Source organism: Curtobacterium sp. MCLR17_034, from assembly GCF_003234485.1.
GTDB lineage: Bacteria > Actinomycetota > Actinomycetes > Actinomycetales > Microbacteriaceae > Curtobacterium > Curtobacterium flaccumfaciens.
Window position 1 is genome coordinate 1 of sequence record NZ_QKTH01000015.1, and the last position, 56,509, is coordinate 56,509.

Below are 56,509 nucleotides of genomic sequence, written 5' to 3' on the forward strand. Positions count from 1 at the left end.
GGCCTGGGCGGAGGAGATCCCGAACGCGGCACCGCCGAGGACGAGGGCGCCGGTCGTGGCGAGGGTGATGGAGGTCTTGAGGCTCTTACGCATCGTGATCAGTCCTTTGCTGTTGTCGCGCTCGGCGCGGCTGCTGTGCGCGCCGAACACACCCTTGGATGGGGTGGAGAACCAGCGATGTGCGGCTGGTGAGCGCTCCGGGTGTTTCCCGGTCGTTGCAGGTGATTCGGCACCCTCCGGCGAAGGGTTTGGACGGATCTGCCGTCGTTACCGCTCTGTGACCTTCGGGCACATCCGGACAGCGGTCACGCCCGCAAGTACGTTCTCTGAGAGGCCGCTGAACGTGGTCCATCGAGAAAGGCACTCCCCATGGCATCGACGTCCAGTCGTCCCACGTCCGTCACCGTCGCGTTCGTCATCTGGCTGGTGGTGGTCCTGGCGAACATCCTGCAGGGCATCATCAACCTCACGTCGGGCTCCTCCGCCGACGTCGCTGACAGTGTCGGCACGGCCCCGCTCGTCGGCGGCGCGATCTTCGCGTTCATCCTCGCCGTGATCGAGCTCATCATCGTCTTCAAGATGCGCGACGGCCGCAACTGGGCCCGCATCGTGCTGACGGTCCTCGCGGTCCTGCAGCTCATCGGTGTCGGCGTCGGCGCGGCCTCGGGTGGCAACGCCTTCGGGTTCATCGGTGGCATCGCGGTGCTCATCGCGACGATCCTGATGTACGTCGGCGGCGCGAACGGGTACTTCCGTCGCCACTGAGCGCGCGTGCGTGCGGATGCGCTCCTGCGTGACGCACACCGGTCGCTGAACGCGACCACCTGACGGACGGGAGGCCCGGTGCCAGCTGGCACCGGGCCTCCCGTCCGTCGTCCGCTCGGGTCAGAACGCCTTGCCCGGGTTCAGGGTCCCCGCCGGGTCGAGCGCGTCCTTCACGGAGCGGTGCATCGCGAGCACGCGGTCGCCGAGCTCGACGCGCAGGCCTGGCAGCTTGAGCAGCCCGACGCCGTGCTCACCGGTCACCGTCCCGCCGAGCGCCAGGCAGTCCGCCACGATCTGGTCGAACGCGGTCTTCGCGCGGGCCTTCGCGGCGTCGTCGCCCGCGGGCGCGATGATCAGCGGGTGCAGGTTGCCGTCGCCGGCGTGCGCGATGTTGGCGATCGTGACGTCCTGCGCGTCCGCGGTCACCTGGATCCGCCGGAGCATCTCGGGCACCGCGCTCCGCGGCACGCAGATGTCCTCGGTCAGCACCGGACCGAGCCGTTCGAGAGCCGGGTAGGCGAGCCGGCGGGCCTGGAACAGCCGGTCGATGTCTCCGGGGTCGGTGGCCCGCTCGACGTCCGTGCCGCCGGCCTCGGCGAAGACGTCCGCGACGTGGTCGGCGATCGCGTCCCCGGCGGCACCGCGCTCGTCGACCCGCGCGAGCAGCAGGGTGTCGACGTCCGCCGGCAGCCCGAGGTGCATCCAGTCGTCGACGGCGCGCAGGCAGGTGCGGTCGACGATCTCGAGTGCTGCGGGGATGATGCCCGCGCGCGAGATCGCGGCCACGGCGTCGCCCGCGGCGGTCAGCGAGGGGAAGTACCCGATCACCGCCCGTTCGTCACGGCCGGCCAGGGGGAGCAGCCGCACGGTGACCGACACGACGATGCCGAGCGTGCCCTCGGAACCGACCATCAGCCCCGTGAGGTCGTACCCGGCGACGCCCTTCGCCGTCCGGCGGCCGAGCTCGACCACCGATCCGTCGGCCAGCACGACGGTCATGCCGAGGACGTAGTCGCGGGTGACCCCGTACTTGACGCAGCAGATGCCGCCGGCGTTCGTCGCGACGTTGCCGCCGATCGTCGAGATCGCCGAGCTCGCGGGGTCCGGCGGGTACCAGAGGCCGTGCTCGGCGACCGCGGCGCGGAGTGCGTCGTTGATGACGCCGGGTTCGGTGACCGCGTAGCGCTCGTCGGTGTTCACCTCGAGCACCCGGTTCATCCGCTCGAGCGACACGACGATCGAGTCGGCCATCGCGTTGGCGCCGCCGGACAGACCGGTGCCGGCACCGCGGGGGACGACCCGGAGACCGGCGGCGGCTGCCCAGCGGACGGCGGTGACGACGTCGTCGGTGCTGCGTGCCAGGACGACGGCGAGCGGTGCCGTGGAGTCGGCCCACTCGGCGTCGTCGTGGCGGTAGCGCTCGAGCGACTCCGGGTCGCGGAGGACCTGGTCGGACCCCAGCAGGTGTTCGAGGGCGGTGGCGTCGGCTGCGGTGGCGGATGCGGCGATGACGGTCATGCGGGGTGCGGGTCCTTCCGGGGCGCGGCGATGCGGGTCGGGTCCGTCGACGATACGCCGGTCAGTCCAGGCAGAACTCGTTGCCCTCGACGTCCTGCATGACGATGCACGACTCGTTCACCTGGTCCGCCGTCATCCGACGGACCTGGGTGGCGCCGAGCCCGACCAGACGGGCGCTCTCGGCGTCGAGGGCCGCGAGCCGTTCGGCGCCGACCATCCCGGTGCCGACCCGGACGTCCAGGTGCACGCGGTTCTTGACCGTCTTGCCCTCGGGGACGCGCTGGAAGAACAGGCGGGGGCCGGCACCGGTCGGGTCGACGCACGCGAAGGCCGAGCCCTGGTGCTCCGGCGGCAGCGACCGGTCGTACGCGTCCCAGTCGGCGAACCCCGGTGGGGGCGGTGGCACCACGTACCCGAGGACCTCGCACCAGAACCGGGCGACACGCTCCGGCTCGGCGCAGTCGAACGTCACCTGGACCTGTCGCACCGTTGCCATGGCGCCGAGGATACGACGATGCGCGACCGGCGTCCGCCCGGCGTTCGCCCCGCGTCCGCCCGCGTCCGCCCGCGTCCGCTCAGCCCAGCTGGGCGGCCGCTGCTCGGAGCTCGGCGAGCGCGGCCGTGGCGTGGTCGGCCAGTCGGTCGTCGTCGGCGCGCCCCACACCCGACCACCGCTCGAAGCCCTGCTTGAAGGCGAGGACACCCATCTCGGCGGCCAGTCGAGCGGGCGCGTCGGGGACACCGCGGCCGACCAGGGCGTCGGTCATGGCCGCGGCCATCCCGACGCTCTTCAGGGCGTCGCGCTCCTGCAGTTCGGCGCTGGCGGCGACCGCCGCTCGCAGTCGTGGTCCGAGCTCGCGGTTCAGCGGTCCCATCTCGTCCGAGGCCCGTTCCAGACCCGCGGCGACGGCGTCGAGCGGGGTGGCGTCGGCCGGTGCGTCGGTGATGCCCTCGGCGAGCAGCCGGCTCAGGGTCTCCTGCCCGGCGACGAGCAGTTCGCGCTTGTCCGGGAAGTGCCGGAAGAACGTGCTCTTGGTGACACCGGCGCGCTCGGTGATCTGCGCGACGGTCGTCTCGTCGTAGCCCTGCTCGGAGAACAGGTCGACCGCGGCCAGGACCAGTCGTTCCCGGGCCCCGGGTTCCCATCGCACCATGGGACGATCATACGCGACGGGACAATTGTCCCATCACGGGTGTACGGTGACGGTACAAAAGTCCCATCACTTGTGAGGAGCACCCATGCACGTCTTCGTCACCGGCGGCACCGGCACCATCGGCACCGCCGTCGTCACCGAACTCATCACCGCCGGGCACGCCGTCACGGCCCTGGCCCGCTCGGACCGGTCGGCCGCTGCCCTCGTCGCCGCGGGGGCGACCCCCGCCCGCGGTGCGCTCACCGACCTCGACGTGCTGCGCGACGGCGCACGCGCCGCCGACGGGGTCATCAGCCTCGCGTTCTCGAACGACTTCAGTTCGGCGGAGGCGCTCGAGCGGGGGATCGCCGAGGAAGGCGCCGCCATGGCCGCACTCGGCGAGGCACTCGTCGGCAGCGACCGCCCGTTCGTCGTCGTCTCCGGCACGCCGTGGGAGCCCGGCCGGGCCTCGGTCGAGACCGACCCGCTCCCGCTCGAGGGGCCGGTCGCGGGTCGAGCCCGATCCGTCCTCGCCGCCCTCGACCTGGCGGCACGGGGCGTCCGGGTCTCGGCGATCCGGCTGCCGCGCACCGTGCATGCGGACGGCACGGGCGGGTTCGCCGGCATCCTGACGGAGACGGCCCGACAGGCAGGGGTGGCGGGCTACCCCGGCGACGGCGAGCAGCGGTGGCCCGCCGTGCACGCCGCGGACGCCGCGGTGCTGTTCCGGCTCGCGCTCGAAGGTGCTCCGGCAGGGACCGTCTGGCACGCGGTCGCCGACGAGGGGGACCGGGTGCGTGCCCTGGCCGAGGTCATCGGGCGTCGGCTCGGCCTGCCGGTCGAGCGGGTGGCCGACGAGACGTTCGGCGCGTTCGCGCCGATCTTCGCGATGGACCAGCCTGCGTCGAGTGCCCACACGCGCGACGCGCTCGGCTGGGCCCCGACCCACCCGAGCCTGCTCGAGGACCTGGAGAACGTGCAGCGCTGAGCGCTGAGCGCTGAGCGCTGCCAGTGCGCGGTGCGGCGTGCGCGATGCGGTGCGGCGTTGATGGCGTGGTGCGCGCCTGTGGCGCGTCACGGGGCGGTCAGGCGCGCACCGGTCGGCGTTGCGCGCACGGTGCGCCGGTCGGGAGGTGCGGTGCCGGGCCGCCCCGGGCCTCCTGGCTGTGCGGTGGGCGCTGCCAGTGCACGGTGCGGCGTGCGCGATGCGGTGCGGCGTGCGCGATGCGGTGCGGCGTGCGCGATGCGGTGCGGCGTTGATGGCGTGGTGCGCGCCTGTGGCGCGTCACGGGGCGGTCAGGCGCGCACCGGTCGGCGTTGCGCACGGTGCGCCGTGCAGCCGCGTCAGTGCTGCGTGCCGCGCAGGCGGCCGATGCCCAGCACGATGCCGACGACGACCATGCCCAGCGCGAGGCCGGCCACGGCCGACACGGCGGTGTCGGCGATCCAGACGACGACGGGGCCTGCGGCCTCGAGCGCGTGCTCGATCACGTGCAGCAGGTCGTAGGGCCCGTGCCAGACGGTCTCGGCGAGGTTCGCGATGACCAGGTGTCCACCCACCCAGAGCATCGCGACCGTGCCGATGACGCTGATGACCCGGAAGACCATCGGCATCGCACGGACGATGCGGGCACCGATCCGGCGGGTGCGGCGGACCGAGTTCTTCATCATCTGCAGGCCGATGTCGTCGACCTTCACGAGCAGTGCCACGGCACCGTAGACGACGGCCGTCATGACCAGACCGATCACGATCAGGGCGCCGAGCGTCGGCCAGAGCCCCAGGTCGGGGTCGAGGCCCGCCAGCGCGATGAGCATGATCTCGGTGCTCAGGATGAGGTCGGTGCGGATGGCGCCGAAGACGAGCTTCGGTTCGGTGACGGCCTCGTCGGACCCGCCCTCGTGGTGGACACCGAACCACTCGGTGACCTTCTCGGCGCCCTCGAAGCACAGGTACGTGCCGCCGAGCAGCAGCAGCCACGGCAGCACCCCGGGTGCGAACGCCGTGAGCAGCAACGCCAGCGGGATGATGATGATGAACTTGTTGAACAGGCTGCCGAGGGCGATGCGCCCGACGACGGGGAGTTCACGAGCGGGCTCGAGGCCCTGCACGTACTGGGGCGTGACGGCGGCGTCGTCGATGACGACCCCGGCGGTCTTCGCGCTGGCCTTGAGGGCTGCGGAGAGGATGTCGTCCACCACGGCGAGCAATCCGACTGACAATGCGTTCTCCACTCGTCTGACCTGTGACCGTGCACAGCGTAGTGGCCGCGGAGCATCCTGAACGCCAGCCGCGGGGCGTCCGTAGGCTCGCGGCATGGCTGACTTCACCGCATCCCAGGCCGCCGTCGTCCGGATCGAGCGTTCCGAGCAGGGGCGCTGGGACCTCTCCGTCATCAGCGACGCCGGTGTCGCGATGGGGCACGGCGTGTACCTGTTCGACGCGGAGCACGACGACGCCGAGGACGAGCAGGCCGCGGCCCTCGACTTCGTGCGCGACTACGGGTTCCGGTTCGAGCGCGACGCGGTGCAGGCCGACGGTCCCGACGCCTTCTGGGCACCGCTGCTGCCGTCCGACCAGCAGTAGGCGCTGCAGCGCGCGGGACTCAGCGCGCCGAGTCCTCGAACCCGATCAGCCAGGTGACGCCGTACGCGTCGCGGACGGTGCCGTCCCAGTCGCCCCACGGGCGCTGCTGCAGCGGGTCGATCACCGTGCCGCCCTCGGCGAGCTGGTCGAACCACCGACGCAGGACGTCCGGTTCCGCAGCGCCGAGCAGTGAGAAGAGCAGCCCGGTCGCCGCGAACGGGGTGTCGCCCTCGCTCGCGTCCGCGGCGAACAGCTGCAGCTCGCCGGTGAGCTGGCCGTGCGCGACGGCGTCGGCCGGGCCGTCCGTGCGGGAGAAGTCCGCGTAGGTCGCGATCTGCACGTCGCCGCCGAACACCCGCTGCCAGTGCTCGAGGGCCTGCCTGGCGGTGCCGGCGAACTGGAAGTACGGCGCGGGTCCGGTCGTGTGCATGCCCGGCAAGGTACTCCGGAGTGCGGACTGGGGAACCCTGTCGGTGGTCAGTCCGTGGGGCGGATGACGTCGAAGGTGCGGCGCAGGGTGCGAACCGCGTCGGGTTCGTCCCCGACGGCCCAGGCGGCGATCGCGACGTCGAAGCACCCGAGGGCCGCCTGCACGAGGGTTCGGGCACGCAGATCGACGTCTGGTCCCCCGAGCCGCTCGGCGACCAGGGGTGTCAGGACCTCGGCCCACGCGTGGTGCTTCTCGAGGTTGCGCGCCCGCAGCGACGCCGTGCTGGTCATCACCCGGATCGAGCGGCGGGCGGTCTCGGTGTCCTCACCGCCGCTGTCGCTGACCAGGTCGGCGAACGCCTCACGCAGTGCTGTCCACACGGGTTCGTCCGCGGGGCGGGACCGGAACGCCGCGGCCAGTGCCTCGCGGTGCCGGCCGGGATCACCGATGACGGTGTCCTCCTTGGCGGGGAAGTAGCGGTGGAAACTCCGCGCGGAGATCCCCACCTCGGCGGCGATCTGCTCGACGGTGACCTGGTCGAACCCGTCAGCGTCGAAGCGTGCGATCGCGACCTCGGCGACGCGGGCGCGCACGGCGTCGCGTGCGATGTCCCGCAGGCCGGGCTTCGCGGCGGGTTCCGTCGGGTGTGCGCTCACGGACCGATCCTACCTCGACGGCAGTGCGTGCTGAAAGTGGCAGGGCCTGACAGAACAGGCGTACAGTGCCACATGCATGACCTCGACACGTCACGAAGGGACGGAACATGCAGCAACGCACCCTCGGCCGACAGGGCCTCACCGTCAGCGCCATCGGCTACGGCGCCATGGGCACCACGTTCGCCTACGGCCCGGGCGACGACACCGAGTCGATCGCCGCCATCCGCACCGCCCACGACCTCGGAGTCACCCACTTCGACACCGCCGAGCTCTACGGCTGGGGCACCGGTGAGCGTCTGCTCGGCGCAGCGCTCGCACCGATCCGAGACAAGGTGACCATCGCCACCAAGTTCGGCTTCACCCCGGAGACCTACGCGCCGAACTCGCGCCCTGACCACATCCGTCAGGTCGTCGATGCGAGCCTGCTGAACCTCGGTACGGACTCGATCGACCTGCTCTACCAGCACGTCCACGACCCGGCGGTCCCGATCGAGGACGTCGTCGGCACCATGCGGGAGTTCGTGCAGGCCGGCAAGGTCCGGTACCTCGGCTTGTCGAACACCGACGCCGAGCAGATCCGTCGCGCACATGCCGTGCACCCGATCTCCGTCCTCCAGACCGAGTACTCCGTCTTCTCGCGCGAGTCCGAGGAACTCTTCCCGGTCGTCGACGAACTCGGCATCGGCCTGGTGGCTTACTCACCGCTCGCACGCGGGTTCCTGAGCGGCGCGGTGCAACCCCGCAGCGCCTACGCTGCTGACGACATCCGTCACCAGCTCGAGTGGTGGGCGCCGGAGCACTTCGACGCGAACGTCGGGGTGACCGCTGCCCTCACCGAGATCGCTGACGCGAAGGGCATTCGGGTCTCGCAGCTGGCGCTCGCGTGGATCCTCGCGAAGCGCGACGACCTCGTGCCGATTCCGGGGTCGCGCAACCCGGTGCGCGTCGCGGAGAACGTCGCGGCGGCCGACATCGTGCTCGCTGACGACGAGGTGGCACGGATCGACGCGCTGTCCCGCGAGGTCCGCGGGAAGCGAGCGATGGGCTGAACAGGGCTCATCAGTCGAGCAGCGCGAGTGCCCGCTCCAGGACGTCCTCCGGACGGCCGTCGCCGTGCAGTGCCCACCAGGTGAGTGCGGCGCTCGCGGCGGCGGCCAGCGTGTGGGCGCGTACCGCGACGGCGAGGTCGTCGGCGGTGACCCCGTCCCGCTCGGCCACGTACCGCAGGATCTCGTCGGTCAGGGCCGTGACCGTCGCGGCGCCGACGTGCTCGAGCGACGGGTTCGCGCGGATGACCCGGAGCCGGTGTCGGGTGACCTCGACCGCGTCGTCCGGGAACGTCGCACCGATCCGGTAGGCCGCCCGGAGCGCCACCGCCGAGGGTTCGTCTGCCGGCCGTGACCGCAGGGCCTCGCGGAAGCGTGCGGCGAACTCGTCGAGACCGCCCCACACCAGCGCCGCCTTGTTCGGGAACAACCGGAAGAGCGACCGGCGACTGACCCCGGCCGCCGCGGCGACGTCGTCCATCGACACCGCGTCGAAGCCCTGGTCGTCGAACAGCCGGAGTGCGACGAGGGACACGGCGTCGGGGTCGATGGTGCGCGGGCGCCCCGTCGGACGGTCGTTCGTCGAGCTCATGGAGACCTTTCGGCACTGAGTGCTATAACCGGGTGTGGCGCAGCGAGCGCCTCTCATTGAGGAGACCACATGACCGACACCACCGCCGGACGGTTCACCGGCAGGACCATCATCGTCACCGGAGCGGGTTCCGGCATCGGACGCGCCACGGCGACACGCATCGCGAACGAGGGCGGCCGCGTCATCGCGACCGACGTCGTGGCTGATCGGCTCGATGCACTGCGCACGGAGCTCGAGGGCCTCGCAGTGGAGACCGTCGTCGGCGACGTCGCCGCGAGGGAGACCATCGACGCACTCATCGCCGCCGCCGGCGACCGGGTGGACGGGCTCGCCAACGTCGCCGGCATCATGGACGCGTTCCTGCCGCCGGACGAGGTCGACGACGCCACCTGGGAGCGTGTCTTCAGCGTCAACGTCACCGGCCCGATGCGCCTGACCCGCGCGGTGCTGCCGCTGATGATCGCCGCCGGCAAGGGATCGGTCGTGAACGTCGCGTCCGAGGCTGCGTTGAAGGCCTCGGCTGCCGGTGCTGCCTACACCTCGTCGAAGCACGCCATCGCCGGGTACACCAAGAGCGTCGCGTTCTTCCACGGGCCGCAGGGCATCCGGGCGAACGCCGTGGCGCCGGGTGCGGTCGCCACGAACATCGAGGCGCCGATGCGCAGCGAGTACGCGGCTCGCCGGGTCGGTCCGATCATGCAGACCACCATCCCGCCGGTCGCCCAGCCCGAGCAGCTCGCCGCCGCCATCACCTGGCTGCTGAGCGACGACTCGGCGAACGTCAACGGTGCGGTGCTGCCGAGCGACGGTGGCTGGTCCGTGGTCTGACGGATTTGCTCAGATACGAGTAGAAATCTACCTCGAGTGGTAGATTTCTACTCGATCTGATCGGACCTCTCCATGCAGTTGCAATCTCCCCTCGCGACGGTCACCACCTCCGTGGACGGCGATGTCCTCGCGGTGTTGGCACTGGCCCCCGGACCCCTGACGATCGCGGGAATCTGCAGCCTGGTGCCCGACCGGTCGTACGCCGGGGTCCGGAACAGTGCGGATCGGCTGGTCGAGCAGGGCCTCGTCGACGGGCATCGGACCGGACGGACGAAGTCCTTCACCCTGAACCGAGAGCACCTCGCCGCCGATGCGGTCACCGCCCTGGCCGACCTCCGGCGTGCCCTGCTCGAACGACTCCGCTCCGGCTGTCGGTCGATCCCCCTCCGGTACGCCGCGCTCTTCGGATCCGGGGCCCGCGGTGCGATGCGCCCGGACAGCGATCTCGATCTCTGCTTCGTCGTCACTCGCGGCCGACGCCCGGACGCCGAGGACCAGATCCACGCCTTGTGCCGCGCAGCCGGTCGTTGGACCGGCAACGCCGTGCGGCCGGTCGTCTTCGACGAGGACGAGATCGAGGGCACCGATCCGCTCCTCGCGTCGGTTGCTCGGGACGGGATTCCCATCGCAGGTGACGGTCGTTGGCTGTCTCGGAAGCTCCGTACGCTGACCGGATGACCCCGCGAACCGGCACCACCGCACCGGGCGACGATTCGTTCCGGAGGGGCCGGCTCGCCAAGGCGACGGAGTTCCTCGACGCTGCTGACGTCCTCCGCGCGTTGGGTGGTGACGGAGGGGTGGTCAGCGCCGGGTCACAGTTCGCGAACGCGTTCGTCACACAGTGCGTCCTCAGCGGCATCGCTGCGGCTGATGCGATCTGCGTGGCTCGGACCGGCAGGTACTCGCGATCGGGAGCGCACGACGAGGCAGTGCCCGTGCTCCGCGCAGCTGCCGGGCCGGCGGTCGCGAAGCACCTCGAGGTGCTCTTGGCTGTGAAGACCAAGGCCGAGTACAACGCGAGGTCGGTCAGCGACGGCGACATCGTGCGCGCCGGCGGAGCCGCCGAGGCACTCGAGGCGGCCGCGCGGTCAGTCTGACGGGCTGGTCGAGCGGGCGACCACGACATCGTCGTGCTGCGCGTGCTCCGGTTCGCCCGCGACCGCTCGCGTGAGGCACTCGTGTGGCACCGGCCGGCGCGGCGGCGTCAGGGCGTCTCCACCTGACGGACGGGAGGCCCGTGGCGACGCCGCCACGGGCCTCCCGTCCGCCCTTCGCTCGCGTCGACGACGCGCGGTTCCTTCCCAGAGCACGTGCGCTGGAAAGCGGAATCGGGCGTACCTGGCAGGAAGTTCCTGCCAGGTACGCCCGATTCGACCAGGTACGCCCGAAGGGCCCCGCTACCCCCGCCTCAGGAGACGAGCGCCGCCATCTCGCGCACGACGGCACGGAGCCGGTCCGCGAGCTCGTCGTTGCTCCGCACGGTCTCGCGGTGCGCCACCTCGCTGAGCGCCGACATCACCAGGGTCACCGCGGTGCGGGCGGTCTGTGCGTCCGTGCGGGTGCCGACGACGCTGAGCAGGGACTGGCGCGACTCGGCCATCCACTGCATCACCATCGAGGACATCTCCGGCCGGAGCACGAGCAGCTCCTTCATGCGACGGCGGTCCTGCGAGAGCGGGACGGTGGCCGCGACCAGGGCGCACAGGTCGTCGACCAGGGCACCGTCGGCCTCGGCGAACCAGGCCGCTGAGCGCTCCGGGACCTCGACCGAGTCGAGCCCGAGCGCCGCGTGCGCCTTCGACGAGAAGTAGTTGAAGAAGGTGCGGGGGGAGACGTCGGCGTCGGCGCAGATCTGCTCGACCGTGACGCCGTCGAGCCCGTGCGCGGACACCAGCGTGAGCGCTGCGTCGTGCAGTGCCTGCCGGGTCTGCTGCTTCTTCCGTTCACGCAGCGTGCACGGCTCCGTTGCCGCAGCCGCTGCCGGGGTGGTGATCACGTGGACTCCTGGTGGGTTGGTGTGTGTGGGAGGGGCGCCCGCCCGGAAAGGGGGCACGGACGGACGCCCCGGTCGGTCACCGACGGTGCGTCGGCGTGGATCCGGTCGAACCCGAGCCGGTCGAACCCGAACCGGTCGGCACGGACCCGGTCGGCACGGACCCGGTCATCGGTCCGGTGAACGAGCCGGCCTCGGCTGCGGCGGCGCCCGCCTCGGCCTCGAGCTGCGCCTCGGCGGACATGTCGGCCTGCTCCTGCAGCGCGGAACGCTGGCGCAGCGGCGGCACCCGGAAGAACCAGGTCAGCACGAACGCGAGCAGGATGACGCCGAGACCGACCCAGTAGATCGTCACGGACGAGGCGTTGAAGCCCGCCATGAACGGCCGGGTCAGGCGGCTGTCGGCACCGGTCAGGAACGAGGTGTCGTTCGTGCTGGTGGCGCTGTCGCTCGTGGTGTTGCCGTCGTCGATCTTCTTCGCCAGCTCCGGGGTGAGCTCGTCGACCCAGTAGGAGCGCTGGTCGGCGTCCGCCCAGTCGACGGACACGGTGTCGCCCTGTACGCTGGCGTGCGCCTGGTCGGCGACCTGTTCGAGGGCGGACTGCTCGGCGGCCGGCGTGGCCGCGGCGACCTGCTGGTCGATGACGGTCTGCGCGGCTGCGGCGGGCACGGCACCGGCGGCGACCTGCTGCTGCACGGCCGCGGTGACCTGCTCGGTGACCGCGGCGTCGGCGGCCTGCTTCGCCTTGGCCGAGGCTGCGTCGAGCTGCGACTGCACGGTCTTCGTCAGCGGGGTGACGACGGGCGTCCAGATCTTGTCCATGGCGCCCTGGTTCGCCTTCGCGCTGGCGACGGTCGGGTTGAGCGCGGCGTCGAGTGCCGGACCGAGGTCCTTCTGGTTCGCGGTCGCGGTCAGGATGTTCGCCGGCATCACCGAGAACAGGATGGACAGCAGCACGGCGGTACCGAGCGTGCCACCGATCTGGCGGAAGAACGTGGCGGACGACGTGGCGACGCCCATGTCACGGGCCTCGACGGAGCCCTGCGACGCCAGGGTCAGCGACTGCATGACCGAGCCGAGGCCGAGACCGATGAGGAACATGCCGATCATCAGGAACCAGAGCGGCTTGTCGATCGACATGAAGGTCAGGACGACGTAGCCGGCGGAGACGAGCGCGGTGCCGATGACCGGGAAGATCCGGTACCGGCCGACGCGGGCGACGATCTGACCGCTCGTGATCGAGGCGATCATCAGGCCGCCGACCAGGGGCAGCGTGGCGAAACCGGACTCGGTCGGGGTGAGCCCGACGACGATCTGCAGGTAGAGCGGGATCGTGAGCATCGCGCCGAACATCGCGAAGCCGACCAGGAACCCGATGACGGTCGCCATCGAGAACGTGCCCGAGCGGAACAGCTTGAGCGGGATGATCGCCGCGTCGCCCATCTTCGACTCGATGAGCAGCAGGCCGATCAGGCCGACGACACCGACGACGTAGCAGGCGATGGCGGCGGGGGAGCCCCAGCCCCAGATGCGGCCCTGTTCGGCGACGAGCAGGAGCGGCACGAGGGTGACGATGACGGCGGTCGCGCCCCACCAGTCGACCTTCGGCTTCGCGTCGCCGGCGCCGTGCACCTTCGGCAGGTGCAGGAACACGATGACCATGAGGAGCGCCGCGACACCGATCGGCACGTTGATCAGGAGCACCCAGCGCCAGCCTGTGATCCACAGGATCTCGGAGGAACCGGCGAGCAGACCACCGATGAGCGGGCCGATCACGGACGAGATGCCGAACACGGCGAGGAAGTACCCCTGGTACTTGGCACGCTCACGCGGGGCGAGGATGTCGCCCATGATCGCGAGCGGCAGCGACATCAGCGCGCCGGCACCGATGCCCTGCACCGCGCGGAAGGCGGCGAGCATGAGCATCGAGGTGGACATCGACGACAGGACGGCGCCGAGGATGAAGACGACGATGCCGAAGATGTACAGCGGGCGGCGGCCGAAGATGTCGGAGAGCTTGCCGTAGATCGGCGTCGCGATCGTCGAGGTGATGAGGTACGCGGTCGTCACCCAGGCCTGCTGGTCGAGCCCGTGCAGGTCGTCGCCGATCGTGCGGATCGCCGTGCCGAACACCGTCTGGCCGAGCGAGGACAGGAACATGCCCGCCATCAGGCCGTAGATCACCAGGAGGATCTGACGGTGGGTCATCAGCGGCTGCTGGCCGGCGCCCCCGGAGGCCGCGGGGGCCTCGGCGGTGTGCCGGCCGTGCTGCACCGGGACGGGTGCGGTGGCGGTCATCGAACTCCTTTTTCTGGCTGTGAAACTTTGCAGACCGCGCAACGATACATCTGTTGCTTCCGGCAAGCAACTAAATGTGCCCGCTACGCTGAGCGCGTGACCGACGACCGGCGTGCCGCCGAGCGACTCCTGCGATCCCAGCTCGACCGGCTGTGGGTCCGGCAGACCCTGCGCTCCTCGCTCATCGAGTCCCGGGGTGGCCTCGACCCGACGGCCCGCGTGATCCTGCGCGCCGTCGCCGGGCACGGCCCCGTCCGGGCGACGGCGATCGCCGACGCGACGGGGCTGTCGCGCCCGGTGATCAGCCGCCGGGTCGCCTCGCTGATCGAGGCCGAACACCTGATCGGATCGCCGGACCCCGCGGACGGCCGCGCCACGCTCGTCACGCTCGCCCCCGCCGGCCGACGGCTGCTCGACGAGCTGGACGCCGCCGGCGCCGAGGTGTTCGACGACCTGACGGAGGAGTTCGCCTCGGACGAGCTGCGCTCGCTCGCCGAGATGCTGACGCGACTGAACGACCGGGCGGACGCGGTCCTGGGGATCGGCACCACGCGCTCCTGACGTGACCAACACGGCGGACGGGAGGCCCGTGGCGGCGCCGCCACGGGCCTCCCGTCCCTGCGGAGCGCGCATTCGAGATACCGTTGGTGGTATGAGCACGGACACCACCCCCACCACTGAGACCCTCGACGACGGGCCCGTGGTGACGTTCGCCGATCTCGGCCTGAGCGACGCTGTGCTCAAGGCCGTCAAGGACATCGGTTACGAGACCCCTTCCGCCATCCAGGAAGCCACCATCCCCACCCTCCTCGCCGGGCGCGACGTCGTCGGCCTGGCACAGACCGGTACCGGCAAGACCGCGGCCTTCGCGCTGCCGATCCTGTCCCGCATGGAGTCCGGCAGCAAGAAGCCCCAGGCGCTCGTGCTGTCCCCGACGCGCGAGCTCGCCCTGCAGGTGTGCGAGGCGTTCGAGCAGTTCGCGTCCCACATGAAGAACGTCCACGTCCTGCCGGTCTACGGCGGCCAGGCCTACGGCGTGCAGCTCTCCGCCCTGCGCCGCGGCGTCGACGTCATCGTCGGCACCCCCGGTCGCATCATGGACCACCTGGCGAAGGGCACGCTCGACCTGTCCGAGCTGAAGTACCTGGTGCTCGACGAGGCCGACGAGATGCTCAAGATGGGCTTCGCCGAGGACGTCGAGACGATCCTCGCCGACACCCCGGACGACAAGCAGGTCGCGCTCTTCTCGGCCACCATGCCCGCGCAGATCCGTCGCATCTCGCAGCAGTACCTGACCGACCCGGCCGAGATCACCGTCAAGACCAAGACGAAGACCGCCGCGAACATCACGCAGCGCTACCTGATGGTCTCGTACCCGCAGAAGGTCGACGCGCTCACCCGCATCCTCGAGGTCGAGGACTTCGAGGGCATGATCATCTTCGTCCGCACCAAGAGCGAGACCGAGACCCTGGCCGAGAAGCTCCGTGCCCGCGGGTACGCCGCCGCCGCGATCAGCGGTGACGTCGCCCAGGCCCAGCGTGAGCGCACGGTCAACCAGCTGAAGTCGGGCAAGCTCGACATCCTGGTCGCCACCGACGTCGCCGCCCGTGGCCTCGACGTGGACCGCATCACGCACGTCGTGAACTTCGACATCCCGGTCGACATCGAGTCCTACGTGCACCGCATCGGTCGTACCGGCCGCGCCGGTCGCTCGGGTGACTCGATCAGCTTCGTCACCCCGCGTGAGCGTCGCCTGCTGTCCGCGATCGAGCGCCACACCAAGCAGCCGCTCACGCAGATGCAGCTGCCGACCATCGACGACGTCAACGAGACGCGCCTGACCCGCTTCGACGACGCCATCACCGCGGCGCTCGAGGACCAGGGCCGGATCGCCGCCTTCCGCGACGTCATCGCGCACTACGTCGAGCACCACGACGTCCCCTCGGACGACGTCGCCGCGGCCCTGGCCGTCGTGGCGCAGGGCGACTCGCCGCTGCTCCTCACCGCAGCCGACGACGCCCTCCGCAGCCAGATGGAGCGCGACGCCCGCCGCAGCGAGCGTGACGAGCGTGGTGCCCGCGACGACCGTGGCGGCCGCAACGACCGCGGCGACCGTGGTGGCGACCGCGACCGTGGTGACCGCGGCGACCGTGGCCCTCGCCGTTCGCAGCCGATGTCCCCGTACCGCATCGAGGTCGGCCGTCGTCACCGCGTCGAGCCGCGCCAGATCGTCGGTGCCCTGGCCAACGAGGGCGGCCTGCGCCGTGACGACTTCGGTGCGATCCAGATCCGTCCGGACTTCTCGATCGTCGAACTGCCGGCCGACATGGACCCCGGTGTGCTCGACCGTCTGACTGACACCCGGATCAGCGGCAAGCTCATCGAGATCCGTGCGGACCGCCGTGGCGCTGGCCGCCGCGACGACCGCGACGACCGTCCGGAGCGCAAGCCGCGCTACTGAGACGCGCCGCGTCCGAGACGCGACCCCCTTCTGACGGGAGGCCCGGTGCCAGCTGGCACCGGGCCTCCCGTCCGTCGTCGGTGCGGGTCCCCTGCCCGCGAGACGCCGTCGTGTCGGCTCCACGCCGTCGTGTCGGTTCCACGCCGCCGAGTCGGCGAGACGCCGTCTGATTCGGCGGCGTCTCGGGAACACGACGGCGTCTGCCGGTCCGGGCCCGCGGCATCTTGCGGTGCGGGGAACCGCAGATCCCTCCCGCAGGCGTTCCCCTGGGGTCCGCACGGTGCTGTGATGACCGGAGCCGTGACGCAGGGAGCCGCGGGGAAGGCAGGGGAACCATCGTGTACCGAGCACTCATCACCGCGGTCGCCGCCGCGGCGCTCGTCTTCGGAGGTGCGGTGCCGGCGACGGCGCACACCTCTCCGTCGGTGCCGGGCGCACCGACCGCCGTCCGCGTCACCGGCGACGCGGACAGTGCCACGCTGACGTGGCGTGGCCCGAAGCACGGCGCGAAGGTGACCGGCTGGAAGGTCGCGGTCGCCGCCGTCGCGAACCGGCACGACCGTCAGGTCGACCGACTCCACCCGCGCGCCCGCTCCGACCGCTTCGACGAGCTCTCGCCCGCGACCACGTACCGGTTCTCGGTGCGTGCCCTCGGACACCGGGGGACCGGACGCACGATCACGCTGCGCTGGACGTCACCGTCGGTGCCCGAGCCGGAGACGACGCAGTCGCTGTTCGCGCTCGACGGCAACGGTGACGTCGTGCGGTTCGCGGACTCCGGCAGCGGTGCGGAGACCGTCGTCGCGACGGACGGCGAAGGCTTCACCGCGAACGCCGACGGTGACGTGTTCACCCCGTCGGCGGACGGCACCGAGATCCTGCGGGACCCGGCCGACGGCAGCGGGGTCTCGATCATCGCGTCCGGCCTGCACCTGACCCCGGACCTGCGCTCCGACGCCGAGGGCAACCTGTACTGGGTGGACTCGGTGACCGGTGCGGTGCAGAAGCTGTCCGTCGGCACCTCGACCCCGAAGGTCGTGCTGGACCTGGGCGGCAAGGCCGTCGGGAGCGATGAGCGTTTCTGGACGGTCACCCCGGACGGCAAGGTCGTCGTGCTCGGCGGAACGGTCAGCCGGCCGTACGTCAAGGGCACCGGCATCGCGCCCCGCACGTTCACCGGGCCCGGCGGCTCGACCGTCGGCTACCCCGCCGGTGTGCTCGCGGACTCGCAGGGCAACGTCTACGTCGACATCCGCTCGCCCGGTGCCGCCGGGTCGTGGATCTGGTACCAGCTCAAGCCCGCGGCGACCGAACTGACGAAGATCGAACCGCGGTACGCGTTCGAGTACGCCGCCGCGAACGCGGACGGCTTCTCGCTCCTGCAGTCGGCCGAGTTCTGCCCCGCCCCGTCGGAGTACCCGACCAGCCCGACCGGTTGCAAGATCGACCGCGGCATCCCGGACAAGCTCGTGGTCGGCAGCGGCGGGACGTCCACCGTGCCGGTGACCGGGCTGACCGCCGGGTCGCGTGGCGAGCACCTGGGTGCCGCCTCCGCCGACGGGGACGTGTTCGTCTCCGTCGACAGCGGCCCCTCGGTCGGGCTGTGGAAGGTCCCCGCCGCGGGTGGAGCTGCGCAGCAGCTCGACGCGGCGCAGTACTCGAGGCTGCTGGTGATCTGACCGGCGGTGCGAGGCGGAAGGGGGGCAGGGCGCAACGGCGCGTCCTGTCCCCCTTCCGTGTGCGGCGGCGGCTGGCGGCGGGTGTTCTGGCGGCGTCGGGTTGCAGCGGCTGGCGGCGGCGGCGGCGTCGGCGGTGGTGGTGGTTCAGCCTGCGCCGGCGGCCGTCCGGCGGCACACCTCGTCCCACGGGGTCGGTTCGATGCCGAAGTGCGCCCGGCTCTCGCGGTCGTCGACCACGTACGGCGCGGTCCACTGGTAGGTCAGGTCGGCCAGCTCGCGGAGCATCGGCGACACGAGCCCGCCGACACGGAACAGGGCCGCAGGCATCCGGCGCACCGGCACCGCGGGCTTCCCCGCCGCCGTGAGGACGCCGGTGAGGGCCTGGCGCTGCGTCCGCGGGGCGTTGCTCGGCACCATCCACGCGCGGCCGTGCGCGCCCGGGTCCTCGGCAGCGGCGACGAGGGTCCGGGCGACGTCGAGCACGTCCGTGAAGGTGTGCGGCAGGTCCGTGCGACCGACCATCGACACCGCCCGTCCGCGCAGCGCCGCCGGCAGCACGCGCGTGACGTGCCCGTTCGCGCCGATCCCGGGACCGAGGTAGTCCGAGGCGCGGACCTCGACGGCCCGGACACGGCCGGCGTCGTGCGCGGCGAGGGCATCCGCCCACAGCGTCGCCCGGAGCACCCCCTTGTGGTCTGTGGCGGCGTCCGGCAGTCCCTCGTGCATCGGCCCGTCGACCGGGCCGTACGGGTACAGGTTCCCGGTGATGGCGTAGGTCGCCCCGGTGCGTTCGGCCGCGGTGAGCAGTGCTGCGGCGAGCGGGGGCCAGGTGCGCTCCCACTGCGTGTAGTCGCCGGGGTTCGCGCAGTTGTAGAGGGTGGCTGCTCCCTCGGTGGCGCGGGAGAGGGCATCGGCATCGGAGGCGTCGAGCGCGAGGTGCTCGACACCGGCGATGCCCGTGCTGCGACCGGAGCGGGAGACGACGGTGACGCGGTCACCCCGGACGGTCAACAACTCCGCGACGTGCCGGCCGACGGGGCCGGCGCCGACGATGAGGTGGTGGGGCATGGTCTCCTGCTTCCTGGTTGATCGCTTGTTGGTCGTTTGTTGGTCCTTGCGAGAGCACTGCTCTCGGAATCGAGCATGGCGGTTCGTCGACGCGAAAGCAAGAGCAGTGCTCTCCTTTGTGTGCGCTGCTCTCTCGTGCCAGGATCGTGGGATGGCACCCACCGCCCGAGCACTGGCACGGCAGACGGTCACCGCGGACATCCTGGCCGCGGCACGCACCCGCCTGACCGACGAGGGTCCGGCCGCCCTCAGCCTGCGTGCCGTCGCCCGTGACGTCGGGATGGTCTCGTCGGCCGTGTACCGGTACTTCCCGAGCCGCGACGACCTGCTGACGGCCCTGCTCATCACCGACTACGACGAACTCGGCACCGCGGTCGAGGCCGCCGGTGCCGCGGCCGGACCGGCTCCCGGTACGCGCTGGGTCGCGATGTGCCGGGCGATCCGCGACTGGTCGATCGCGCACCCGGGGGACTTCGCGCTGCTGTTCGGCTCGCCTGTGCCGGGCTACGCGGCGCCGCGCGAGACCGTCGTGCCCGCGTCGCGGACGGCGCTGGCGCTGGTGCGCGTGGTCGCGGACGCCGTCGGCTCCGGTATGTCCGATGCGCCCGGTGCGTCCGGTGCGTCCGGTGCGGCGGGCTCGTCCGTCACGTCGACGCCGGGGGCGGCCGGGAGGCCCGGATCACCCACCGCGCCCACGGCGGCTCCCGGGGTGGCCGGTCCCGCCGTCGCGGACGGGGTCGCCACCCTGCGCTCGTTCGGCATCGCCCTGCCCGACGAGGTCCTCGTCCGCACCCTGATGGCCTGGACGACGGTGTTCGGGACGATCTCGTTCGAGCTCTTCGGGCACTTCGTCGGTTCCGTGTCCGACCCGGCCGCCTACTTCGACCAGGTCATCGTGCGTCTGGCGGATGACCTGGGGTTCACCGCAACGTTCTGACGCGCGTGCTGTCCCCAGATCGGGTGCGCAGCCTGACAGAGCGCCCGCCCGTGCGGTAGACAGGTCGTCACGCCGAGGTCGTGCCCGATGACCGGAGCGGACGACCGGCACGGTGCCCTCGGGGCAGCTGCCGGCCGGAACCACACTCGGGCGTGTGCGACGCGGCCGGGGCTCGCGCGGGGATCAGGAGGAACGCTTGCGACGCAGCACGTCCGGCGACGCCGTGGACGGGGAGACCCGGTGACCGCGCTCGACGTCAGCAGACAGGACCGCCGCCGCCTGAGCACCGGCACCGCCCGCCGACGCCTGGTGACCGTGCGGACGGTGGCGCTCCTGGCGTCCCTCGCCGGGGTGAACTACATCGTGTGGCGCTGGGCGGCCTCGGTGAACTGGCACTCGTGGTGGATCGCGGTGCCGCTGATCCTCGCCGAGACCTACAGCGTCATCGACTCCCTGCTCTTCGCCCTCGGGGCCTGGCGGCTCCGGGAGCGCGGCGAACCACCGGCGAAGCCGTCCACCGACGTCACCGTCGACGTCTTCATCACGACCTACAACGAGCCGATCGACCTGGTCGAGCGCACCGCCCGGGCGGCGAAGGCGATCACGCACCCGCACACCACCTGGATCCTCGACGACGGCAACCGCCCCGAGATGCGTGCGGCGGCCGACGCGCTCGGCATCGGCGTCATCACCCGCGGTGCCGACTGGGTGGACCGACCCCGGCACGCCAAGGCCGGCAACCTCAACAACGCCCTGCTCGCGACCCAGGGCGAGTTCCTGCTCATCCTCGACGCCGACCAGGTGCCCGACCCGGCGATCCTCGACCGCACCCTCGGCTACTTCAAGGACCCGGAGATGGCGCTCGTGCAGACGCCACAGTGGTTCGAGAACGTGCCGGACGACGACCCCCTCGGCAGCCAGGCGCCGCTGTTCTACGGTCCGATCCAGCAGTCGAAGGACGGCTGGAACGCCGCGTTCTTCTGCGGGTCGAACGCCATCCTGCGACGCGAAGCGCTCATGCAGCTGGGCATCTCGCGCTACGTGGCCGAGGTCGAGGCGTCCGTGCAGCGCACCCTCGCGACCTCGCGCAAGCTCCTCGCCCGCTCCCGCGAGACCGAGACCGACCCGCGCGTGCTCGCCGCCCTCGACGACGCCGAGGCCGTGGTGGACCAGGCGCGTGAACAGGTCCGCGCCGGTGAGCCCCTCGGTGACGTGACGTACGGGTTCCAGCGGGGGATCGACGCCATCGCCTTCCGGTTCGCCGCCGCCGACCTCGAGTCCGTGCGGAACGACCTGCAGGAGCTCGCGGCGATGTCGACCGACGCCAACACCTTCGCCGGTCTCGACGACGCCGCGCTCGACGTGCTCGGCCGGCGCGAGGCTTCACCGGTCGCCGCCATCGAGTCCATCGCGGTGCTCGCCCGTGCCCTCGACGTCAACCGCGACGACGAGGCGCAGCCGATCATGCCGCTGGCGACGATCTCGGTGACCGAGGACATGGCCACGGCGATGCGCCTGCACGGCCTCGGCTGGAAGTCGGCGTACCACGACGAGATCCTGGCGAAGGGGCTGGCCCCCGAGGACCTGCCGACGATGCTCGTGCAGCGACTCCGCTGGGCGCAGGGCACCATGCAGGTGTTCTTCCGCGAGAACCCCCTGGTGCAGAAGGGGCTGTCGTGGGGGCAGCGGCTCATGTACTTCTCGACGATGTGGAGCTACCTGTCGGGGTTCGCCGCGATCGTCTACATCGCCGCCCCGGTGCTCTGCCTGTCGTTCGGGGTCATCCCGGTGCAGGCCTACAGCGTCGACTTCTTCGCCCGGCTCATCCCGTTCCTGGTGTTGAACCAGCTGTTGTTCTGGGTGGTGGCCGCCGGCAGGCCGACCTGGCGCGGGCAGCAGTACTCGCTCGCCCTGTTCCCGGTCTGGATCGAGTCGGTGACCAGCGCGTTCCAGAACGTCTACCGGGGCAAGCCGCTCGGGTTCCGCGTCACCCCGAAGGTGCGCGACGAGACCGAGCAGAAGCCGCGGTGGGACCTGGTCAAGCCGCAGCTGTACGCGATGGGCGCCCTGGTCGCGGCCCTGGTCATGATCGGCATCCGGTACCTGACCGGCCAGGCCGAGGGGATCGCGCCGCTCGTGAACACCGGGTGGGTCGTCTTCGACCTGTTCATCTTCAGCATCGTGATCCGGGCCGTCCGGTACCGCGGCCCGGCCACACCAGTCCAGTCCGAACACGAGTCGAGCACCGCCGGAGGACCCCTGTGAGCACCGAGACCACGTTCGAGGTCGCCGCGATGCCCGACTCCCTCGACGAGGTGCAGGACCGGTTCGCCGCGTGGTGGGACGGCCTGGGCATCGACGACGTGCGGCTCCGGTTCGCACTCGAGACCGCGTTGGCCGAGGTCGCCGCGAACATCGTCGAGCACACCGTCCGCGCCGACCGGGGGACCGGGCGCCGGTACACGGTGCGCCTCGAGGCCACCGACCAGGCCCTGACCGCGGTGCTGACCGACAACGGGATGCCCGTCGACATCGACCTGAGTGCCGTGACGATGGCGGACGTCGAGCAGGAGAGCGGTCGCGGTCTGGCCCTCGCGATCGCCGCGCTCGACCGCCTCGAGCACCGGCACGAGCCCGGCCACAACGTCTGGACGCTCGCGTGCGACCGGTGAAGCAGCCGGTGGTCCGCGCGGTCGCCCTCCTCGTCACGATCGCCACGCTCCTGCTCGGTGGTGCGCTGCCGGCGTCCGCGGCGTCCGCGGCGTCCGTGCAGACCGCTGCCGCCGTGCAGCCGGCCGAGGGCTCGACGTGGTTCGGCCCCGACCTCGACTGGGCCGGTGATTCGCCCGAGGGGTACGAGGGACGGCTCGGCGCGACGCCGTCGATGTACGGGGTCTCCGTCGACTACCCGCTCGACCGCACCGCGAAGCAGGAACTCCTCCGCTCCGCGCGTGCGGCCGCGACCCAGGGTGCGGTGCTCGTCGTGAGCCTCGAACCCGACCGCGAACTCCGGACGCTCGACACCGCGGACACCCGCGCCGCCAACACCGTGTTCGAGGACCTGCACGACCAGTACGACACCCAGGTGCTCGTCCGGTTCGCACCGCAGATGAACGGCACGTGGGTCCGCTGGGGCCAGCAGCCTACGCAGTTCGTCCGGGTGTTCCGGGCGCTCGCCGCGACCGTGCACGCGGGCACGTCGGACGCGCTCATGGTCTGGTCGCCGGGGTACGGCGCCGGCTACCCGTTCGGCGAGTCCGCCGGGCGGCTGCGGAACCTGTCCCCGGTCGACGTCGCGAAGGCGGACACGAACGGCGACGGAGCGCTCACCGGTGCCGACGACCCGTACGGGCCGTACTGGCCGGGAGCCGAGGCCGTCGACTGGGTCGGGCTCTCGATGTTCTCGTACGGCAAGGGCGACCCGACCGAGGCCGCCGGTCGCGCCGTGCCGCTCACCCGCAGCGGTGAGGTCGAGTCCCGGTTCGACGAGGACTGGGGCTACGACCAGCCGCAGTCGGGCACGTTCTACGACCGGTTCGCGGTGGCCGACGACCGTCCGATGCTGCTCGACACGGGTGCCCTGTACAACCGCGAGCTGCAGGGTGACGCCGAACTCCAGGTCAAGCGGAGCTGGTGGCGGCAGGTGCTCGCCGCCGTGCAGGAGCGTCCGCTGATCCGGGGCATGACCGTGCTCGAGGCGGAACGACGCGAGCCCGAGGCCGGCAACCGCGTGGCCGACTGGCGGCTCACCGCGGACCCGGACGTCGCGGAGGCCTTCCGCGCCGATCTCGAGCGGTCCGGTGACTTCGCCTTCGGCCCGGTCACCGATCGTGTGAGCGTGCAGCAGGGCAACGCCGCGATCTCCCAGGAGTACGAGACCGGCGGCGACCAGATGGCGTGGATCGTCTGGATGGCCGCCGGCCTGGCGATCCTGTTCCTGCTGAGCGGGGTGTTCGGTCGGCTGCTGCCGAGCTGGCGCTACCCGGACGACGGCAAGCCCGGCCGTGACCTGCGCCTCGACCTGTTCCGCGGGTTCATCATCCTCGCCGTGGTGATCACCCACATCGAGATCGGCGGGCCGTACTCGTACCTCACGCTGCACGCCGTCGGGGCGATCACCGGCGCCGAGATGTTCGTGTTCCTGTCCGGCATGGTCCTCGGCATGACGTACCCGTTCGCCGTGAAGAAGTTCGGCGAGTGGGCGGCCGCGATCGGGGCGTGGAAGCGCGCCCGCAAGCAGTACGTCGTCACGCTCGTGGTGATCCTGGTGGTCTTCGCGCTGAGCTTCGTCCCGTTCCTGAACACCGACGCCATCACCACGTTCACCGACCGCGGCACGGGCACCGGCGGCGTCGATGCCGAGGGCCGGGTCTACGACCTGTACCCGAACGCGATGCAGCTGCTCGCCTACCCGCCGCCCTGGTACGCAATCCGGCAGTTCCTGCTGCTCGAGATGGGGCCGTGGCCGTTCAACATCATGGGCCTGTTCGTGGTGCTGAGCCTGTTCATCCCGGCGTTGATCTGGGTGATCCGCCGCGGGTTCTGGTGGGCGCTCCTCGCCGCCAGTTGGGCGCTGTACGTGTTCCAGGCGCTCAACCCCGAATTCCGTCCGCTGAACTCGCAGTTCGAGGCGGTGTTCCCCCTGTTCACCTGGCAGGTGGTGTTCACCCACGGGCTCGTGCTCGGGTACTACCGGCGGCAGATCGTCGGCGCGCTCACCGGGCGTCTCGGCAAGGTCCTGGTCGGCATCGCCGTCGGTGGGTACGCGGCGTTCCTGGTCTACGTTTGGGCCGGCGACCACTTCGGGTTCACCCCGGTGCCGTTCCCGTCGACGATGTACGAGTCCCTGTACAACACGGCGTACCAGCGGGTGGACCTGCAGTGGGGCCGCCTGGTGGACATCGCGTTCTTCGCGATCGTGTCCTACGCGATCCTCACCGTGTTCTGGAAGCCCATCGCCGCCGCCATCGGCTGGCTCTGGATCCCGCTCGGGCAGGCGAGCCTGTACGTGTTCGTCTGGCAGGTGTTCTTCGCCCTGGCGATCGCGTCGATCCCCGGTGTGCCGTGGGGGGACTTCTGGATCGGGTTCGTGGTGCACACGGCGCTGATCCTGCTGGCCTGGTACATGGTCCGCAAGAAGTTCCTGTTCTCCGTCATCCCGCGCTGACCGCGTGCACGGATGGTGAGCAGGAATGGTCGGGTCCGACGTGCGGACCCGACCATTCCTGCTCACGAAGCGAGGGCGGACGGACAGGAGGCCCGTGGCGGCGTCGCCACGGGCCTCCCGTCCGTCAGGCGCTCACGCGATCCGCGTGACGCTCAGCGGCGTCGGGTCCACGGGGTCCGGCGGGACCGGGAGCGACCCGCGGATCTGGTTCTGCGCCTGGCAGTCGCTGGTGCAGTTCGTCGCACCCTGCGACAGTTCGACGGCGTCCTCGCCGAGCACCCCGCCCAGACGCCCGCCGGGCTGGACCGTCCACGTGGTCGTCGTCGTGGTCTGCGAGGTCTTCGTGGCGACCTGCGGGCTGTCCTTGCCGAGGAGCATCTGGTGGGCGCCGCTGCCCGACGACACCGCGGCCGTCCCGTCGCCGAAGTTGATCTTGCCCGTGTACGGGTTCGTGAAGTAGAACAGCCCCGCCCCGAGCGTGTGGGTGAACGTCACTGGCCCGGAGAACTCCGTCTCCATTTGGAAGATACCGCCCTGGGCGCCGTCCTTCGCCTGGATCTTGTACTTGCCGAGCCCGGTCGAGAAGATCGCGACGAGGGTGTCGTCCTTGACCTCGAGCGACGAGAGCTTCGTGCTGGCGAGCTGCGCGGCGGTGAGCGACGGGACCTTCGACGCGAACACCACGGTCGGCTTCGTCACCATGCGCTGCGTGTCCGCGGCGCCGGTCAGCGTGTAGTCGTACACGCCGAGGTCGGCGATCCGGATGTCGAAGCCGTTGTGCTTGCCCCGGACCGCGATCGTGCCGGCGACCGCGACGTCCCGGATCTTCAGCTCCTTGCCCTGGGCGGGGTTCGTCGTGACCCCGTTCACGGTGACGGCGTAGTCACCGCCGGTCGAGGTCTTGCCGGACGCGTTCGCGGGGGAGACCCCGACGAGGGCAGCGGCGGCGACGGTGCCGAGGGCGATCGCGGCGACGATGCCGCTGCTGATCCTGCGTGAGCGCTGGGTGTGCATGGGTGCCTCCTGGTGGGCCTGTCTGGCCGGTACGACGATCGTCGCCGCCAGCCCGACTCCGCACCATCGGACCTTGGTACTAGTACCCGGTCAGCAGCGTGCAGCAGGGCACGGTCACCAGCCGTGGTCGCGCGCCCACAGCGCCGCGCTCGTGCGGTCCGCGACGCCGATCCGCCGGAACAGCGACCCGACGTGCACCTTCACGGTCCGCTCCGCGATGCCGAGTTCCGTGCCGATCTGCCGGTTCGACATGCCGCGGGCGATGCGGACGAGCACGTCCCGTTCCCGGGGCGGGAGCTCCGGGCCCCGGTCCGCGGCGGCGCCGGCGGCTGCTCCGGGCAGGAGCGCCCGGGCCACCCGGGGGTCGATCGGCGTCTCGTCGCGCGCTGCGGCACGGACCGCCGCGACCACGTCGTCGGGCGCGGCGTCCTTGAGCAGGTAGCCCGTGGCGCCGGCTGCCAACGCGGCGCGCACCCGGTGGTCGTCCGAGAACGTCGTGACGACGAGGACCCGGACCGACGGCAGGAGCGCCCGCACCTGCCTGGTCGCCTCCACACCGCCGGCACCGGGCATCGACAGGTCCATCACGACGACGTCGGGCCGCAGCGTCGGCACGAGCGCCACCGCCGCTTCGCCGGTGGCCGCCTCGCCGACGACCTCGCAGTCGTCGGTCGTCGCGAGCACCGCGCGCAGCCCGCTCCGGACCAGCGCGTGGTCGTCGACCAGCAGGACCCTCACCGCAGGGCCTCCGCGTCGACGGGGACCCCGAGGTCCCAGGTGGTGCCGGCACCCGGAGCGGTCCGGAGCAGCAGGGACCCGCCGGTGTCCTCGGCGACCTCGCGCAGCAGGGTCGTGCCGAGGTGTCCGGTGCGGCCGCCCTCGACGACCACGGCGGGGTCGAAGCCCGCCCCGTCGTCGTGCACGACCACCCGGACCGAGCCGCCGGCCTGCGTGACCGTGACGTCCACCCGGGTCGCTTCGGCGTGCTTGACGACGTTCCAGACGGCCTCACGGACGAAGCGCACGACCGCGAGCAGCGCGGCGGGGGACGCGTCGACGGCGTCCGGCACCCGCACGGTGGTCGCGAGCCCCGCTGCACGCGCGCGGGCACAGGCGTCGTCGAGGGCGGCACCGAGTCCCTCGGGCGTCGGAGCCGCCGGCCGGATCGTCGCCATCGAGGTCCGCAGCGACGACACCGCACCCCGGAGCACGGTGGCGGCGTCGCGCGTGGCGGGATCGGCACCGAGGGACAGTGCGAGTCCGGCGACGTCCTGCACCGGTCCGTCGTGCAGTTCGGCGGCCATCCGTCGGCGTTCCGCGGCCTCGGCGTCGAGCGCGCGACCGAGCAGCCGCTCCCGCAGGCGCTGCCCGGAACGGATCCGCAGCAGCAACCCGAGCAGCAGCGGCACCAGGAGCGCGAGCACCACGGCCACCGTGCCGAACGCCAGGACGGCGAACGACCGTCGCAGGTCCGCGGCGCGCGCGAGCACCTGGTCGTACGGCTGGTACGCCTCGAACAGCAGCGCCTCGCCGGACGGCGTGTGCACGGCCTGGTACGCCTCGAGCAGCGGCCCGTGCCCGCGCTCGTAGCGGTTCTCCGGCTCGGTCAGGTCGGACACCTCGGCGTCGGAGCGGTCCGACTCCAGCGCCTCCAGGTCCTCGTCGGACAGCGGGAAGCGCTCGCCGACCAGTCGACGTTCGTCCGACCAGAGCACCGTGCCGTCGGCCGCCCAGAGCTTCATCCGGACCGCCGACCCGGCGCGCAGCTCACCGGCCACCGCGTCGTCCAGGCGCGTCCGTGCGGCAGCCCGGTCGACGGCGGAGCGGGACGGGTCGGCGACCGCGTCGAGCAGTGCGGGTTCGACCACGACCCGTGCGAGCGCCGCGGTGTCGCTGGTCGCGTCACGGACGGCGAACGACTCCGCGATGCGTTGCGCCACCAGGGTGCCGGCGGTCGCGACCGCGGCGCCGCCGACGACCGCGGCGAGCACGACGCCGACCAGGACGAGCCGCCAGGGCGTCCGGCCGGTCCTCCGGCGCGGGTCGGCCGCGACGAGCACGACCGGCTCTGCCGCCGTGTCACTTTCCGACGACCGTTGTCCGTGCACCCGGACACCGTAACCGGCGGCGTCCCCACCGGGCGCGCGTGGGGCCCGGATCGCCGCAGAACGCAGGCCTGGAGGCCCGTGGCGGCGTCGCCACGGGCCTCCAGGCCTGCTCGGGGTGCGTCGTACCGCACATGGTGAGCAGGAACGGTCGGGTCGCGGTGCGCGACCCGACCGTTCCTGCTCACGAAGCGGGCAGCCGCTCGCGCAGGGCGCCGCGGACCGACTCCCACCCGGCCAGGCGGTCGCGGATCGCGTCGTCCTGCTCGGCGGCCAGGGCGTCCCGGTGCGCCTGTTCGAGCACCTCGTCGATGACGACCCGGCGGCCGCTGCGGGCCGAGGTGATGGCTGCGTCGACCATCGTGAGGCTCATCACGTTGCCGTGCACCTCGCCGTCCGGCACCTCGCCGGAGCGGACCGCCCGGACGAAGGACGCCAGCGACCCGGCGATCTCGTGCCCGACCGACGGCGCAGCGGCAGGGGAACCGGGGGTGCCGTCGAGGTCGCTCGACGGGTCGTGGTCGCCGTCCCAGAGCGCCGTGCCGGCCGCTCCGGAGGCACGCCAGTCGCCGTTCCACGAGGTCTCGGCACCCGGCGCGCACCACGAGCCGTCGTAGACGTAGCGGACGTCGTCCTCGAACGTGAAGACGGCTGCGGCGGCCGCGTCGCCCCGGTACCAGGACCACGACGGGTTCCACGACTCGCAGTACACCGACACCGGGTCGCGTTCGAGCACGTACCGGGCGGAGTCGAAGGCGTGGATGGCCATGTCGAGCAGCAGGACGTCGTCCATCTCCTCGCGGAACCCACCGAAGTGCGGCGCCTTCGCGAACCGGGTGCTCAGCCCGCCCACGGCACCGAGGTCGCGGACGTGCTGCCGGAACGCGACGAGCTGGTCGTTGTACCGGCGGGACTGCGACACCATGAACAGCTTGCCCGTGGCCTCGGCGGCGGCGGCGAGCGACAGCGCTTCGGCGACGGTCTGCGCTGCCGGCTTCTCGCCGAGCACGGGGAGCCCGGCACGGAGCGCCTGCAGGGTGACCGGGTGGTGCGCGACCGGCACGGTGATGTCGAGGACGGCCTCGGCACCGGTCTCGGCGGCCAGCGCGGTCAGGTCCGTGCCGACCGGGATCGACGGGTCGCCGGCGTGCTCGGCCCCGGCGCGGGCGGCGTCGAGGTCGAGGTCGACGATGCCGACCAGCTGGACCTCGGGGTCGGCGGCGACGGTGGCGAGCCAGGCCCGCCCCATCCCGCCGGCGCCGACCTGCAGGACGCGGAGGGGGCTCACGCCTGTGCCCCGTCGCGCTCGGCCACGGGCTCGGCGGTCTCGGGCTCGGCGTCGTCGGGCTCCGCGTCGTCGAACGGGCCGCGGTAGTGCTGCCCGTCGAAGTACTCGCCCAGGTCGTAGCGGCGGAGCGTCGGGATCTCCCGCTCCCGCTCGGGCCGCGCCCACTCGGCACCGTTCGCGATCACGCGGCGGACGTCCGGGTGGTGGTAGACGGGGAAGTCCTGGTCACCGGGGGAGAAGTAGAAGATCTTCCCGAGGCCGCGGCGGTAGGTCATGCCGCTCCGGAACACCTCGCCGCCCGTGAAGCCCGAGATGAACACGAGCTCGTCGGGCGTCGGGACGTCGAAGTACTCGCCGTACATCTCCTGCTCGGGGATGACGATCGGGTTCGGCACCCCGCGGGTGATCGGGTGCTGCGGGTTGACGGTCCAGACGAGCTCCTGGTCGTGCTCGCTGCGCCAGCGGAGGGTGCAGGTGGTGCCCATCAGCTTGCCGAAGATCTTCGACCAGTGGCCGGAGTGCAGGACGAGCAGCCCCATGCCGGAGAGCACGTGCTTGTGCACCCGGTCGACCACGGCGTCGTCGACGTCCTGGTGTGCGGCGTGCCCCCACCAGGTGAGGACGTCGGTGTTCGCGAGGACCTCGTCGGTGAGGCCGTGCTCGGGCTCCTGCATGGTGGCGGTCCGGACGACGGCCTCGGGCAGGTGCTCGCGGATGCCGTCCGCGATCGCGCCGTGCATGCCGTCCGGGTACCGCTCGGCGACGTGCTGCTCGACCTGTTCGTGGACGTTCTCGCCCCAGACGGTGATGCGGAGCGGGGTGGTGGTCATGGTGTGTGCCTTTCGGGGGTGGTGAGACCCGGTCACTTGACTGCGCCGCCGGTGGCCCCGGCGGCGATGAACTTCTGCGCCACGAGCAGCAGCACGATGGCGGGGATCGAGGCCATCACCGCGGCGGCCATGACGGTCGACCAGTCGGCGGTGAAGGTGCCGATGTAGTTGTAGATGCCGAGGGTGATCGGCCGGACGTCCTCGGTGGTGGTGAGGGTCAGGGCGAACAGGAAGTCGCTCCAGGTGAACAGGAACGTGAACAGCCCGGCGGTGATCAGGGCGTTGGCACTGATCGGCACGACGACCGAGCGGAAGGCCCGGAAGTTGCCGGCACCGTCGACCTTGGCGGCCTCGATGATCGACGGCGGGATGTTCTGCATGAACGCCCGCATGATCAGGATCGCGAAGGGCACGCCCGCGGTGCTGTCGGCCAGGATCAGCCCCGGCACGGTGTTGAGCAGCCCGAGGTCGTTGTACGCGGCGTACAGGGCGTTCGCGACGACGATGCCCGGGATCATCTGCGAGATGAGGATGCCGAACAGCACCGCGTTGATGCCCTTGACCTTGAACTGGGCGAGCGCGTAGGACGCCGGCGTCGCGATGAGCAGGCTGACGACGACGCTGCCCAGGGCGATCACCAGGCTCGTGACCAGGGCGCCGCCCTGGTCGGCGATGGCCTGCGCGTAGCCGCCGAGCTGGGCGTTGATCGGGAACCAGGCGGCCTCGATCGCGGAGCCGGCCGGCTGCAGCGAGATGTTGATCATCCAGTAGACGGGGAACAGCATCACGGCGAGGATCAGGATCCCGACGCCGGACAGCACCCACTGCTTCGCGCTCGTGGGACGGACGGGCCGCCGGGCACCGCGGGTGACCACCGCGCGGGTCCGGAGGGCGTCGGTGGTGGACGCTGCGTCAGTCATCGACGGCCTTCCTGTTGAGGCGGAGGTAGACGATCGCGAACAGGGCGGAGATCACGATGAGGATGTTGCTCAGCGCGGCGCCCTGCCCGAAGTCGAACTGCTTGAACGACAGGTCGTAGGACTGGGTCGCGATGGTCTGGGTGGCGTTCGCCGGCCCGCCGTTCGTCAACCCGAGGATGATGTCGAGCACCTTGATCGTGTAGACGACGCCGAGCACGAGCGTGACGCTCACGACGGGTCGCAGCATCGGCCAGGTGATCGCCCAGAAGGCCTTCCACCCGGTCGCGCCGTCGAGCGCCGCTGCCTCGTACAGCTCGGTGGGGATGTCCTGCAGACCGCCGTACAGGATCGTGGTGTTGAACGGGATCCCGATCCAGATGTTCACCGCGATGACGGTGATGAGCGCCACGGCGGGACTCGTCAGCCACGGGACCGACGGGACGCCGAAGGTGCCGAGGAACTGGTTGACGACGCCCGAGTCCTGGTCGAGCATCCACTTCCAGACCGCGCTCGAGACGATGAGCGGCAGCAGCCAGGGCAGCAGGAGCAGCGAGCGCAGGAGACCGGACAGCGGGAAGTTCCGGCGGAAGAACAGGGCGAGCAGCAGGCCGAGGACGAACTGGCCGACGATCGACCCGATCGTGAACAGCGCGGTGTTGAGCATCGCCGTGCCGAACAGCTGGGATGACACGACCGAGGCGTAGTTCGCCAGGCCGACCCACGGCGCCTCGCCCGTGTAGAACGTCGACGTCGTGTACGCCTGGAAGCTCATGACGATGTTCTTGACCACCGGGTAGCCGAAGAACAGCAGCAGGAACAGGACGGCCGGCAGCAGGAACAGCAGCTGCGCGATCCGTTCGAAGCGCAGCGAGCGGCCCGGGCGGGGCCGCCGGGACGGAGCGGGTGCTCCGTTCCCGGCGGCCCGCCGTGGGGCGACGGGGGTCGCGGTGCTCGTCATGCTCAGTTGCTCGACTGCGCGTTCTGCAGGGCGTCGGCCGGGGAGTCCTGCCCGGTCAGCGCCGACTGCACGGCCGTGTAGATCTTCGTCGCGGCCTTGGGCCAGTCGGCACCGAGCTCGCCGGTGCGGGCGCGGGCGTCGGCGACGAGGTCGACGAACACCTGCTCCTCGGGGACGTCCTTGCCGAACTGCTGGGCGACGTCGGTCTTCGAGGGGATCGTGTAGCGCAGCTTCGCCATCGCGAGCTGGTTCGCGTCGCTGTTCATGCAGTCGACGATCTTCGCCGCGACGGCCTGCTTCGCCTTGTCACCGGTGTTCGGGACGGTCCAGACCTCGCCACCGAGCGGGGCCACGGCCTTGTCGCTGGCGGACTGCACGGGGATCTGGGCGATCCCGTAGTCGACCTTCGACTCCTTCAGCCCGGGGATCTGCCACGGGCCGTTGATCATCATCGCGGCCTTGCCGGCCATGAACTGGTCGTTCACGTCGGCCTGGGTCCAGTTCACGACGCTCTTCGACATCGAGCCGTCGTCGACCAGGCCCTTCCAGAGCGACAGTGCTTCCTCGGTCTCCGGGGTCGCGATGTCCTTCTCGTCGCCGCCGTTCGACCACATGAACGGCAGGAACTGCCAGGTGCCCTCGTACGTGGCGTTGGCGTCGACGGCGAACCCGTACTGGTCGCCCTTGGTCAGCTTCGCCGCGGCGGACTGCAGCTCGTCCCACGTCTTCGGCGGGGTGACACCGGCCTCGGACAGCACCTTCTTGTTGTAGAAGAGCGCGATGGTGTTCACGGTGGGGGCGAGGCCGTAGACCTTGTCCTCGTAGGTGCCGGCCTGCAGCACGCCCTTGGCGTAGCCGTCGGTCGAGATGTCGTAGTCGGACAGCGGCGACAGCGCACCGGTCTCGGCGATCTGCTGCAGATCCGGGTTGTCGAGCATCAGGACGTCCGGCAGGGTCTTCGACGACGCCTGCTGCAGGACCTTCTGGATGAGCGACGAGCCGGGCACCAGGCTGCGCTTGATGGTGACGTCGTTCTCGGCCCCGCACTTGTCGAGGTACTCGCCGATGACCTTCTTGTCGTTGCCCTGGTTGTAGTAGTCGAGCACGGTGATGGAGTCCACCTTGCCGCCGGAGCTCGCGGACGAGCCGCCGGAACAGCCGGCGAGGACGAGGGGGACGGTCGCCAGCATGGCGACCGCGCTGAGGACCGGGGCGATCCTGCGGTGTCGAGGCTTCATTGCTTCGCTCTTCTCTGGATGGTTGCCGGACACGAGTCGAACGTGTCGCTCGTGGATCGGGGACGACCGGACCAGAACCGCTCCGTCGCGTCCCGAGTGGGGTCGAAGTTAGCATCGAAGCGGTTAGATGGTAAAGCGCTTAGACGAACTTTTTCGGACACCGCCCCCGCTACAGTGAGCGGGACAGGGTGAGGGAGCGGCATGGCGACGATGCAGCAGGTCGCCGACCGGGCGGGCGTCTCGATCGCGACGGTGTCCTTCGTCGTGAACGGCAACAAGCGCGTGTCCGCCGACACCCGTGCCCGGGTCACGGCGGCGATGCGCGAGCTCGGCTACCGGAACAACGTGGTCGCCCGGGCGCTGGCGTCGCGCCGCACCCGGATCCTCGCGCTCGTGTTCCCGGTGCTCGAGCACCGGCTCGGCCAGACCGCGCTGCAGTTCTTCACGAGTGCCGCGAGCCGCGCCTCGGAGCTCGGGTACCACCTGGTGCTCTGGCCGGCGGTGACGACGGCGGACGACGTGCAGGAGCTCATCTCGGGCGGTCTCGCCGACGGGGTCGTGGTGATGGAGGTCACGATGCACGACCCCCGGATCGCCCGTCTGACCGAGCTCGAGGTCCCGTTCGTCGCGATCGGCCGCACCGCCGACCCCTCGGGCATCTCCTACGTCGACATCGACTTCGAGCGCACCGTCGAGGACGCCCTTGACCACCTCACCGGACTCGGGCACCGTCGGATCGGCCTCGTGGTCGAGGACCTCGACGGCACCACCATGGCCGACTACGGGCCGAAGGTCCGCTCCGAGGCGGCGTTCCACGCCGGCATCGAGCGCCGCGGACTGACCGGCACCGTGGTCGCCGCCGGTGCCTCGGCCGAGGGCGGTCGTCGTGCGGCGGCGGACCTGCTGGCGCACGACCCCGACGTCACGGCCGCGATCATCATGAAGGACGACTCGAACTTCGGGCTGGTCAGCGGGTTGCGGGCCGGCGGTCGGAGGGTGCCCGAGGACGTCTCGGTCATCGCGATCGTGTCCTCCGACGGCGCCGGCGCCGCGACCGAACCGGTGCTCACGACGCTGAACGCCCCCGGTCCGGAGCTCGGCCGCCTGGCGGTCGAGTCGCTGGTCGACCGCCTCGAGGGCGGCAGCACCGAGCGCACCCACACGCTCATCCCGTGCGCCCTGCACCTGGCCGACTCGACGGCCCCCGCCTCCGCCTGACCCCCTGCCGGACTGGAGGCGCGGGTCGGCCCCATCTGCGAAAGCGACAGATCTCCGCCAACGGTTCGCGGCACACTGTCGCTTTCGCGGGGACTGACGGGTTCGGCCGTGCGGGTTCTGTCGCTTTCGCGACCACCTGGCAGCCTGGAGGCGCGGGTCGGCCCCGCCACGCGCCTCCAGGCCGCCGCCCCGCGGGCCCACGCCCCCACCCGCGAAAGCGACAGATCCCTGCGGACGTTCCGCGGCAGGGTGTCGCTTTCGCGACAGCGACAGCGACAGTGACGGCGACCGCGCCGCCGCCTGGCGGACAGACCAGGCTCCGCCTGGTTGTGTGGACGTACAGGTTCGCAGCACCACACGTCGAGGAGGACGGATGGCAATCGACCGGAGGACGTTCATGCTCGGGGGAGCGGGGGTGCTGCTGCTCGCCGGCTGCTCCACCCGACCCGAGCGCACGCGCGTCGAGGACTGGCCCACCGAACCGCCCGAGGGCGAGGCGACGATCAGCTGGTGGGCCGGCCAGGTCGCCTCGAAGGACGGCGGTGACCTGCGCCGCCGGCTCATCGCGGAGTTCCAGAAGGAGCACCCGAACATCCGCGTCCGGATCGTCAGCGCCCCGAGCGACACCGACACGAACCGCACGAGTCTCACGACCCAGATCGCGGCGGGCAGCAGCACGCCGGACGTCTACCTCGGTGACGTCGCCTGGCCCGGGCAGTTCGCGAAGAACAAGCTCGCGACGCCCGTGAACCAGCTCGTCGGCGAGGACTTCTTCGACCAGTTCCCCGAGGGGCTGCGGCTGGCGGCGAGCGTCGACGGGACCTACTACATGTTCCCGCTCTACATCGACGAGTCGTTCTTCCTGTACCGGAAGGACCTGCTCGCGAAGCACTCCCTGCAGGTGCCGGGGTCGTGGGAGGAAGTGCGCGAGACCGCCGCGAAGCTCGTCGACACCGGAGACGTCTCGTACGGGTTCGCGTTCCAGGGCGACGTGTACGAGGGACTGACCTGCAACGTCACCGAGTTCGTCGCCGACGCGGGCGGGTCACTGCTCAACGACGACCTGACGAAGCCTGCGACGACGAGTTCCGAGACGAAGCGCGCGTTCGAGTTCATGCGCTCCCTGGTCACGGAGGGTGCGTCCCCGCGGGCCACGCTGACGTACCAGGAGCAGGACACCAACGACGCCTTCTCCGGCGGCCGCGCGGCGTTCCTCCGCAACTGGTCGTACGCGTGGGGGATCGCGAACGGCCCGGACAGCAAGGTCGCCGGCAAGGTGGGGCTCGCCGCCCGGCCGACGTTCGACGGCATGGACGAGCACCACTCGACGATCGGCGGGTGGGGGAACTACATCAACCCGCACACCCAGGAGCCCGCGGCGGCACTGACCTTCGCGCGCTGGATGTCGAGCGAGACCGCGCAGCAGTTCCTGACCCGCGAGGGCGGGGTCCTGCCGGCCCGAAGCGCCTCGCTCGTGAGCGAGGACGCGAAGCGGCAGGAGCGCCCGACCTACGACACGGCGGCCGGCATCACGCTCGTGCCCCGCCCGACCTCGACCGCCTACTACCCGAAGGTCTCGCAGGGCGTCTACCAGAACGGCAACAGCATCCTCGGCGGACAGGCGTCCGTCGACGGCGGCACCAGCGCGATGGCCTCCGCCATCTCGCTCGCACTGCAGGGAGCAGCGCTGTGAGCGCCGGCACGGCGACACGACCGGCACGGCCTGGAGGCACGGGTCGCGTCGATCCGCCGCCCCGGCCGACGGGGCGGTCACGTCTCGACCGCATCCGCTCGCGGGGCGCGTGGGGCTTCGCGGCACCGGCGCTCCTGGTGGTCGCGGCGGTGACGATCTTCCCGGTCGTGTACTCGGTCGTCCTGAGCTTCGCGGACGTCGAGGTCGGCTACGAGGGCTTCACGATCCAGTCGTTCGGGTTCGACAACTACGCGGCCCTGCTGCAGAGCGCCGACTGGTACCGGGCGCTGGGCTTCACGGTGCTCTACACGGTGGTGACGGTGTCGGTCGAGCTGGTGCTCGGCATGCTCGTCGCACTGGTGCTCGAGCGGCTCGGGGCCACCCGCGGCTGGATGCTCGCGCTCATGCTCATCCCGTGGTCGCTCGTGACCATCGTCAACGCGCAGCTGTGGAAGTACATCTACGACAGCACCTACGGCGTCGCGACGTGGTTCTTCGGGTTGTTCGGGGACGCTCCGGTGATCCTCGGCGAACCGGTGCCCGCGATCACGGGGCTGATGGTCGCGGACATCTGGAAGACGACGCCGTTCGTCGCGATCATCCTGCTCGCCGGGCTCGTGCAGATCTCCGAGGACCACTACGAGGCCGCCGAGCTCGACGGCGCGAGCACCTGGCAGACGTTCTGGCGCGTGGTGCTGCCACAGCTCACCCCGACCCTGACGATCGCGGTGCTGTTCCGCATCCTGCAGGCGTTCGGCGTCTTCGACCTGCCGTTCGTGCTGACGAACGGCGGACCGGGCACCGCCACCCAGTCGCTCGCGATCATGGGGTACAAGGTGCTCTTCCAGGACATCAACATCGGACCGGGCGCGGCGATCGCGACCTCCACCGCGGTCATCGTCGCGGCCGGGTGTCTGCTGTTCCTCCGGGCGTTCCGGAACCAGGCGAAGGGAGGGGACGACTGATGCCCCGTCAACGTGTGCGCAAGGGTTGGCGCAAGTGGGTCAACACCGTCAACGTCAGCGGTGTCGTCATCGCGGTGCTCACCGCGCTGCCGCTCTACTGGCTCGTCACGACGTCGCTCAAGCCGGCGTCCGAGATCGGGCAGTCGCCGCCCACCGTCTGGCCGCAGTCGTTCACCTTCGACAACTTCGTGGTGGCCTTCCGCGACAACGCGCTCGGCCAGTACATGGTGAACAGCGTCATCGTGTCGGTGTCGACCACGGTGATCGTGCTCGCGCTGGCGTTCCTCGCCGGGTACGCCCTGGCCGGCCGGTTCATCCGGGGGCGCACGGCGATCATGACCTCGCTGCTCATGCTGTCGGTGTTCCCGGCGATCGCGGTGCTGACACCGCTGTACCTGCTCGAGCGCAACCTCGGGCTGCTCAACTCGTACCCGGGCCTGATCGTGCCGTACGTGGCGTTCAACCTGCCGTTCGCCATCTGGATCATGCGGAACTACCTGCAGGGGATCCCGTCGACGATCGAGGAGGCGTCCGAGATCGACGGCGCCGGGGCCTGGCGGACCGTGCTGTCGGTGATCCTGCCGATGGCGAAGCCGGGCCTGTTCACGGTCGGCGTCTTCACCTTCACGGCCTCGTGGAGCGAGTTCCTGATGGCCCTGACGTTCAACAGCGAGAACTCGTTCCGGACGATCCCGGTCGGCATCGCGCTCTTCGGGACGCAGTTCACGGTGCCGTTCGCGCAGATCTTCGCCGCGAGCGTCGCTGCGACGGTGCCGATCGTCATCCTGGTGCTCGTGTTCCGCCGCTCGATCGTGTCCGGTCTGACCTCCGGAGCCGTCAAGGGGTGACGGGTGTCCGGCGTGCGGAGATAGGTAGGGAACTTACCTAGCTGCGCATGCTGGACATTCGTCCGGACGTCGACCTGACCGCCCGTACCCTGCCGTCAGGGGCTCGGTGCGCCGAGATCGACGGCTGCGACGATGCGGTCGATGATCCGCACGAACCTGGCCCGCTCCCGTTCCGAGAAGGAGGCCATCAGGTCGTGCAGGTGCTTGTTCGTGCCGTCCATCGCGCGCGCGTAGTCGCGGCGGGCAGCATCGGTCAGCTCGATGTACCGGCTGCGGCCGTCGTCGGGGTTCGGGACACGACTGAGGTGTCCGCTGTGCTCGAGGCGGTCCACCATGCCGGTGACCGCCGGGCCGGTGAGCCCCAGGTGCTTCGACAGGTCCTTCACGCGCACCGTCCGACCCGCTTCCTCGGCACGCGAGACGAACTGCAGCAGCGTCAGGTCTCCGCCGGAGACGCCGAGTTCGTCGCGCAGTCGGCCGCGCAGTTCGGAGACCGCGGCCTCGAGCCGGGTCAGCGCCGCGTCCAGGTCGACATCGCTCACGACAACGCCCCCTCTGAACGGGTCTCGTCCGGGTCACGATACGCCGCAGTCACCGCCCCAGCGTATCCACATAACGCGGAGCGTGGAACGGTGCGGGTGACGGCATCGGGAGCGAGGCGCTGTGGCTGACCCCGTCCCGACCCCACAGGGCGCCGAACGCGCCGGTGAACCGGTGCGTTTCGAGGTCTCGGGCGGGGATCCCGACTCGGCCGAGCGCGACCTCGCCGCCGTCCACGGCGCGGATCGGTGGTCCGTCCGGCGCATCGACGACGACTTCTCGTACCGGTACACAGCCGTCGGGGACTCCGACGTGAGCATCCGGCGCTCGCAGCTCCGCGGTGCCGTGCGCGGCTCGGTGCCCGTCGGTGCCGACTACGTGGTGACGTGGATCACCAGCGGGACCGCGCACCTGGACTCCGGGCGCGTCCGGATGGAGTTGCGCCGGGACGTCCCCGTGCTCCTGCCGCCCGAGGACGACTTCGTGTTCACGGCCGAGGACCACGACCAGCGGCTGGTGCACTTCGGGCGGGAGTACGTGCACCGCGTCGCGTTCGAACACCTGGAGGTCGACGCCACACCACTGCGGTTCGACCCCACCCGCGCGCCGGAACCCGACACGGCGGAGCGCTGGCAGGGGGCACTCGTGGCGCTGTCCCGGGCACTGCGCGCCGAGGGGCCCGACTCCGACGCGTGGCACGAGGCCAAGCGGTCGGCGGCCACCGCGTTCCTGGACACCTTCCCGCCGCAGGCGGACGACCTGCCCGCGGTGCTCGGCCTGCCGCGGAACGCCCGGCTGCGGGCCGCCGTGGAGTACATCCACGCGCACGCCGCCGAGTCCGTCACGGTCCAGGAGCTGTCCGAGGTCGCCGGCCTGAGCGTGCGGTCGGTGCAGGAGTCCTTCCGCCGGGTCTTCGACGTGTCACCGCTGACGTACCTGCGCGAGGTCCGGCTCGACCGCGTGCGCGGCGAACTGCTCGAGCTCGACCCGCAGGCCGGGGTCGTCGGCGACGTTGCCCGCCGCTGGGGGTTCGCCCACCTCGGCCGGTTCTCGGCGGCCTACGCGGCCCGGTTCGGCGAGTACCCGAAGCAGACCCTGCGCCGCTGACGGCGGCGGGTGCTCAGCGGCCGGGCGCCGGCCTCGGAGCGGGGCCCGTGCTCGCCCGCACCCGCAGGGTCGTGGGGAGCCGGACGTGGTCCGTGGTCGGTTCGCCACGGAGCATCGTCAGGAGCATCTGCACGGCGTGCGACCCGAGTTCGGCGAGCGGCTGCGACACCGTGGTGAGCGGCGGGGTCGTGGTGGACGCTTGCGGCACGTCGTCGAAGCCCACGACGGACAGGTCCTGGGGGACGCGGAGCCCGACCTCGGCCGCGGCGCGGAGCACACCGATCGCCGACGAGTCGTTCGCGGCGAACACCGCGGTGGGGCGGTCGGCGAGGGTCAGGAGCTCGCGGGCGACGGCCGCGGACTGGTCCTCCTGGTAGCCGCCGTCACGCAGCAGGCACTCGTCGACCGTGATGCCCGCGGCGGTCAGGGCCGAGCGGTACCCGGCCGCGCGCAGCTGGGCGGAGGCCAGGTCGGCGCGTCCCTGCAGGTGCGCGATGCGGGTGTGTCCGAGTGACAGCAGGTGTTCGACGGCCTGCACCGCGCCGGCCTCGTTGTCGGCGTCGACGGTGGCGTGCCCCTCCGGCCCGGTGTGCGGGTCGATCGCCACGACGGGGATCGACGAGCTCGACAGTGCCGTGGTCGGGGTGACGACGATCGCGCCGTCGATCAGGGTGCCGGACAGGCGGGACAGCGACCGGCGCTCCCACCCGGGTCGGTCGGCGCCGGTCATCAGGCCGGCGTAGGCGAGGAGCTCGTAGCCGGTGCCGGTGGCCGCCCGCGAGATGCCGCGGAGCAGCTCGGTCGAGAACGGCTCGAACTCGGGCACCAGGATGCCGACGACCCCGGTCCGCGAACTCCGCAGGCTCCGGGCGACCAGTGAGGTCTCGTACCCCAGGTCGTCGACCACCTGCTGCACGCGGAGCATCGTGGCGGGTGCGACCCCGTCGCGCTGGTTGATCACCTTGGACACCGTCGGGATCGAGACCCCGGCCACCCGCGCCACGTCGCCGATCGTCACCCGGCCGGCACCGGGACGCGCGCCGAGTGCCGAGTCCATGTGCACACCGTACCGCTGCGGCACCATGACATCGGGTAAGAAAACGTTATCGATATCGATTGACATGGGCCTGGAGCAGCAGGCATGCTCTCCGCAGCGGCAGTCGATGTCGCGCATGTCAACGACGACACTTCAGGAGTTCCACGATGACGAGGAAGATCCGTGCCGCGGCAGCCATCGCGCTGATCGGGGCCACAGCACTGGTGGCCAGTGGGTGCTCGGCGGGCAGCGATGCCTCCGAGGACGGCGGGAAGGTCACGATGACCTTCTGGCACAACTCGACCACCGGACCGGGCAAGGCCTACTGGGCCTCGACGGTCAAGGCGTTCGAGGAGAAGTACCCGAACGTCACCATCAAGACCCAGGCGATCCAGAACGAGGACCTGGACGGCAAGCTCCAGACCGCCCTCAACTCCGGCGACGCCCCCGACGTGTTCCTGCAGCGCGGCGGCGGCAAGATGGACGCGATGATCGCTGCCGGGCAGCTCATGGACATCTCCGACTCCATCAGCGCCGACGCGAAGAAGTCCATCAGCGCGGGCACGTTCGCCGGGTACGAGAAGGACGGCAAGACCTACGCCATGCCGGGCGCGGTGCTCCCCGAGGGCATCTGGTACTCGAAGGACCTGTTCAAGGAAGCCGGCATCGAGGGCACGCCCACGACCATGGACGAGCTGAACGACGCGATCACGAAGCTCAAGGCCAAGGACATCGACCCGGTCGCCGTCGGCGCGAAGGACGCCTGGCCGGCCGCCCACTGGTACTACAACTTCGCGCTCCGCGAGTGCAGCCAGAAGACCCTCGAGGACACGGCGAAGTCGCTGAAGTTCGACAACGCCTGCTGGACGAAGGCCGGCGAGCAGCTCGAGGACTTCAACGCAACCAAGCCCTTCAACAACGGCTTCCTGACCACCGCCGCACAGCAGGGCGCCGGCAGCTCCGCCGGTCTCCTCGCCAACCACAAGGCCGCCATGGAGCTCATGGGCGCGTGGGACCCGGGCGTGATCGCGTCGCTGACGCCGGACGCCAAGCCGCTGCCCGACCTCGGCTGGTTCCCGTTCCCCGCGATCGACGGTGGCAAGGGTGACCCGAAGTCGATGATGGGTGGTGTCGACGGCAACTCCTGCTCGGCGCAGGCCCCGAAGAAGGCGTGCACCGACTTCCTGAACTTCATCGTGCAGAAGGACAACCAGGAGGGCTACTACAAGGCCTTCAACGCCATCCCGGTGAACAAGGAAGCCCAGTCGGTCGTCGACTCGGACTACCTGAAGTCGGCCCTGGCCGCCTACCAGGAGGCCCCGTTCGTCTCGCAGTACCTCGACACCCTGTACGGCCAGAACGTCGGCAACGCGCTGAACACCAGCGTCGTCGACCTGCTCGCCGACAAGGGCAGCGCGAAGGACATCGTCGAGACCACCAACCAGGCTGCGGCCAAGGGCTGAGCATGACCCTCGACACCTCGCTCGGTACGACTCCGGCCACCGGGTCGGACACGGCCGCGGGGACGTCCCCGGCGGGGAGCGGTTCGCCGCTCCCCGCCGGTCGGCGGACCAAGCGCCGCATCGCGGACTGGCGGAAGCGCGTCGAGATCGCGGTCCTCGCCGGACCCGCGGTCATCGTCTTCGTCACGTTCGTGATCCTGCCCGTGGCGCTCGCCGCCTACTACGGGTTCTTCAAGTGGCAGGGCTACGGCCCGCCCACCGACTTCGTCGGGCTGCAGAACTACCTGATCATCTTCCAGGACAAGGCGTTCCACGCGGTCCTGATGCACAACGGCTTCATCGTCGTGCTCTCGCTGGTGCTGCAGGGGCCGATCGCGATCGTGCTCGCACTGCTGCTCAACCAGAAGATGCACGGCCGCGGGCTCGTCCGCGTGCTCGTCTTCGTGCCGTACGTCATCTCCGAGGTGATCGTCGGCACCGGGTGGAGCCTGATGCTCCAGTCGAACGGCGCCGTGAACGACCTGTTCCAGAGCATCGGCCTGGGCGGACTCCGTGCGGACTGGCTGTCGAACCCCGACATCGCCATCTGGACGCTGCTCGTGATCATCTCGTGGAAGTACATCGGCTTCGCGGTGATCCTGTTCCTCGCCGGCCTGCAGAGCATCCCCGAGGAACTGTTCGAGGCCGCCGCCATCGACGGCGCCGGCTACTGGCAGATCCAGCGGCGCATCACGCTGCCGCTGCTCGGTCCGACCATCCGCATCTGGGCGTTCCTGTCGATCATCGGCTCGCTGCAGCTGTTCGACCTCGTCTACATCATCTGGGGGCAGTACATCGCGTCGACCGCGGGCACCTCGACGATGGCGACGTACATGGTCGCCAACGGCCGGACCTCGGGCAACTTCGGCTTCGGCAGCGCCGTCGCCGTCGTGATGTTCGTCATCTCGCTCGTGGTCGCCCTGATCTACCAGCGCTTCGTGCTCCGCCGCGACACCGCGGGTGCACTCACCGAGAGGAAGAACTGATGGCCACCACGAGCATCGTCGCCCCCGGGCGCCGGGCCGTGCGGGAGCGCCGGTCCAGTGCCGCGATCGGACGCGCGAACCCGCTGACGTACGTCGTCGCGATCCTGTTCGTCGCCGCCAACCTGGCACCCGTGCTCTACATCGTGCTGGGCGGCTTCCGGACCAACTCGCAGATCACCACGAGCCCCGCCGGACTGCCGGCACCGTTCGAGTTCGGCAACTACGGGTCCGTGCTGTCCAGCGGCATCTTCTGGCAGCAGCTCGGCAACTCCACGATCAGCGCCGTCACGACCACCCTCGGGGTCGTCGTGCTCGGGCTGATGGTGAGCTTCGTGCTCGCCCGCTACCGGTTCGCCGGCCGCGGGGCGCTCTACGCCCTGTTCGCCGCGGGTCTGATGTTCCCGATCACCGTCGCGATCACCCCGCTGTACCTGCTCGTCAAGGACCTCGGTCTGACGAACAGCCTGGCCGGCGTGATCCTGCCGCAGATCGCGTTCGCGCTGCCGACCACCGTCATCATCCTGGTGCCGTTCCTGCGGGCGATCCCCGACGAGCTCGAGGAGGCGGCGTCGATCGACGGAGCGAGCCGTCTCGGGTTCTTCTTCCGGATGGTCGTGCCGCTGTCGCTGCCCGGCGTCGTCACGGTCGGCATCCTGGCGTTCATCGCCAGCTGGAACAGCTACATCCTGCCGCTGTTCATCCTGAACAACGAGGCGGCGTACACCCTGCCGCTCGGGGTCCAGTCGTTCTCGTCGCAGTACTCCGTCGACACCGCCAAGGTGCTCGCGTTCACCTCGATGTCGATGATCCCGGCGCTCGTGTTCTTCACGATCTTCCAACGCCGCATCGTCGGCGGCCTGACCGGGGCGGTGAAGGGGTGACCGCGACGGACGCGACGCAGACCGCCGGACGCGACCCGCGCCTCCAGACCGACAGCGCGACGGACGCGACCGCGACCACCGACGGACCCCGCGCCGACGCCCTGCTCGCCGTGATGACCCTCGACGAGAAGGTCGCCCAGCTCGTCGGCTACTGGCTCGACCAGAACGGCGTCGTCGCCCCCATGCAGGGCGAGATGGCGGCCGTGCAGCAGGGCAGCACCCTGGCGGACATCACCCGCGACGGCATCGGGCAGTTCACCCGCGTCTACGGCACCCGCCCCGTCGAACCCGACGAGCGTGCCGCCTGGCTCTGGGCCGAACAGCGCCGCCTGCAGCGCGAGACCCGGCTCGGGATCCCGGCGCTCGTCCACGAGGAGTGCCTGACCGGGCTCGCCGCGTGGAAGGCCGCGACGTTCCCGACCCCGCTGGCGTGGGGCGCGTCGTTCGACCCGGAGCTCGTCGAGCAGGTCGGCGCCGCGATCGGTGCGTCCATGCGCCAGCTCGGCGTCCACCAGGGGCTCGCACCCGTGCTCGACGTGATCCGCGACCCGCGTTGGGGGCGGGTCGACGAGTGCATCGCCGAGGACCCGTACCTGGTCGGCACGGTCGGCACCGCGTACGTGCATGGGCTGCAGTCGGCCGGGGTCGACGCGACCTTGAAGCACTTCCTCGGGTACTCGGCGTCGCAGGCGGGGCGGAACCACGCCCCCGTGCACGCCGGGGCCCGCGAGGTCGCCGACGTCTACCTGCCGCCGTTCGAGATGGCGCTGCGCGACGGCGGCGCCCGGAGCGTGATGAACTCGTACGCCGAGATCGACGGCGTGCCCGTCGCGGCGAACGGCGAGCTGCTCACCGACCTGCTCCGCGACCGGCTCGGCTTCGACGGCACGGTCGTCGCGGACTACTTCTCGGTGGCGTTCCTCGAGGTCATGCACGGCATCGCCGCCGACCGTGGCGAGGCCGCGGCGCTGGCGCTCGAGGCCGGCATCGACGTCGAGCTCCCGACCGGTGACGCGTACCTCGCGCCGCTGGTCGAGCGGGTCCGCAGCGGGCAGGTGGACGAGGCACTCGTCGACCGTGCCGTGCTCCGGGTGCTCCGGCAGAAGGAGCGGCTCGGCCTGCTCGAACCGGACGCGTTCGCCGAGGACGCCCCCACCGGGATCGACCTCGACACCCCGCTCCACCAGGCACTCGCACGCCAGCTGGCGGCGAAGTCGCTCGTGCTGCTGTCGAACGACAGCGGCAGCGCCGACAGCGGCAGCGCCGACAGCGGCAGCGCCACCGTCGACAGCGGGACCGCCGATGGCACCACCCCCGTCCTCCCGCTCGCACCGGGGGCGTCCGTCGCGGTCATCGGCCCGAACGCCGACCGCGCCGAGGCCCTGCAGGGCTGCTACTCGTTCGCCAACCACGTGCTCGCCTCGCACCCCGACCTGCCGCTCGGCTTCGCGATCCCGACCGTCCGCGAAGCCGTCGCCCGGGCCCTCGGCCCGGCAGCGGTCCGCTTCGCAGCGGGCTGCGCCGTCACGGGCGACGACCGGGCCGGTTTCGCCGACGCGGTCGCCGTGGCCGCCGCCTCGGACGTCGCGGTGGTCGTCGTCGGCGACCAGGCCGGACTCTTCGGCCGCGGCACGGTCGGCGAGGGCAACGACACCGAGTCGCTCGACCTGCCCGGCGTGCAGCGCGAGCTGGTCGAGGCCGTCGTCGCGACCGGCACCCCCACCGTGATGGTGCTGCTGACCGGCCGGCCGTACGCGATCGGCTGGGCGCTCGACGGCGACCAGCCGCGTCCGGCCGCGGTCGTGCAGGCGTTCTTCCCTGGCGAGGGCGGCGGTTTGGCGATCGCCGACCTGCTGACCGGCGCGGCCTCGCCCTCGGGCCGGCTGCCACTGTCCCTGCCCCGGTCCGCCGGCGCGCAGCCGTTCACGTACCTGCACCCGCGGCTCGGCGGTCCGTCCGATGTCACGGCCGCCGACTCGACGCCGGTGCGACCGTTCGGCTTCGGCCTCGGCTACACCGACTTCGCGTACGACGAGCTCGTCGTCGACCCGGACGTCCGTTCCGACGGCGTCTTCACCGCGTCGGTGACGGTCCGGAACACCGGGTCCCGTGCCGGCGAGGACGTCGTGCAGCTCTACGGGCACGACGTGCACGGCAGCGTCACCAGGCCCGAGGTGCAGCTCCTCGGCTACGCGCGGGTCGCGCTCGCCGCGGGGGAGTCCGCGCGGGTCCGCTTCCGCGTCCCGGTGCAGCGCTTCGCGTTCACCGACCGTCGGATGCGCAAGGTGGTCGAACCCGGCGACGTGCAGGTTTGGGTCGCGTCGCACGCGGCGGCGTCCCGGCCGGGAGGCCCGGTGGCAGCGGGTGGGATCGTCGCCTCGGGCGACGGGCCGGTCCGACACCCCGTCCCCGGCACCGCCACGGCGCGCGCCACCGTCGCGGTCACCGGCTCGGTGCACGAGGTCACCCTCGACGACCCCCGCCTGGTGGAGTGGTCGCTCGTCTGACCTGGTGACGGACCACGCGCCCTGGGCGTGACCGGGTGACGGACGGGAGGCGCGGTGCGGGCTCGCACCGCGCCTCCTGTCCGTCAGCGGGTCGCGGTCACCTGACCGGTTCGATCCGGTCGGACAGGTCCAGCGACCAGACGGCGACGCCCGTCAGGCCGAGCCGTTCCGCCAGCGCGACCCGCTCGCGCAGCGAGCGTGCGTCGGACCACCAGAGCACCTCACCGCTCGGCAGGGTCGCGGTCCACTCGCCGACCGTCGCGTCCCAGCGGGCGGTCGCGCCCGCCTTCCGGACCCGGAGCCGGGCCTGGGCGTCGGAGAGCTGACCGGCCGGACGCTTCCCCTTCCAGTGGTAGCCGTACCCGGCGACACCGAGCACGATCTGGTCGGCGGGAGCGAGGGTCGCGAGCGCACGGGCAGCCTTCGACGACCACGCGAGCGACCCGACCGGGCCGGGTGTGTCCGGCTCCCAGGGGCCGTGCTGGTCGTAGGCCATGAGCGTCAGGTGGTCGAGCGGGGCGCGGAGGGCGCGGACGTCGTAGCCGAGGCGGGCGTACCCGGCGGCGGTGGTCGACGCGGACAGGGCGATGTCGAGCCGGACGTCGTCGCCGACGGCGGCCCGGAGCTCCCGGGCGAAGGCGGTGAGACCGGACTTCTCGGCCGGGGTCAGCGCCTCGAGGTCGATCATGACCGAGTCCCAGCCGCCCGTGGCCACGTCGGCGGCGAGCGACCGGACGACCCGGGCGCGGTTCGCGGGCGAGGTGAGCAGCTTCCTCGCGATCGGCTCACTGAAGTCCCCGTCGGCCTCGGAGTAGTTGCTGACGAGCAGCTGCGCGGTGAGGCCGTTCGCGTGCGCCCGGTTGCGCTGGGCCTTGGCGGCGCGCGACGGGGCGGTGACCTTCGTGCCCGTGCGGTTCAGCAGCAGGCCGTCGACGCCGACCACGTCCATCGCGGCGGCGTTCGCGTCCACCAAGGCGGTGTCGGCGTTCTCGGGCTGGAAGCCGGTCACGTCGAACCCCTCAGCGTGGGCGGCGGTCGGGGCCGTGCAGCCGGCGAGTGCGAGTCCGGCGGTGAGCGCGGCGGCGAGCAGCGCGGAGCGGCGTCGACGCGGGGTGGTGGTCACGGGGAGGGGCATCCTGTCGTTCGTGCCCGGTCGGGGCGCGTCGTCAGCGCTCCGGTCAGGAGGCGCTGATGGTCGTGGTGGGTCGTGCCGGTGGGGCGCCGGCGACGTCGTCGGCGGAGACCGGGCCCTCTGCGTCCGTCGGTTCCGGGCTCAGGACGAGGCCGGAGCCGCTCGCCGCGCTGGCGTAGAGCTCGTCGAGCCACGAGCGGTTCACGCTCGGGGACTTGCCGCCGGCGAACTTGAAGTGCAGTCCACAGTACGGGTGGATCCAGACGCTGCTGCGGCCCCCGCCGACGGCGGGGTCGTCCTTCCACGAGAACACGAAGCTCTCCCCGCGGCGGATGAGGTTCACGATGACGATCTGCAGGTGCGTGAGCGCACGGTCGTCGAGGCGGAGCTCGAGGGGTTGCGAGTCGTAGATGAGCTGGCCCATGGCGCTGCCTTCCGTTTGCCGGGGCCCGCCGCACGTGCCGGGCCCGCGAGGTCCATCCTCCCCCGGTTCCTCGACCCCTGGCGCTTTTCGTCCATCGACGGCGCGATCAGTCCCGTTCCGTGCCGGTGGCCGACGGTGGGACGGCCGGTGCCGACCACGGCGGGAGCTCGGCCGACGGGTACCCGCCGTGCTCGTCCGGCGCCCGCAGCATCGGGTTGACCGCACGCAGCCGGATGCCGGAGGTGTCCCCGGCGGCCCCGCGGACGGCGTTCGCCAGCAGGAACGCGACGACGTCCGCCGTGCTGCCGTCGGGGTCGTAGCCGTGCCAGGGGCGGTCGTCGCCCTGGGCACGGCGCAGGGCATGGGCGAAGGTCGCGTCGGCGTCGTCGACCTCCACCTCGCAGTCGAGCACGATCCGGAAGCGTGATCCCTCGCCCGGGGACCCGGCGAGGTCCGACGTGGCGCGGGGGTCCGGGTCCTCCGGGTCGAACGACCGGAGCGCCGCCGACGGTGCGGTGCCGAACGCGGCGCGGTACTCGGCCGCCATCCGACCGGCGTTGCTGAAGTGCCAGTGCTTGGCGACGTCCGCGATGGTGCGACGGTCGGCCGGTGTCATCGACAGCAGGTCGCGGCGGACGCCCTCGAGCCGCACCCCGCGCAGGTACGACGCGGGTGAGGTCTGCAGCTCCCGCCGGAACGCGCTCTGCAGGCCGCGGGTCGACAGGTGTGCGGCGGCGGCGATGTCCGGTACGGAGATCGCTTCGCGGGCGTGGGCGTGCACGAACCGCAGCGCCTCGTGCACGGTGCGCGACAGCCGTGCTCCGCCGTGCTCGGGACCACTCGCCGTGGTCGGTGCCTGGTCCATACGTGGAGGGTACGAGTCGGTCGGGCCGATCGGCCTCCGACGCCACGACGCCGCCGTTATCCGACGTGCGCGGATGTGGATCGCACCCGTTCGGGGGCCATTGTGGACCCCGGTGAGGGCGCTTATCGTCCAAGAGGTACTCAAACTGTCCCCCTCCGAACAGGGTCGGAGGCACGGGGACAGATCGGAGGATCTGATGAGTGGTTACGAGCGTGCACCGGGGGTCGCCCCGGTCCACATCACCTCCTACCGGGCTCGGGCACGCGCTGCCCGACGCGGGTGGATCGTGCAGTCCGAGGACGACGTCGACCGCGAGCGGTTCACCTTCGCGGACCTCCGCGCCCGGCGAGGATCGGGCCAGTGAGCAGCGACACCGTCCCGCGAGTCGCCGTCGGCAACGCGCCCCGGACCGCCGAGCGGTGCGGCCGGACCACCGCGGACGCCGTCCGGACGGTGCGTGCCGTGTACGACGGTCGCGACGTCCGGTTCGCCCCCACCGACCGGTTCGCGTTCCGCCACCGGACGGTGCGCCACCACAACGTCGCGCTGCTGTCGTCGGCGGTGTCGACCGCCGCCGCCGCCTCGTTCACGCCGGACGGCACGCCGGTGCTTGCGTGGTCGACCGCGGGGTGCCTGCGGGTCGACGACGACGCGCCCGCCCGGCCCGGTGTGCCGGTGCTCCTGCCGACGGACCGGCCGTTCACGCTGCTCGTGCCGGCGGGGACCGTCCAGGTCCTGCGGGTCGACCGCGGATTCCTCGACGCCGTCAACGGGGTCGTGTTCGACCACCGCTTCGCCGGCCGACTGCGATCCCGCCCGGCCGAGGCCGAGGTGTCCCACCTGGTCGCCCGCATCGACGCGGTCGCCGTCAACGCACTGCACCCCGACCGCAACCCGGGCGGGCACCTGTCGGCACAGGTGCTGCTGGCCGAGTCCGTGCTGCGGGCCTTCGGCGGGACGGACGCCGAACCCGACGCATCGCCGGTCCGCCGGACGGTGAACACCGTGCAGCTCGCACAGGCCTGGCTCGCGGAGCACTGCGACCGGCCGCTCCAGCTCGCGGACGTCTGCGGGGCCGTCGGGGTCAGCTCCCGCACGCTGCAGGAGAACTTCGTGCAGCACGTCGGCGTGAGCCCCATGACGTACCTGCTGCAGGTCCGCCTCGACCGGGTCCGGATCGCGCTCCAGCTCGCCGACTGCGCGCAGACGACGGTGGCCGAGGTCGCGCACCGGTGGGGCTTCCGCCACATGGGGCGGTTCTCGAGCACGTACTTCCAGCGCTTCGACGAGTACCCGAAGAAGACGCTCCAGACGAGCACCTGAGCGCCGATCCGTGCGTACCCGACAACAGCGGCTGATCGGGCTGGCGGAGCGGGTCCTGCTCCACCAGTCGGACGTCGTGCCGGACAGCATCCTGTTCGAGTGGGGCGATCACCGCGGCGACTGGGAGCAGACCCTCACCGTGCACTACGACGTCGGTGGCGGGAGCGCCGGCCCCCACCACCGGCACCACTACTTCATCTGACGGAGTGCTGCAGCCGGTCCGCCAGGAACGCCGCCTGACGCTCCCAGTGCCGGAAGCCCCCGCCCTCGTGCCCGTTGTACGGGTACACGACGATCTCGCGGTCGGTGGAGCCGAGGGCGTTGAACGCGGCGAAGGTCGTGCGCGGCGGCACGACGTCGTCCATCAGCGCGACTGAGAACAGCGCCGGGGCGGTGACGCCGGCGGCGTGGTTGACCCCGTCCAGGTACGCGGCGGTCGCCCACACGGTGTCGGCCGCGTCGCGGTGGACGGCGAGGTACTGCGCGAGCTCCAGGTACGGCCCGCCGACCGCGACGTCGGTGCCGTTCCGCCAGTCGGCCAGGAACGCCACGTCGGGCAGCACCGCGGCGACCGGTCCGACGTGTGCCTCGACCAGGGCCGCTGCGGCGATCGTGATGCCGCCGCCCTGGCTGCCGCCGGTCAGGGCGATGCGCTCGGGGTCGATCCCGGGCAGCGTGCGCACCGCCTCGACGAGTCGCACGGCGTCGGTGTAGACGCGGCGGTAGTAGTGGTCGGCGGGCGAGCCGATGCCGCTCGTCATCCAGCCGCTGGCGTGCGGTGCGGAGCCGTGCGGGTCCGGGGTGTCGCCGCCGGCCCACCCGGAGCCCTGGCCGCGGGTGTCCATCACCACGTGCACGTACCCGGCGAGGGCCCAGTGCACGCGCTCGCCCGGCCGACCACGGCCACCGCCGTAGCCGAGGAACTCGACGACGACCGGCAGCGCGCCCGGGTCGTCCGTCACGGGACGGTTGACCCACGCCCGCACCGGGTCACCGGCGAACCCGGGGAACGTCAGGTCCTCGACGACGAGCCCGGTCACCGGGGTCTCGGCCGGCACGAGGGTCACCTCGACGCCCTCGCCCGCGGTCCGGGCGGCGGCGATCGTGTCCGCCCAGAAGGCGTCGAAGTCAGCGGGACGACGGACGTCCGAGCGGTGGGCGCGGAGCGCGTCGAGGGGCAGGTCGGTCAGTGGCATGGGTGTCCTCCGGGGACGATGATGCCCCCGGCGCCCTGGTGGAGGGCGCCGGGGGCGGGGAGTGTCGGATCCGGTGCGTCGGTCAGCGCGCCGCGGCGCGGTACTGCTCGAGCACCTCGGGGTGCGGGTCGGACGGCACGGTGGTCGTCGCGGTGTCCCACGTCGGCAGGGCACCGGTGAGCGCCCACGCGGCCTGCTTCGCAGCACCCGCGGCGACGTACTCGCCGGGCTCCGGCACCAGGACGTCACGGCCGAACACCTGCGCGGCGACGGCGCGGACCGCCGGGTTCCGCGCAGCGCCGCCGATGAGCAGCAACCGCTCGACGGTCACCCCGGTGTCCTGCACCGCGGCCAGTCCGTCGGCGAGGGCGCAGAGCATCCCCTCGACGGCCGCCCGGGCCAGGTGCGCCCGGTCGGTGGTCGCCGGCGTCATGCCGAGCAGCGATGCGGTCGCGTCCGGCCGGTTGGGCGTGCGCTCGCCGACGAAGTACGGCACCAGGACGAGGCCGTCGGCCCCGGCCGGCGCCTGCAGCGCCAGTTCGCCGAGTGCGTCGTGGTCGACGCCGAGCAGGCCGCCGATCACCTCGAGCACGCGGGCCGCGTTGAGCGTCGTGACGATCGGGAGGCGCGACCCGGTCCCGTCGGCGAAGCCCGCCACGGTCCCGCTCGGGTCACGCACCTCGGCGTCGCTGACCCCGAAGACCGTGCCGCTCGTGCCGAGGGACACCGCGACGTCACCCGGGCCGAGACCCAGGCCGAGCGCCGCCCCGGCGTTGTCGCCGAGTCCGGCACCGACGACGAGGCCGGACCGGGCGACCGCGCCGCCGGGCAGCTCGACGTCGGTGGACAGGGTGCCCATCGCCTCGTCGGGAGCGACCACGCGCGGCACGACCACGGCGTCGTCGTCACCCATCGACGCCGGACGCATCGGCCGCCCGAGCGCGAGCTCGAACAGCTCCGGGTCGTACTCGCGGCGCACCGGGTCCCAGTACCCCGTGCCGCTGGCGTCGGACGCATCCGTCGCCAGGGCGTCGAGGTCGGGGCCGAGCGGGCTCTCGTCCGCCGGTCCGTACCCGCGGAGCCGCCACGACAGCCAGTCGTGGGGGAGCGCCACGGCCGCGACGCGGGCCGCGTTCTCGGGCTCCGCGTCGCGGAGCCACCGCAGCTTGGTACCGGTGAACGACGCGACCGGCACCAGCCCCGTCCGGGCGACCCACGCCTCCTGGCCGAGCTCGTCGACCATCTGCGCGGCCGCGTCCGCACTGCGGACGTCGTTCCAGAGCAGGGCGTCGCGGACCACGTGACCGTCGGCGTCGAGCGCGACCATGCCGTGCTGCTGCCCGGCGATGGCGACGGCACCGACGTCGTCGAGGCCACCGGCGTCCGCGACGGCGGCACCGAGGGCGTCCCACCAGTGGCGGGGGTCGACGGCGGTGCCGTCCGGGTGGGACGCGCGTCCCTCGCGGACGACCGCACCGGTCGCGGCGTCGCGGATGGTGACCTTGCAGGACTGGGTCGACGAGTCGACGCCGGCGACGAGCTGGCGCTCGTCCGTGTTCTCAGCCACTTCGGCGGCAGGCCGCCTCAGCGCGCGGAATGCAGCCGCTGGCGCGTCTGCCTTCAATTCCGCGCGCCCATGAGGTGCTCCATCGCGAGCTGCTGCAGGCGGACGAAGCCGAAGCCCTTGCCGCCGAAGTAGGCGTCGGCGTCGAAGTCCTCGTAGGCGGAGCGGTCGGCGAGGAACGCGTCGTACGACTCGCCGTCGTTGAGTGTCGGCGTCGACAGCTCGCCGACCTTGGAGGCCTCGAGCGCTGCCTGCACCTCGGGGTCGGCGCGGAACGCCTGCGCACGCTCCTTGAGGAGCAGGTACATGCGCATGTTGGCCGACGCGGAGTCCCAGACGCCGGTGATGTCCTCGGTGCGGCTCGGCTTGTAGTCGAAGTGGCGCGGGCCGTCGTACGCCGGGCCGCCCTGCGGGGCGCCGTGCTCGAGCAGGTCGACGAGCGAGAACGCGTTCTGCAGGTCGCCGTGACCGAACACCAGGTCCTGGTCGTACTTGATGCCGCGCTGACCGTTGAGGTCGATGTGGAAGAGCTTGCCCTGGTAGAGCGCCTGGGCGATGCCGGCCGTGAAGTTCAGGCCCGCCATCTGCTCGTGGCCGACCTCGGGGTTGATGCCGAACAGCTCCGGACGCTCGAGCGTCTCGGTGAAGGCGATCGCGTGGCCGAGGGTCGGCAGGAGGATGTCGCCGCGGGGCTCGTTCGGCTTCGGCTCGATGGCGAACCGGATGCCGTAGCCCTTGTCGGTGACGTACTGGGCGAGCAGGTTGACGGCCTCGCGGTACCGCTCGAGCGCGGCCTGCACGTCCTTGGCGCTGTCGTACTCGGAGCCTTCGCGGCCACCCCACATGACGAACGTCGACGCGCCGAGCTCGGCGGCGAGGTCGATGTTGCGGAGCACCTTGCGGAGCGCGAAGCGGCGGACCTGCCGGTCGTTCGAGGTGAAGCCGCCGTCCTTGAAGACCGGGGCGGAGAACAGGTTCGTCGTGACCATCGGCACGACGAGCCCGGTCGACTCGAGCGCGCCCTTGAGGCGGTCGATCTGGGTCTGGCGTTCGGCGTCGGTCGAACCGAACGCGAACAGGTCGTCGTCGTGGAAGGTCAGGCCGTAGGCCCCGAGCTCGTCGAGCTTCTCGACCGCCTCGACCACGTCGAGGGCGGGTCGGGTCGGCCCGCCGAAGGGGTCGGAGCCGTTGTAGCCGATGGTCCAGAGACCGAAGGAGAACTTGTCTGCACGGGTGGGCGTCGTTGCCATGGTGGTCACCGTTCGTCGTCGAAACAAAATGTTGCCGCGCCCAACATAAGCGGTAGTGTTGGCTGTGGCAAGCACGTGATCGCAAAGGAGCGAGCGGATGGCAAGTGAGTCGACGGTGCAGCAACGACTGCGGGTCGCGATGGTGGGGCACGGCTTCATGGGAGCCGCACACTCACAGGCGTGGCGGACCGCCCCCAGGTTCTTCGACCTCGGCACCGAGCCGGAGATGGCGGTGATCGTCGGGCGTGATCCCGAACGCACCGAGGCCGCCCGGCAGCAGTACGGCTGGCAGGCGGCGTCCACCGACTGGCGCGCCGTCGTGGCCGATCCGGACATCGACGTGGTCGACGTCGTGTCCCCGGGGTCTTCGCACGTCGAGATCGCGATCGCCGCGCTCCAGGCCGGCAAGCACGTCCTGTGCGAGAAGCCGCTCGCGAACACCGTCGCCGAGGCCGAGGCGATGACCGCCGCCGCCGACGCCGCCCGTGCACAGGGTGTCCGGGCGATGGTCGGGTTCAGCTACCGCCGGGTGCCGGCCATCGCGTTCGCGCGCCAGCTGGTGCAGGACGGCCGGATCGGCACCGTGCGCCAGGTCCGCGCGCTCTACCTGCAGGACTGGCTGGCGGACGAGGACGGCCCGATGACCTGGCGCCTCGACAAGTCGCTCGCCGGCTCCGGTGCGCTCGGTGACATCGGCGCGCACGCCATCGACCTGGTCGAGCACGTCACGGGCGCGTCGCTCGCCACCGTCTCCGGCACGCTCGAGACCTTCGTGACCGAGCGTCCGCTGATGGCTGAGGGGGTCGGGCTCTCCGGCACCGCGTCGAGCGAGCGCGGGCAGGTCACCGTCGACGACGCCGCGTTCTTCACCGCCCGCCTGGGTGGCGGCGCGGCCGACGGTGCGATCGGCACGTTCGAGGCCACGCGCTACGCGACCGGGCGGAAGAACGGTCTGACGCTCGAGATCAGCGGGTCCGAGGGCGCGATCCAATTCGACCTCGAGGCGATGAACGAGCTCCGGCTGTACGAGTCGAACGCCCCGGCGGGGGAGCAGGGGTTCCGCCGCATCCTCGTCACCGAGCCCGAGCACCCCTACATGGCCGCGTGGTGGCCGACCGGGCACCTCATCGGGTACGAGCACACCTTCAGCCACCAGGTGAAGGACTTCGTCGACGCGATCGTCGCCGGCACCGACCCGTCGCCGTCGTTCGCCGACGGCCTGCACGTGCAGCGGGTCCTCGACGCGGTCGAACGCAGCGCCGCAACCGGCAGCACCTGGACGGCGACCTCGTGAGCGCCGCCGAGCAGACCCGCCAGGCGCTCGTCGTCCGCGGCGGGTGGGACGGCCACCAGCCCGTCGAGACCACCGACCTGTTCGTCCCGTTCCTGCGCGAGAACGGGTTCGAGGTCCGGGTGTCGGACTCGACGGCCGTCTACGCCGACGCCGCCGTCATGGACGAGGTCGACCTGATCGTGCAGGTCGTCACGATGTCGACCATCGCCGACGACGAGTTCGCCGGGCTGCAGCGCGCGGTCCTGGGCGGCGCCGGACTGGCCGGCTGGCACGGTGGCATCGCGGACGCGTTCCGGAACACCGCCGACTACCTGCACATGGTCGGTGGCCAGTTCGCCCACCACGCCGGCAAGCACCCCGACGAGCGCGTCGGGGAACAGTCCGACAACTACATCCCCTACACGGTGCACCTCACCGACCTCGGGCACGAACACCCGATCACGCAGGGCATCGAGGACTTCGACCTCGTCACCGAGCAGTACTGGGTGCTGTCGGACGAGTACAACGACGTCCTCGCGACCACCACCCAGGACGCGCGCGACTTCGACGCCTGGAACCGACCGGTCACCGCACCGGCGATCTGGACACGGCAGTGGGGCGAAGGCCGCGTGTTCGTCTCCGCACCAGGGCACCGCCTCGAGGTCGTCGAGTCGCAGCCACTCCGCACCA

54 protein-coding genes (1 of these 54 cut by a window edge) are annotated in these 56,509 nt (G+C 71.3%); 28 read left to right on the top strand and 26 right to left on the bottom strand.

Translation table 11 applies throughout. The annotated features are described in order from the left end of the window. The first annotated feature begins 369 nt into the window (after positions 1 to 369). On the top strand, positions 370 to 765 hold the full coding sequence (locus DEI98_RS13880) for a hypothetical protein (protein WP_071405987.1): 396 nt from the start codon (positions 370 to 372) through the stop codon (positions 763 to 765). Positions 766 to 885: 120 nt separating this feature from the next. Here the strand turns inward: DEI98_RS13880 and DEI98_RS13885 are convergent, their stop codons facing one another. The 3 genes from DEI98_RS13885 to DEI98_RS13895 form a co-directional block, all read right to left on the bottom strand. Beyond that, positions 886 to 2,283, bottom strand: coding sequence for an FAD-binding oxidoreductase (locus tag DEI98_RS13885; protein WP_111101066.1), 1,398 nt, complete (start codon positions 2,281 to 2,283; stop codon positions 886 to 888). Between the two features lie 61 nt (positions 2,284 to 2,344). Continuing rightward, positions 2,345 to 2,779, bottom strand: coding sequence for a VOC family protein (locus DEI98_RS13890; RefSeq protein ID WP_111101067.1), 435 nt, complete (start codon positions 2,777 to 2,779; stop codon positions 2,345 to 2,347). A gap of 79 nt (positions 2,780 to 2,858) precedes the next feature. Further along, the gene (locus tag DEI98_RS13895) at positions 2,859 to 3,437 is read right to left on the bottom strand and encodes a TetR/AcrR family transcriptional regulator (protein WP_071405182.1); all 579 of its coding nucleotides are present in this window, start codon (positions 3,435 to 3,437) and stop codon (positions 2,859 to 2,861) included. 85 nt (positions 3,438 to 3,522) lie between these two features. Between DEI98_RS13895 and DEI98_RS13900 the strand changes: the two genes are divergently transcribed. Next, on the top strand, positions 3,523 to 4,404 hold the full coding sequence (locus tag DEI98_RS13900) for an NAD-dependent epimerase/dehydratase family protein (RefSeq protein ID WP_111101068.1): 882 nt from the start codon (positions 3,523 to 3,525) through the stop codon (positions 4,402 to 4,404). A gap of 356 nt (positions 4,405 to 4,760) precedes the next feature. On the opposite strand, the gene DEI98_RS13905 is transcribed toward DEI98_RS13900, so the two are convergent. Next, entirely contained in the window at positions 4,761 to 5,636 is an 876-nt protein-coding gene (locus DEI98_RS13905; protein WP_111088888.1) for a DUF808 domain-containing protein, read from the bottom strand. Positions 5,637 to 5,730: 94 nt separating this feature from the next. Between DEI98_RS13905 and DEI98_RS13910 the strand changes: the two genes are divergently transcribed. Then, positions 5,731 to 6,000: a hypothetical protein gene (locus tag DEI98_RS13910; RefSeq protein ID WP_111033636.1), complete on the top strand. Its 270-nt coding sequence runs from the start codon at positions 5,731 to 5,733 to the stop codon at positions 5,998 to 6,000. A 19-nt stretch (positions 6,001 to 6,019) separates the two neighbouring features. Here DEI98_RS13910 and DEI98_RS13915 read toward each other — a convergent pair whose 3' ends face one another. Beyond that, positions 6,020 to 6,430: a VOC family protein gene (locus tag DEI98_RS13915; RefSeq protein ID WP_111101069.1), complete on the bottom strand. Its 411-nt coding sequence runs from the start codon at positions 6,428 to 6,430 to the stop codon at positions 6,020 to 6,022. 47 nt (positions 6,431 to 6,477) lie between these two features. Continuing rightward, positions 6,478 to 7,086 (bottom strand): TetR family transcriptional regulator, encoded by a 609-nt coding sequence (locus DEI98_RS13920; RefSeq protein WP_220037082.1) that lies wholly within the window; start codon positions 7,084 to 7,086, stop codon positions 6,478 to 6,480. Positions 7,087 to 7,193: 107 nt separating this feature from the next. Between DEI98_RS13920 and DEI98_RS13925 the strand changes: the two genes are divergently transcribed. After that, on the top strand, positions 7,194 to 8,135 hold the full coding sequence (locus tag DEI98_RS13925; RefSeq protein ID WP_111101070.1) for an aldo/keto reductase: 942 nt from the start codon (positions 7,194 to 7,196) through the stop codon (positions 8,133 to 8,135). Positions 8,136 to 8,145: 10 nt separating this feature from the next. Here the strand turns inward: DEI98_RS13925 and DEI98_RS13930 are convergent, their stop codons facing one another. Continuing rightward, a complete protein-coding gene (locus tag DEI98_RS13930; protein ID WP_027464431.1) occupies positions 8,146 to 8,724 on the bottom strand; it encodes a TetR family transcriptional regulator in 579 nt (192 codons plus the stop codon). 69 nt (positions 8,725 to 8,793) lie between these two features. Here DEI98_RS13930 and DEI98_RS13935 point away from each other — a divergent pair, with 69 nt between their 5' ends. From DEI98_RS13935 to DEI98_RS13945, 3 genes are all read left to right on the top strand, one after another. Then, positions 8,794 to 9,552 carry an SDR family NAD(P)-dependent oxidoreductase gene (locus tag DEI98_RS13935; protein WP_110865003.1) on the top strand — a complete coding sequence of 253 codons (759 nt, stop codon included), beginning with the start codon at positions 8,794 to 8,796 and terminating at the stop codon, positions 9,550 to 9,552. A gap of 72 nt (positions 9,553 to 9,624) precedes the next feature. Continuing rightward, a complete protein-coding gene (locus DEI98_RS13940) occupies positions 9,625 to 10,230 on the top strand; it encodes a nucleotidyltransferase domain-containing protein (RefSeq protein WP_111095664.1) in 606 nt (201 codons plus the stop codon). After that, the gene (locus DEI98_RS13945; RefSeq protein WP_111101071.1) at positions 10,227 to 10,649 is read left to right on the top strand and encodes a hypothetical protein; all 423 of its coding nucleotides are present in this window, start codon (positions 10,227 to 10,229) and stop codon (positions 10,647 to 10,649) included. The genes DEI98_RS13940 and DEI98_RS13945 overlap by 4 nt, the downstream gene beginning before the upstream one ends. A 311-nt stretch (positions 10,650 to 10,960) precedes the next feature. On the opposite strand, the gene DEI98_RS13950 is transcribed toward DEI98_RS13945, so the two are convergent. Both DEI98_RS13950 and DEI98_RS13955 read right to left on the bottom strand, forming a co-directional pair. Continuing rightward, a complete protein-coding gene (locus tag DEI98_RS13950) occupies positions 10,961 to 11,548 on the bottom strand; it encodes a TetR/AcrR family transcriptional regulator (protein WP_051596480.1) in 588 nt (195 codons plus the stop codon). Between the two features lie 76 nt (positions 11,549 to 11,624). Then, complete coding sequence (locus tag DEI98_RS13955; protein ID WP_258370873.1) at positions 11,625 to 13,844, bottom strand: MDR family MFS transporter; 2,220 nt, start codon at positions 13,842 to 13,844, stop codon at positions 11,625 to 11,627. 96 nt (positions 13,845 to 13,940) lie between these two features. Between DEI98_RS13955 and DEI98_RS18745 the strand changes: the two genes are divergently transcribed. The 3 genes from DEI98_RS18745 to DEI98_RS13970 all read left to right on the top strand — a co-directional run bounded on the left by DEI98_RS18745 (position 13,941) and on the right by DEI98_RS13970 (position 17,984). Beyond that, entirely contained in the window at positions 13,941 to 14,405 is a 465-nt protein-coding gene (locus tag DEI98_RS18745; protein WP_163343313.1) for a MarR family winged helix-turn-helix transcriptional regulator, read from the top strand. Between the two features lie 91 nt (positions 14,406 to 14,496). Then, the gene (locus DEI98_RS13965) at positions 14,497 to 16,305 is read left to right on the top strand and encodes a DEAD/DEAH box helicase (protein WP_111093013.1); all 1,809 of its coding nucleotides are present in this window, start codon (positions 14,497 to 14,499) and stop codon (positions 16,303 to 16,305) included. Between the two features lie 338 nt (positions 16,306 to 16,643). Continuing rightward, positions 16,644 to 17,984 carry a fibronectin type III domain-containing protein gene (locus DEI98_RS13970; RefSeq protein WP_146243529.1) on the top strand — a complete coding sequence of 447 codons (1,341 nt, stop codon included), beginning with the start codon at positions 16,644 to 16,646 and terminating at the stop codon, positions 17,982 to 17,984. A 144-nt stretch (positions 17,985 to 18,128) separates the two neighbouring features. Here DEI98_RS13970 and DEI98_RS13975 read toward each other — a convergent pair whose 3' ends face one another. Next, entirely contained in the window at positions 18,129 to 19,052 is a 924-nt protein-coding gene (locus DEI98_RS13975; RefSeq protein WP_111101073.1) for an NAD-dependent epimerase/dehydratase family protein, read from the bottom strand. A 151-nt stretch (positions 19,053 to 19,203) separates the two neighbouring features. Between DEI98_RS13975 and DEI98_RS13980 the strand changes: the two genes are divergently transcribed. The 4 genes from DEI98_RS13980 to opgC all read left to right on the top strand — a co-directional run bounded on the left by DEI98_RS13980 (position 19,204) and on the right by opgC (position 25,156). Beyond that, the gene (locus DEI98_RS13980) at positions 19,204 to 19,989 is read left to right on the top strand and encodes a TetR/AcrR family transcriptional regulator (RefSeq protein ID WP_111101074.1); all 786 of its coding nucleotides are present in this window, start codon (positions 19,204 to 19,206) and stop codon (positions 19,987 to 19,989) included. Positions 19,990 to 20,298: 309 nt separating this feature from the next. Further along, complete coding sequence (locus DEI98_RS13985; RefSeq protein ID WP_258370879.1) at positions 20,299 to 22,254, top strand: glycosyltransferase; 1,956 nt, start codon at positions 20,299 to 20,301, stop codon at positions 22,252 to 22,254. Continuing rightward, positions 22,251 to 22,661 (top strand): ATP-binding protein, encoded by a 411-nt coding sequence (locus tag DEI98_RS13990; RefSeq protein WP_111095659.1) that lies wholly within the window; start codon positions 22,251 to 22,253, stop codon positions 22,659 to 22,661. Before DEI98_RS13985 ends, DEI98_RS13990 begins: the two co-directional genes overlap by 4 nt. Next, a complete protein-coding gene (gene opgC / locus DEI98_RS13995) occupies positions 22,658 to 25,156 on the top strand; it encodes an OpgC domain-containing protein (protein ID WP_258370874.1) in 2,499 nt (832 codons plus the stop codon). Before DEI98_RS13990 ends, opgC begins: the two co-directional genes overlap by 4 nt. Before the next feature lie 132 nt (positions 25,157 to 25,288). Here opgC and DEI98_RS14000 read toward each other — a convergent pair whose 3' ends face one another. From DEI98_RS14000 to DEI98_RS14035, 8 genes are all read right to left on the bottom strand, one after another. After that, positions 25,289 to 26,170: a hypothetical protein gene (locus DEI98_RS14000; RefSeq protein ID WP_111101075.1), complete on the bottom strand. Its 882-nt coding sequence runs from the start codon at positions 26,168 to 26,170 to the stop codon at positions 25,289 to 25,291. Positions 26,171 to 26,284: 114 nt separating this feature from the next. Next, positions 26,285 to 26,908: a response regulator transcription factor gene (locus DEI98_RS14005; RefSeq protein WP_111095656.1), complete on the bottom strand. Its 624-nt coding sequence runs from the start codon at positions 26,906 to 26,908 to the stop codon at positions 26,285 to 26,287. Then, entirely contained in the window at positions 26,905 to 28,278 is a 1,374-nt protein-coding gene (locus DEI98_RS14010; protein WP_146243530.1) for an ATP-binding protein, read from the bottom strand. The genes DEI98_RS14005 and DEI98_RS14010 overlap by 4 nt, the downstream gene beginning before the upstream one ends. Before the next feature lie 181 nt (positions 28,279 to 28,459). Further along, positions 28,460 to 29,563 (bottom strand): Gfo/Idh/MocA family protein, encoded by a 1,104-nt coding sequence (locus tag DEI98_RS14015; RefSeq protein WP_111101077.1) that lies wholly within the window; start codon positions 29,561 to 29,563, stop codon positions 28,460 to 28,462. Next, positions 29,560 to 30,393: a ThuA domain-containing protein gene (locus tag DEI98_RS14020; RefSeq protein ID WP_110865016.1), complete on the bottom strand. Its 834-nt coding sequence runs from the start codon at positions 30,391 to 30,393 to the stop codon at positions 29,560 to 29,562. Before DEI98_RS14020 ends, DEI98_RS14015 begins: the two co-directional genes overlap by 4 nt. A 32-nt stretch (positions 30,394 to 30,425) precedes the next feature. Beyond that, complete coding sequence (locus DEI98_RS14025; protein WP_084740987.1) at positions 30,426 to 31,313, bottom strand: carbohydrate ABC transporter permease; 888 nt, start codon at positions 31,311 to 31,313, stop codon at positions 30,426 to 30,428. Continuing rightward, the gene (locus DEI98_RS14030; RefSeq protein WP_110865017.1) at positions 31,306 to 32,271 is read right to left on the bottom strand and encodes a carbohydrate ABC transporter permease; all 966 of its coding nucleotides are present in this window, start codon (positions 32,269 to 32,271) and stop codon (positions 31,306 to 31,308) included. The genes DEI98_RS14025 and DEI98_RS14030 overlap by 8 nt, the downstream gene beginning before the upstream one ends. Positions 32,272 to 32,273: 2 nt before the next feature. Then, positions 32,274 to 33,509, bottom strand: a complete 1,236-nt coding sequence (locus DEI98_RS14035; RefSeq protein WP_071405204.1) for an ABC transporter substrate-binding protein — start codon at positions 33,507 to 33,509, stop codon at positions 32,274 to 32,276. Positions 33,510 to 33,710: 201 nt separating this feature from the next. Here DEI98_RS14035 and DEI98_RS14040 point away from each other — a divergent pair, with 201 nt between their 5' ends. From DEI98_RS14040 to DEI98_RS14055, 4 genes are all read left to right on the top strand, one after another. Next, a complete protein-coding gene (locus tag DEI98_RS14040; RefSeq protein WP_258370875.1) occupies positions 33,711 to 34,727 on the top strand; it encodes a LacI family DNA-binding transcriptional regulator in 1,017 nt (338 codons plus the stop codon). Positions 34,728 to 35,100: 373 nt separating this feature from the next. Next, positions 35,101 to 36,420, top strand: coding sequence for an ABC transporter substrate-binding protein (locus DEI98_RS14045; RefSeq protein WP_111101078.1), 1,320 nt, complete (start codon positions 35,101 to 35,103; stop codon positions 36,418 to 36,420). Next, positions 36,417 to 37,385 (top strand): carbohydrate ABC transporter permease, encoded by a 969-nt coding sequence (locus tag DEI98_RS14050; protein ID WP_171907805.1) that lies wholly within the window; start codon positions 36,417 to 36,419, stop codon positions 37,383 to 37,385. Before DEI98_RS14045 ends, DEI98_RS14050 begins: the two co-directional genes overlap by 4 nt. Next, positions 37,385 to 38,233: a carbohydrate ABC transporter permease gene (locus tag DEI98_RS14055; protein ID WP_027464448.1), complete on the top strand. Its 849-nt coding sequence runs from the start codon at positions 37,385 to 37,387 to the stop codon at positions 38,231 to 38,233. Before DEI98_RS14050 ends, DEI98_RS14055 begins: the two co-directional genes overlap by 1 nt. A 95-nt stretch (positions 38,234 to 38,328) precedes the next feature. Here DEI98_RS14055 and DEI98_RS14060 read toward each other — a convergent pair whose 3' ends face one another. Then, positions 38,329 to 38,775 carry a MarR family winged helix-turn-helix transcriptional regulator gene (locus tag DEI98_RS14060; protein WP_071405206.1) on the bottom strand — a complete coding sequence of 149 codons (447 nt, stop codon included), beginning with the start codon at positions 38,773 to 38,775 and terminating at the stop codon, positions 38,329 to 38,331. 121 nt (positions 38,776 to 38,896) lie between these two features. Between DEI98_RS14060 and DEI98_RS14065 the strand changes: the two genes are divergently transcribed. Further along, entirely contained in the window at positions 38,897 to 39,880 is a 984-nt protein-coding gene (locus DEI98_RS14065) for an AraC family transcriptional regulator (protein ID WP_111101079.1), read from the top strand. A gap of 13 nt (positions 39,881 to 39,893) precedes the next feature. On the opposite strand, the gene DEI98_RS14070 is transcribed toward DEI98_RS14065, so the two are convergent. Then, positions 39,894 to 40,937, bottom strand: a complete 1,044-nt coding sequence (locus tag DEI98_RS14070) for a LacI family DNA-binding transcriptional regulator (protein WP_071405247.1) — start codon at positions 40,935 to 40,937, stop codon at positions 39,894 to 39,896. 146 nt (positions 40,938 to 41,083) lie between these two features. Between DEI98_RS14070 and DEI98_RS14075 the strand changes: the two genes are divergently transcribed. Genes DEI98_RS14075 through DEI98_RS14090 form a run of 4 tightly spaced genes read left to right on the top strand, consistent with a single transcriptional unit; the run spans position 41,084 to position 46,792 of the window. After that, positions 41,084 to 42,379, top strand: coding sequence for an ABC transporter substrate-binding protein (locus DEI98_RS14075; RefSeq protein WP_111088877.1), 1,296 nt, complete (start codon positions 41,084 to 41,086; stop codon positions 42,377 to 42,379). A gap of 2 nt (positions 42,380 to 42,381) precedes the next feature. Beyond that, positions 42,382 to 43,404, top strand: a complete 1,023-nt coding sequence (locus DEI98_RS14080; protein WP_071405209.1) for a carbohydrate ABC transporter permease — start codon at positions 42,382 to 42,384, stop codon at positions 43,402 to 43,404. Further along, on the top strand, positions 43,404 to 44,285 hold the full coding sequence (locus DEI98_RS14085; RefSeq protein WP_017886791.1) for a carbohydrate ABC transporter permease: 882 nt from the start codon (positions 43,404 to 43,406) through the stop codon (positions 44,283 to 44,285). Before DEI98_RS14080 ends, DEI98_RS14085 begins: the two co-directional genes overlap by 1 nt. Beyond that, on the top strand, positions 44,282 to 46,792 hold the full coding sequence (locus DEI98_RS14090) for a glycoside hydrolase family 3 N-terminal domain-containing protein (protein ID WP_111101080.1): 2,511 nt from the start codon (positions 44,282 to 44,284) through the stop codon (positions 46,790 to 46,792). Before DEI98_RS14085 ends, DEI98_RS14090 begins: the two co-directional genes overlap by 4 nt. A 97-nt stretch (positions 46,793 to 46,889) precedes the next feature. Here DEI98_RS14090 and DEI98_RS14095 read toward each other — a convergent pair whose 3' ends face one another. From DEI98_RS14095 to DEI98_RS14105, 3 genes are all read right to left on the bottom strand, one after another. Next, complete coding sequence (locus DEI98_RS14095; protein ID WP_146243531.1) at positions 46,890 to 47,915, bottom strand: glycosyl hydrolase family 18 protein; 1,026 nt, start codon at positions 47,913 to 47,915, stop codon at positions 46,890 to 46,892. Between the two features lie 55 nt (positions 47,916 to 47,970). Then, a complete protein-coding gene (locus DEI98_RS14100) occupies positions 47,971 to 48,348 on the bottom strand; it encodes an ATP-dependent DNA ligase (protein ID WP_111101082.1) in 378 nt (125 codons plus the stop codon). 106 nt (positions 48,349 to 48,454) lie between these two features. Next, positions 48,455 to 49,213, bottom strand: coding sequence for an AraC family transcriptional regulator (locus DEI98_RS14105; RefSeq protein WP_110865022.1), 759 nt, complete (start codon positions 49,211 to 49,213; stop codon positions 48,455 to 48,457). Positions 49,214 to 49,409: 196 nt separating this feature from the next. On the opposite strand from DEI98_RS14105, the gene DEI98_RS18750 reads away from it, so the two are divergent. The 3 genes from DEI98_RS18750 to DEI98_RS14115 are packed head-to-tail and all read left to right on the top strand — an operon-like array spanning position 49,410 to position 50,738. Beyond that, the gene (locus DEI98_RS18750; RefSeq protein WP_163343324.1) at positions 49,410 to 49,577 is read left to right on the top strand and encodes a hypothetical protein; all 168 of its coding nucleotides are present in this window, start codon (positions 49,410 to 49,412) and stop codon (positions 49,575 to 49,577) included. Beyond that, positions 49,574 to 50,536 (top strand): helix-turn-helix transcriptional regulator, encoded by a 963-nt coding sequence (locus DEI98_RS18850; RefSeq protein ID WP_111054919.1) that lies wholly within the window; start codon positions 49,574 to 49,576, stop codon positions 50,534 to 50,536. Before DEI98_RS18750 ends, DEI98_RS18850 begins: the two co-directional genes overlap by 4 nt. 10 nt (positions 50,537 to 50,546) lie before the next feature. Further along, complete coding sequence (locus DEI98_RS14115) at positions 50,547 to 50,738, top strand: hypothetical protein (RefSeq protein ID WP_111101083.1); 192 nt, start codon at positions 50,547 to 50,549, stop codon at positions 50,736 to 50,738. Here the strand turns inward: DEI98_RS14115 and DEI98_RS14120 are convergent. The 3 genes from DEI98_RS14120 to xylA form a co-directional block, all read right to left on the bottom strand. After that, positions 50,731 to 51,732: an acetylxylan esterase gene (locus DEI98_RS14120; protein WP_111101084.1), complete on the bottom strand. Its 1,002-nt coding sequence runs from the start codon at positions 51,730 to 51,732 to the stop codon at positions 50,731 to 50,733. The genes DEI98_RS14115 and DEI98_RS14120 overlap by 8 nt on opposite strands. Positions 51,733 to 51,814: 82 nt before the next feature. Then, complete coding sequence (gene xylB, locus DEI98_RS14125; RefSeq protein WP_111101085.1) at positions 51,815 to 53,299, bottom strand: xylulokinase; 1,485 nt, start codon at positions 53,297 to 53,299, stop codon at positions 51,815 to 51,817. Positions 53,300 to 53,352: 53 nt separating this feature from the next. Continuing rightward, on the bottom strand, positions 53,353 to 54,546 hold the full coding sequence (xylA, locus tag DEI98_RS14130) for a xylose isomerase (RefSeq protein ID WP_110894460.1): 1,194 nt from the start codon (positions 54,544 to 54,546) through the stop codon (positions 53,353 to 53,355). A 97-nt stretch (positions 54,547 to 54,643) separates the two neighbouring features. Between xylA and DEI98_RS14135 the strand changes: the two genes are divergently transcribed. Together DEI98_RS14135 and DEI98_RS14140 are read left to right on the top strand one after the other, a co-directional pair. After that, positions 54,644 to 55,840 (top strand): Gfo/Idh/MocA family protein, encoded by a 1,197-nt coding sequence (locus DEI98_RS14135; RefSeq protein ID WP_258370877.1) that lies wholly within the window; start codon positions 54,644 to 54,646, stop codon positions 55,838 to 55,840. After that, positions 55,837 to 56,509 carry the 5' portion of a ThuA domain-containing protein gene (locus DEI98_RS14140; RefSeq protein WP_110865025.1) on the top strand. The gene runs 35 nt beyond the window's last position, so the window shows 673 of its 708 coding nt (coding positions 1-673); its start codon is at positions 55,837 to 55,839; its stop codon lies beyond the right edge, outside the window. Before DEI98_RS14135 ends, DEI98_RS14140 begins: the two co-directional genes overlap by 4 nt.

Bases quoted from the DNA above. Each gene is read 5' to 3' on its own strand.
- DEI98_RS13885 (WP_111101066.1), bottom strand. From the start codon at position 2,283: ATGACCGTCATCGCCGCATCCGCCACCGCAGCCGACGCCACCGCCCTC.
- DEI98_RS13940 (WP_111095664.1), top strand. From the start codon at position 9,625: ATGCAGTTGCAATCTCCCCTCGCGACGGTCACCACCTCCGTGGACGGC.
- DEI98_RS13880 (WP_071405987.1), top strand. From the start codon at position 370: ATGGCATCGACGTCCAGTCGTCCCACGTCCGTCACCGTCGCGTTCGTC.
- DEI98_RS14045 (WP_111101078.1), top strand. From the start codon at position 35,101: ATGGCAATCGACCGGAGGACGTTCATGCTCGGGGGAGCGGGGGTGCTG.
- DEI98_RS13980 (WP_111101074.1), top strand. From the start codon at position 19,204: ATGGCACCCACCGCCCGAGCACTGGCACGGCAGACGGTCACCGCGGAC.
- DEI98_RS14055 (WP_027464448.1), top strand. From the start codon at position 37,385: ATGCCCCGTCAACGTGTGCGCAAGGGTTGGCGCAAGTGGGTCAACACC.
- DEI98_RS13900 (WP_111101068.1), top strand. From the start codon at position 3,523: ATGCACGTCTTCGTCACCGGCGGCACCGGCACCATCGGCACCGCCGTC.
- DEI98_RS14020 (WP_110865016.1), bottom strand. From the start codon at position 30,393: ATGACCACCACCCCGCTCCGCATCACCGTCTGGGGCGAGAACGTCCAC.
- DEI98_RS13965 (WP_111093013.1), top strand. From the start codon at position 14,497: ATGAGCACGGACACCACCCCCACCACTGAGACCCTCGACGACGGGCCC.
- DEI98_RS14070 (WP_071405247.1), bottom strand. From the start codon at position 40,937: ATGGACTCGGCACTCGGCGCGCGTCCCGGTGCCGGCCGGGTGACGATC.
- DEI98_RS14120 (WP_111101084.1), bottom strand. From the start codon at position 51,732: ATGCCACTGACCGACCTGCCCCTCGACGCGCTCCGCGCCCACCGCTCG.
- DEI98_RS13915 (WP_111101069.1), bottom strand. From the start codon at position 6,430: ATGCACACGACCGGACCCGCGCCGTACTTCCAGTTCGCCGGCACCGCC.
- DEI98_RS13925 (WP_111101070.1), top strand. From the start codon at position 7,194: ATGCAGCAACGCACCCTCGGCCGACAGGGCCTCACCGTCAGCGCCATC.
- DEI98_RS13895 (WP_071405182.1), bottom strand. From the start codon at position 3,437: ATGGTGCGATGGGAACCCGGGGCCCGGGAACGACTGGTCCTGGCCGCG.
- DEI98_RS13910 (WP_111033636.1), top strand. From the start codon at position 5,731: ATGGCTGACTTCACCGCATCCCAGGCCGCCGTCGTCCGGATCGAGCGT.
- DEI98_RS18750 (WP_163343324.1), top strand. From the start codon at position 49,410: ATGAGTGGTTACGAGCGTGCACCGGGGGTCGCCCCGGTCCACATCACC.
- DEI98_RS14075 (WP_111088877.1), top strand. From the start codon at position 41,084: ATGACGAGGAAGATCCGTGCCGCGGCAGCCATCGCGCTGATCGGGGCC.
- DEI98_RS13890 (WP_111101067.1), bottom strand. From the start codon at position 2,779: ATGGCAACGGTGCGACAGGTCCAGGTGACGTTCGACTGCGCCGAGCCG.
- DEI98_RS14105 (WP_110865022.1), bottom strand. From the start codon at position 49,213: ATGGACCAGGCACCGACCACGGCGAGTGGTCCCGAGCACGGCGGAGCA.
- DEI98_RS13955 (WP_258370873.1), bottom strand. From the start codon at position 13,844: ATGACCGCCACCGCACCCGTCCCGGTGCAGCACGGCCGGCACACCGCC.
- DEI98_RS14035 (WP_071405204.1), bottom strand. From the start codon at position 33,509: ATGAAGCCTCGACACCGCAGGATCGCCCCGGTCCTCAGCGCGGTCGCC.
- DEI98_RS14100 (WP_111101082.1), bottom strand. From the start codon at position 48,348: ATGGGCCAGCTCATCTACGACTCGCAACCCCTCGAGCTCCGCCTCGAC.
- DEI98_RS14040 (WP_258370875.1), top strand. From the start codon at position 33,711: ATGGCGACGATGCAGCAGGTCGCCGACCGGGCGGGCGTCTCGATCGCG.
- DEI98_RS14000 (WP_111101075.1), bottom strand. From the start codon at position 26,170: ATGCACACCCAGCGCTCACGCAGGATCAGCAGCGGCATCGTCGCCGCG.
- DEI98_RS14080 (WP_071405209.1), top strand. From the start codon at position 42,382: ATGACCCTCGACACCTCGCTCGGTACGACTCCGGCCACCGGGTCGGAC.
- DEI98_RS14135 (WP_258370877.1), top strand. From the start codon at position 54,644: ATGGCAAGTGAGTCGACGGTGCAGCAACGACTGCGGGTCGCGATGGTG.
- DEI98_RS13935 (WP_110865003.1), top strand. From the start codon at position 8,794: ATGACCGACACCACCGCCGGACGGTTCACCGGCAGGACCATCATCGTC.
- xylA (WP_110894460.1), bottom strand. From the start codon at position 54,546: ATGGCAACGACGCCCACCCGTGCAGACAAGTTCTCCTTCGGTCTCTGG.
- DEI98_RS13975 (WP_111101073.1), bottom strand. From the start codon at position 19,052: ATGCCCCACCACCTCATCGTCGGCGCCGGCCCCGTCGGCCGGCACGTC.
- DEI98_RS14025 (WP_084740987.1), bottom strand. From the start codon at position 31,313: ATGACTGACGCAGCGTCCACCACCGACGCCCTCCGGACCCGCGCGGTG.
- DEI98_RS13930 (WP_027464431.1), bottom strand. From the start codon at position 8,724: ATGAGCTCGACGAACGACCGTCCGACGGGGCGCCCGCGCACCATCGAC.
- DEI98_RS13945 (WP_111101071.1), top strand. From the start codon at position 10,227: ATGACCCCGCGAACCGGCACCACCGCACCGGGCGACGATTCGTTCCGG.
- DEI98_RS14030 (WP_110865017.1), bottom strand. From the start codon at position 32,271: ATGACGAGCACCGCGACCCCCGTCGCCCCACGGCGGGCCGCCGGGAAC.
- DEI98_RS14085 (WP_017886791.1), top strand. From the start codon at position 43,404: ATGGCCACCACGAGCATCGTCGCCCCCGGGCGCCGGGCCGTGCGGGAG.